This is a genomic window from Chryseobacterium shigense (assembly GCF_900156575.1).
Lineage (GTDB): Bacteria > Bacteroidota > Bacteroidia > Flavobacteriales > Weeksellaceae > Chryseobacterium > Chryseobacterium shigense.
The window spans coordinates 1-57,671 of record NZ_FTNY01000005.1 but is presented as its reverse complement, the minus strand read 5'-3'; the positions used below and the strand labels follow the sequence as shown (position 1 = coordinate 57,671).

55 protein-coding genes (1 of these 55 running past the window's edge) are annotated in these 57,671 nt (G+C 38.2%); 39 read left to right on the top strand and 16 right to left on the bottom strand.

Annotated features, from left to right (window positions below; all coding sequences use genetic code 11):
* Nucleotides 1–302: the start of a hypothetical protein gene (locus tag BW964_RS17370; RefSeq protein WP_076509087.1), read on the bottom strand. 2,353 nt of this gene lie to the left of the window's left edge; only the first 302 of its 2,655 coding nucleotides appear in the window; it begins with the start codon at nucleotides 300–302; the stop codon falls past the left edge of the window.
* Between the two features lie 38 nt (nucleotides 303–340).
* Nucleotides 341–1,138 carry a DUF2797 domain-containing protein gene (locus BW964_RS17365; protein ID WP_076509086.1) on the bottom strand — a complete coding sequence of 266 codons (798 nt, stop codon included), beginning with the start codon at nucleotides 1,136–1,138 and terminating at the stop codon, nucleotides 341–343.
* 86 nt (nucleotides 1,139–1,224) lie between these two features.
* On the opposite strand from BW964_RS17365, the gene BW964_RS17360 reads away from it, so the two are divergent.
* The 9 genes from BW964_RS17360 to msrA all read left to right on the top strand — a co-directional run bounded on the left by BW964_RS17360 (nucleotide 1,225) and on the right by msrA (nucleotide 14,731).
* Complete coding sequence (locus BW964_RS17360) at nucleotides 1,225–2,247, top strand: GDP-mannose 4,6-dehydratase (RefSeq protein ID WP_076509084.1); 1,023 nt, start codon at nucleotides 1,225–1,227, stop codon at nucleotides 2,245–2,247.
* 142 nt (nucleotides 2,248–2,389) lie between these two features.
* A complete protein-coding gene (locus BW964_RS17355; RefSeq protein WP_002662059.1) occupies nucleotides 2,390–2,611 on the top strand; it encodes a DUF2795 domain-containing protein in 222 nt (73 codons plus the stop codon).
* A 125-nt stretch (nucleotides 2,612–2,736) separates the two neighbouring features.
* Entirely contained in the window at nucleotides 2,737–5,811 is a 3,075-nt protein-coding gene (secA, locus tag BW964_RS17350) for a preprotein translocase subunit SecA (protein WP_076509083.1), read from the top strand.
* Between the two features lie 152 nt (nucleotides 5,812–5,963).
* Complete coding sequence (locus BW964_RS17345; RefSeq protein ID WP_076509081.1) at nucleotides 5,964–8,129, top strand: TonB-dependent siderophore receptor; 2,166 nt, start codon at nucleotides 5,964–5,966, stop codon at nucleotides 8,127–8,129.
* A gap of 40 nt (nucleotides 8,130–8,169) precedes the next feature.
* Nucleotides 8,170–9,366 (top strand): PepSY-associated TM helix domain-containing protein, encoded by a 1,197-nt coding sequence (locus tag BW964_RS17340; RefSeq protein ID WP_076509080.1) that lies wholly within the window; start codon nucleotides 8,170–8,172, stop codon nucleotides 9,364–9,366.
* On the top strand, nucleotides 9,366–11,483 hold the full coding sequence (locus tag BW964_RS17335; protein WP_076509469.1) for a TonB-dependent receptor: 2,118 nt from the start codon (nucleotides 9,366–9,368) through the stop codon (nucleotides 11,481–11,483). Before BW964_RS17340 ends, BW964_RS17335 begins: the two co-directional genes overlap by 1 nt.
* 51 nt (nucleotides 11,484–11,534) lie before the next feature.
* Nucleotides 11,535–12,746: a PepSY-associated TM helix domain-containing protein gene (locus BW964_RS17330; RefSeq protein ID WP_076509078.1), complete on the top strand. Its 1,212-nt coding sequence runs from the start codon at nucleotides 11,535–11,537 to the stop codon at nucleotides 12,744–12,746.
* A gap of 84 nt (nucleotides 12,747–12,830) precedes the next feature.
* Nucleotides 12,831–13,799, top strand: a complete 969-nt coding sequence (locus BW964_RS17325; RefSeq protein WP_076509076.1) for an ROK family protein — start codon at nucleotides 12,831–12,833, stop codon at nucleotides 13,797–13,799.
* A gap of 377 nt (nucleotides 13,800–14,176) precedes the next feature.
* A complete protein-coding gene (msrA, locus tag BW964_RS17320) occupies nucleotides 14,177–14,731 on the top strand; it encodes a peptide-methionine (S)-S-oxide reductase MsrA (protein ID WP_076509075.1) in 555 nt (184 codons plus the stop codon).
* 52 nt (nucleotides 14,732–14,783) lie between these two features.
* On the opposite strand, the gene BW964_RS17315 is transcribed toward msrA, so the two are convergent.
* On the bottom strand, nucleotides 14,784–15,599 hold the full coding sequence (locus BW964_RS17315) for a hypothetical protein (RefSeq protein ID WP_123912035.1): 816 nt from the start codon (nucleotides 15,597–15,599) through the stop codon (nucleotides 14,784–14,786).
* Between the two features lie 376 nt (nucleotides 15,600–15,975).
* Between BW964_RS17315 and BW964_RS17310 the strand changes: the two genes are divergently transcribed.
* The 12 genes from BW964_RS17310 to BW964_RS17255 all read left to right on the top strand — a co-directional run bounded on the left by BW964_RS17310 (nucleotide 15,976) and on the right by BW964_RS17255 (nucleotide 24,768).
* Nucleotides 15,976–16,170, top strand: a complete 195-nt coding sequence (locus BW964_RS17310) for a hypothetical protein (RefSeq protein ID WP_123912034.1) — start codon at nucleotides 15,976–15,978, stop codon at nucleotides 16,168–16,170.
* A gap of 64 nt (nucleotides 16,171–16,234) precedes the next feature.
* Nucleotides 16,235–17,878, top strand: a complete 1,644-nt coding sequence (locus BW964_RS17305; RefSeq protein ID WP_084176000.1) for a tetratricopeptide repeat-containing sensor histidine kinase — start codon at nucleotides 16,235–16,237, stop codon at nucleotides 17,876–17,878.
* Between the two features lie 15 nt (nucleotides 17,879–17,893).
* Nucleotides 17,894–18,559, top strand: coding sequence for a response regulator (locus BW964_RS17300; protein ID WP_076509070.1), 666 nt, complete (start codon nucleotides 17,894–17,896; stop codon nucleotides 18,557–18,559).
* Nucleotides 18,560–18,842: 283 nt separating this feature from the next.
* Entirely contained in the window at nucleotides 18,843–19,175 is a 333-nt protein-coding gene (locus tag BW964_RS17295) for a YegP family protein (protein ID WP_076509068.1), read from the top strand.
* Nucleotides 19,176–19,185: 10 nt separating this feature from the next.
* Nucleotides 19,186–20,253 (top strand): type I restriction endonuclease, encoded by a 1,068-nt coding sequence (locus BW964_RS17290; RefSeq protein ID WP_076509464.1) that lies wholly within the window; start codon nucleotides 19,186–19,188, stop codon nucleotides 20,251–20,253.
* Between the two features lie 85 nt (nucleotides 20,254–20,338).
* The gene (locus BW964_RS17285; protein WP_076509067.1) at nucleotides 20,339–20,842 is read left to right on the top strand and encodes an SH3 domain-containing protein; all 504 of its coding nucleotides are present in this window, start codon (nucleotides 20,339–20,341) and stop codon (nucleotides 20,840–20,842) included.
* 17 nt (nucleotides 20,843–20,859) lie between these two features.
* Nucleotides 20,860–21,483 (top strand): PH domain-containing protein, encoded by a 624-nt coding sequence (locus BW964_RS17280; protein WP_076509065.1) that lies wholly within the window; start codon nucleotides 20,860–20,862, stop codon nucleotides 21,481–21,483.
* Nucleotides 21,422–21,703 carry a TM2 domain-containing protein gene (locus BW964_RS17275; RefSeq protein ID WP_317044353.1) on the top strand — a complete coding sequence of 94 codons (282 nt, stop codon included), beginning with the start codon at nucleotides 21,422–21,424 and terminating at the stop codon, nucleotides 21,701–21,703. Before BW964_RS17280 ends, BW964_RS17275 begins: the two co-directional genes overlap by 62 nt.
* 12 nt (nucleotides 21,704–21,715) lie before the next feature.
* Nucleotides 21,716–22,120 carry a DUF6804 family protein gene (locus BW964_RS17270; protein WP_076509062.1) on the top strand — a complete coding sequence of 135 codons (405 nt, stop codon included), beginning with the start codon at nucleotides 21,716–21,718 and terminating at the stop codon, nucleotides 22,118–22,120.
* Between the two features lie 6 nt (nucleotides 22,121–22,126).
* Nucleotides 22,127–22,534 carry a hypothetical protein gene (locus BW964_RS17265; RefSeq protein WP_076509060.1) on the top strand — a complete coding sequence of 136 codons (408 nt, stop codon included), beginning with the start codon at nucleotides 22,127–22,129 and terminating at the stop codon, nucleotides 22,532–22,534.
* 6 nt (nucleotides 22,535–22,540) lie between these two features.
* Nucleotides 22,541–23,878 (top strand): coiled-coil domain-containing protein, encoded by a 1,338-nt coding sequence (locus BW964_RS17260; RefSeq protein ID WP_076509059.1) that lies wholly within the window; start codon nucleotides 22,541–22,543, stop codon nucleotides 23,876–23,878.
* Between the two features lie 11 nt (nucleotides 23,879–23,889).
* The gene (locus BW964_RS17255; protein ID WP_076509057.1) at nucleotides 23,890–24,768 is read left to right on the top strand and encodes a hypothetical protein; all 879 of its coding nucleotides are present in this window, start codon (nucleotides 23,890–23,892) and stop codon (nucleotides 24,766–24,768) included.
* 46 nt (nucleotides 24,769–24,814) lie between these two features.
* Here the strand turns inward: BW964_RS17255 and BW964_RS17250 are convergent, their stop codons facing one another.
* The 3 genes from BW964_RS17250 to BW964_RS17240 form a co-directional block, all read right to left on the bottom strand.
* Nucleotides 24,815–25,255: a GNAT family N-acetyltransferase gene (locus BW964_RS17250; protein WP_076509055.1), complete on the bottom strand. Its 441-nt coding sequence runs from the start codon at nucleotides 25,253–25,255 to the stop codon at nucleotides 24,815–24,817.
* On the bottom strand, nucleotides 25,255–25,878 hold the full coding sequence (yihA, locus tag BW964_RS17245) for a ribosome biogenesis GTP-binding protein YihA/YsxC (protein WP_073328680.1): 624 nt from the start codon (nucleotides 25,876–25,878) through the stop codon (nucleotides 25,255–25,257). The genes BW964_RS17250 and yihA overlap by 1 nt, the downstream gene beginning before the upstream one ends.
* A gap of 65 nt (nucleotides 25,879–25,943) precedes the next feature.
* Entirely contained in the window at nucleotides 25,944–26,705 is a 762-nt protein-coding gene (locus BW964_RS17240; protein ID WP_076509054.1) for an alpha/beta fold hydrolase, read from the bottom strand.
* 272 nt (nucleotides 26,706–26,977) lie between these two features.
* Here BW964_RS17240 and mraZ point away from each other — a divergent pair, with 272 nt between their 5' ends.
* The 17 genes from mraZ to BW964_RS17155 all read left to right on the top strand — a co-directional run bounded on the left by mraZ (nucleotide 26,978) and on the right by BW964_RS17155 (nucleotide 46,990).
* Nucleotides 26,978–27,436, top strand: a complete 459-nt coding sequence (gene mraZ / locus BW964_RS17235; protein WP_073328675.1) for a division/cell wall cluster transcriptional repressor MraZ — start codon at nucleotides 26,978–26,980, stop codon at nucleotides 27,434–27,436.
* A gap of 43 nt (nucleotides 27,437–27,479) precedes the next feature.
* A complete protein-coding gene (rsmH, locus tag BW964_RS17230; RefSeq protein WP_076509052.1) occupies nucleotides 27,480–28,373 on the top strand; it encodes a 16S rRNA (cytosine(1402)-N(4))-methyltransferase RsmH in 894 nt (297 codons plus the stop codon).
* Between the two features lie 93 nt (nucleotides 28,374–28,466).
* Nucleotides 28,467–28,832 (top strand): FtsL-like putative cell division protein, encoded by a 366-nt coding sequence (locus BW964_RS17225; RefSeq protein ID WP_034701184.1) that lies wholly within the window; start codon nucleotides 28,467–28,469, stop codon nucleotides 28,830–28,832.
* Entirely contained in the window at nucleotides 28,816–30,807 is a 1,992-nt protein-coding gene (locus BW964_RS17220) for a penicillin-binding transpeptidase domain-containing protein (protein ID WP_076509051.1), read from the top strand. The genes BW964_RS17225 and BW964_RS17220 overlap by 17 nt, the downstream gene beginning before the upstream one ends.
* 65 nt (nucleotides 30,808–30,872) lie before the next feature.
* Nucleotides 30,873–32,333 (top strand): UDP-N-acetylmuramoyl-L-alanyl-D-glutamate--2,6-diaminopimelate ligase, encoded by a 1,461-nt coding sequence (locus tag BW964_RS17215; RefSeq protein WP_076509049.1) that lies wholly within the window; start codon nucleotides 30,873–30,875, stop codon nucleotides 32,331–32,333.
* Nucleotides 32,334–32,507: 174 nt separating this feature from the next.
* Entirely contained in the window at nucleotides 32,508–32,777 is a 270-nt protein-coding gene (locus tag BW964_RS17210; RefSeq protein ID WP_262484549.1) for a four helix bundle protein, read from the top strand.
* A 15-nt stretch (nucleotides 32,778–32,792) separates the two neighbouring features.
* Entirely contained in the window at nucleotides 32,793–34,034 is a 1,242-nt protein-coding gene (gene mraY, locus BW964_RS17205; RefSeq protein ID WP_073328665.1) for a phospho-N-acetylmuramoyl-pentapeptide-transferase, read from the top strand.
* An 85-nt stretch (nucleotides 34,035–34,119) separates the two neighbouring features.
* Nucleotides 34,120–35,451 (top strand): UDP-N-acetylmuramoyl-L-alanine--D-glutamate ligase, encoded by a 1,332-nt coding sequence (murD, locus tag BW964_RS17200; RefSeq protein WP_076509048.1) that lies wholly within the window; start codon nucleotides 34,120–34,122, stop codon nucleotides 35,449–35,451.
* 49 nt (nucleotides 35,452–35,500) lie between these two features.
* Nucleotides 35,501–36,754 (top strand): FtsW/RodA/SpoVE family cell cycle protein, encoded by a 1,254-nt coding sequence (locus BW964_RS17195; RefSeq protein WP_228432167.1) that lies wholly within the window; start codon nucleotides 35,501–35,503, stop codon nucleotides 36,752–36,754.
* Between the two features lie 88 nt (nucleotides 36,755–36,842).
* A complete protein-coding gene (gene murG / locus BW964_RS17190; RefSeq protein ID WP_076509046.1) occupies nucleotides 36,843–37,952 on the top strand; it encodes an undecaprenyldiphospho-muramoylpentapeptide beta-N-acetylglucosaminyltransferase in 1,110 nt (369 codons plus the stop codon).
* Nucleotides 37,953–38,013: 61 nt separating this feature from the next.
* Nucleotides 38,014–39,387, top strand: a complete 1,374-nt coding sequence (gene murC / locus BW964_RS17185) for a UDP-N-acetylmuramate--L-alanine ligase (protein WP_076509045.1) — start codon at nucleotides 38,014–38,016, stop codon at nucleotides 39,385–39,387.
* An 84-nt stretch (nucleotides 39,388–39,471) separates the two neighbouring features.
* On the top strand, nucleotides 39,472–40,437 hold the full coding sequence (locus tag BW964_RS17180) for a cell division protein FtsQ/DivIB (RefSeq protein WP_076509043.1): 966 nt from the start codon (nucleotides 39,472–39,474) through the stop codon (nucleotides 40,435–40,437).
* Between the two features lie 113 nt (nucleotides 40,438–40,550).
* A complete protein-coding gene (ftsA, locus tag BW964_RS17175; RefSeq protein ID WP_076509041.1) occupies nucleotides 40,551–41,936 on the top strand; it encodes a cell division protein FtsA in 1,386 nt (461 codons plus the stop codon).
* Nucleotides 41,937–42,056: 120 nt separating this feature from the next.
* Nucleotides 42,057–43,979: a cell division protein FtsZ gene (gene ftsZ, locus BW964_RS17170; protein WP_076509039.1), complete on the top strand. Its 1,923-nt coding sequence runs from the start codon at nucleotides 42,057–42,059 to the stop codon at nucleotides 43,977–43,979.
* 90 nt (nucleotides 43,980–44,069) lie between these two features.
* Nucleotides 44,070–44,516 (top strand): GatB/YqeY domain-containing protein, encoded by a 447-nt coding sequence (locus tag BW964_RS17165; protein WP_076509038.1) that lies wholly within the window; start codon nucleotides 44,070–44,072, stop codon nucleotides 44,514–44,516.
* A gap of 443 nt (nucleotides 44,517–44,959) precedes the next feature.
* A complete protein-coding gene (locus BW964_RS17160; protein ID WP_073328644.1) occupies nucleotides 44,960–45,370 on the top strand; it encodes a BrxA/BrxB family bacilliredoxin in 411 nt (136 codons plus the stop codon).
* Nucleotides 45,371–45,475: 105 nt separating this feature from the next.
* On the top strand, nucleotides 45,476–46,990 hold the full coding sequence (locus tag BW964_RS17155) for a GH3 auxin-responsive promoter family protein (RefSeq protein ID WP_076509037.1): 1,515 nt from the start codon (nucleotides 45,476–45,478) through the stop codon (nucleotides 46,988–46,990).
* 175 nt (nucleotides 46,991–47,165) lie between these two features.
* On the opposite strand, the gene BW964_RS17150 is transcribed toward BW964_RS17155, so the two are convergent.
* The 10 genes from BW964_RS17150 to BW964_RS17105 form a co-directional block, all read right to left on the bottom strand.
* The gene (locus tag BW964_RS17150) at nucleotides 47,166–47,546 is read right to left on the bottom strand and encodes a hypothetical protein (protein WP_076509035.1); all 381 of its coding nucleotides are present in this window, start codon (nucleotides 47,544–47,546) and stop codon (nucleotides 47,166–47,168) included.
* A 38-nt stretch (nucleotides 47,547–47,584) separates the two neighbouring features.
* Nucleotides 47,585–47,947, bottom strand: coding sequence for a hypothetical protein (locus tag BW964_RS17145; protein WP_076509034.1), 363 nt, complete (start codon nucleotides 47,945–47,947; stop codon nucleotides 47,585–47,587).
* A 4-nt stretch (nucleotides 47,948–47,951) separates the two neighbouring features.
* The gene (locus tag BW964_RS17140) at nucleotides 47,952–48,926 is read right to left on the bottom strand and encodes an endonuclease/exonuclease/phosphatase family protein (protein ID WP_076509032.1); all 975 of its coding nucleotides are present in this window, start codon (nucleotides 48,924–48,926) and stop codon (nucleotides 47,952–47,954) included.
* Between the two features lie 77 nt (nucleotides 48,927–49,003).
* A complete protein-coding gene (locus tag BW964_RS17135; protein ID WP_076509031.1) occupies nucleotides 49,004–49,993 on the bottom strand; it encodes an endonuclease/exonuclease/phosphatase family protein in 990 nt (329 codons plus the stop codon).
* Nucleotides 49,994–50,001: 8 nt separating this feature from the next.
* Nucleotides 50,002–50,730 (bottom strand): rhomboid family intramembrane serine protease, encoded by a 729-nt coding sequence (locus BW964_RS17130; protein ID WP_076509029.1) that lies wholly within the window; start codon nucleotides 50,728–50,730, stop codon nucleotides 50,002–50,004.
* Between the two features lie 3 nt (nucleotides 50,731–50,733).
* Nucleotides 50,734–52,530, bottom strand: a complete 1,797-nt coding sequence (mutL, locus tag BW964_RS17125) for a DNA mismatch repair endonuclease MutL (protein WP_076509027.1) — start codon at nucleotides 52,528–52,530, stop codon at nucleotides 50,734–50,736.
* A 440-nt stretch (nucleotides 52,531–52,970) separates the two neighbouring features.
* Nucleotides 52,971–53,798, bottom strand: coding sequence for a YoaK family protein (locus BW964_RS17120; protein ID WP_076509025.1), 828 nt, complete (start codon nucleotides 53,796–53,798; stop codon nucleotides 52,971–52,973).
* Between the two features lie 33 nt (nucleotides 53,799–53,831).
* Nucleotides 53,832–54,326 (bottom strand): hypothetical protein, encoded by a 495-nt coding sequence (locus tag BW964_RS17115; protein ID WP_076509024.1) that lies wholly within the window; start codon nucleotides 54,324–54,326, stop codon nucleotides 53,832–53,834.
* A 378-nt stretch (nucleotides 54,327–54,704) separates the two neighbouring features.
* The gene (locus BW964_RS17110; RefSeq protein ID WP_076509022.1) at nucleotides 54,705–56,105 is read right to left on the bottom strand and encodes a sensor histidine kinase; all 1,401 of its coding nucleotides are present in this window, start codon (nucleotides 56,103–56,105) and stop codon (nucleotides 54,705–54,707) included.
* A gap of 3 nt (nucleotides 56,106–56,108) precedes the next feature.
* Complete coding sequence (locus BW964_RS17105; protein ID WP_076509020.1) at nucleotides 56,109–56,816, bottom strand: response regulator transcription factor; 708 nt, start codon at nucleotides 56,814–56,816, stop codon at nucleotides 56,109–56,111.
* 161 nt (nucleotides 56,817–56,977) lie between these two features.
* Here BW964_RS17105 and BW964_RS17100 point away from each other — a divergent pair, with 161 nt between their 5' ends.
* Nucleotides 56,978–57,547 (top strand): helix-turn-helix domain-containing protein, encoded by a 570-nt coding sequence (locus BW964_RS17100; protein WP_034724567.1) that lies wholly within the window; start codon nucleotides 56,978–56,980, stop codon nucleotides 57,545–57,547.
* Nucleotides 57,548–57,671: the final 124 nt, after the last annotated feature.

Sequence of the window (57,671 nt, the reverse complement as noted above, 5' to 3'; positions counted from 1 at the left end):
TTATTAAAAATAGCATCATAAATCCCAAAACGACTGATTTTCAAGGTGTCAATTGTTCCCTGAAGACCAATAACATTAGTATTTTGAGGATCTTTGCTGTTTACGGTAATTCCTGCCGCAAAAATATTTCCCGAACCCAGATCTACATCCAGTGTTTTATAGGAAACTTTGTAATCTGTATTGTTCTTGATATAATCAGGAAGCTGGGTTTTAAGCCATATGTTCAAACCGAAATTCGCGGCAAGAAGAATGAGCAGCAGAATTCCCAGGCTTATTAATAACTTTTTGACCCATTTTTTCATATTTGAGATTTGGTGGTAGTTGTTTGAATATAAGGAAATTAATTTTTAATCTCCAGCTCGATCACATAGCCTTCATGCCCTCTGACATTAATAAAATCGCCTCCCTGAAAGCTCAGGTACTGTCCTTTAATGCCTGCAAGTTTTCCGGTGAATTCAGGTTTTTTATCTAATGTGAATGAGGTTACTTTTTCCGGCTTTTCAAAAGGGTAATCGAATCTCCATAGATCTTCTCCTTCACTATAGAATTTCTGAAAATCCTCAGGGAAATACTGTCTGATCTTTTGTTGAAAATCAGCAAGATCCATCTCTCCTTCAAAATCATCCTGAAGCATTTTTCTCCAGTTCGTTTTATCCGGAAGGTGTTCTTTCAAAGCAACTTCTATCATTCCTGCCTCATAGCGGTTCTCTGTTCTGGCAATCGGCAACGCAAAAGTAGCTCCCTGATCAATCCATCTTGTAGGGATCTGGGTATTTCTTGTCACACCTACTTTGACATCACCTGTATAGGCAAGATATACGGTGTGAGGCTGCAACTGGATCTGCTTTTCCACTTCCAGATCGCGTTCACCCACTCCCAGATGCGCTGTTGAAAGCTCGGGACGAATGATCGTATCGCTCGCATACGGGCTTTCGAAGAAACAGCTTTTGCAGAACCCCATTCTATAAATAGTTTTATCTTCTCCGCAGTTCACACACTGAAACCCCACATGTTTTATCCGTAATTCTTTTCCGAAAAGCTCATTCATATGGATAAGATCTCCTGAAAGATTCAGATAATATTGGATCGGCTGTGCGTCGAAGCTTGTCATTTTTAAAATTTGCCCTTGAAACTGCATACTATTTATATTACTTTTTTAAGTAAATTTAATGATTATATTTTCAAAAAGTAAATTTATATTTTTACAGCATTAAAAAATCACAAATGACTTATCTTGTAACTGGAGGAAGCGGGTTTATAGGTTCCCATTTAATAGAAAAATTATTAAGAAATGGACATTCTGTCATAAACGTTGACAATTTTGATGATTTCTACAATTATCAGATAAAAATTAAAAATACTTTACAGTCTATTGATCAAAATCCGGATTTTAAGTTTTCGGACAAAGAGACCGACATCAGCTATTTAACTGACATTTCCCGGTCAGACCATTATCAGCTGTATTATCAGGATATCCGTGATAAAAAAGGCCTTGAAAATATTTTTAAAAGTCACGATATAGACCTTGTTATCCATCTTGCAGCGCTTGCAGGGGTACGCCCTTCCATTGAAAGACCTTTGGAATATGAGGAAGTCAATGTCCGCGGCACCATGAATCTTTGGGAGCTCTGTAAAGAATTCAATATCAATAAATTTATATGCGCCTCTTCATCAAGTGTTTACGGCAATAATGAAAAGATCCCATTTGCTGAAACAGATAATGTAGATCATCCTATTTCGCCTTATGCAGCAACAAAAAGAAGTGGTGAAATTTTAGGACATGTTTACCACAACCTGTATCATATCGATATGATCCATTTACGCTTTTTCACGGTATATGGTCCCAGACAAAGACCGGACCTTGCCATTCACAAGTTTACCAGACTGATCTCGGAAGGTGGGGAAATCCCGTTCTACGGTGATGGAAATACGGCCAGAGATTATACTTATATTGATGATATTATCGACGGTATAACGAAATCTATTCTTTATTTGGAGGCTCATGCCGGTGTTTATGAAATTATCAACCTTGGGGAAAGCGAAGTGGTGACTTTATCTGAAATGCTGGCGACCCTTGAAAATACTCTGAAAATTCCTGCCACGAGGAAAATTCTGCCAATGCAGCCGGGAGATGTCCTGAAAACCAATGCAGATATCACAAAAGCGAAGACATTAATAGGCTACCAACCAGACACCGACTTCCAAAATGGCATAAAAAAATTTGTGGAATGGTTTTTGAGAAAATGACATCATATAAGTTTCCGGTGCAGCTGTAATGCAGTCTATGACGGACAATGAACAAAAATTAATCAAAAAGAATTGAAAATCAAGTATAAAAAAGCGTATAATATAAGCTAATTTTATACTTTTGCAAAAAAATTAGAAAATTATGTACTGGACATTAGAACTAGCCTCCTATTTAAGTGACGCGCCTTGGCCGATGACAAAAGCAGAACTTATTGACTATGCAATCAGAACTGGTGCACCAATGGAAGTTGTAGAAAACCTTCAGGCTATCGAGGACGAAGGAGAGATCTATGAATCTATCGAAGAGGTATGGAGCGATTATCCTACCGACGAGGATTTCCTTTGGAACGAAGACGAATATTAATTAAAGCAATAAGCTTTAAGCAGTAGCTTAGAGCTTATTTGCCCTTTTTTTATATATAATTCACACGATAAGCGTATCAATACAACGCTTAAAGCATATTACTTTAAGCATAAAGCAAAAAATTTATGAGTTTTTTAAACAAAGTTCTTAAAGGGTTTTTGGGAGACAAAAAAGCGCAGGACCTAAAAGAAGTAAAAAAAGTTGTAACAAAAATCAAAGCTGTTGAACCAAATATTCAGCAATTGTCTGATGATGGTTTGAGAGAGAAAACTGCTGAGTTTAAAGAAAATATCAAATCTGCAACCAGCAAAATCACAGCTCAAATAGAACAAGTACAGGAGCAGATCAAGAATTCAACGAACGTTGATGAAAAAGAAGCTCTTTTCACAAAGATTGAGACTCTTAAAAAAGAATCCTACGAAATTGAAGAGAAAGTTCTTGGCCAAATCCTTCCTGAAGCTTTTGCCCTGGTAAAAGAAACAGCAAGAAGATGGGCGCAGAACGGACAAATCAGCACTAAAGCCACTGACTGGGACAGACAATTGGTCGCTGCGGGTAAAGATTTTGTAGAAATTCAGGGAGACAACGCAATCTGGAAAAACTCTTGGGACGCAGCCGGAACGCCTGTCGTTTGGGATATGGTCCATTATGATGTTCAGTTTATCGGAGGGGTTATTCTTCACAGCGGAAAAATCACCGAAATGGCAACGGGTGAAGGTAAAACATTGGTAGGAACATTACCAATTTATCTGAATTCACTTACAGAAAGAGGAGTTCACGTAGTAACGGTGAACGACTACCTTGCCAAAAGAGACTCCGCTTGGATGGGACCTCTTTATCAGTTCCACGGAATGTCTATCGATTGTATCGATAATCACCAGCCGAACTCAGACGGAAGAAGAAAAGCCTACAACTCAGATATTACTTACGGAACAAACAACGAATTCGGGTTCGATTATCTGAGAGATAATATGGTAACCTCCCCTTCAGAATTGGTACAAAGAGAATTAAACTTTGCAATCGTGGATGAAGTTGACTCTGTATTGGTAGATGATGCCAGAACACCCCTCATTATTTCCGGTCCGGTTCCTCAGGGAGACAGACAGGAATTTGATGTTCTTAAGCCTTCTATCGACAGAATCGTGGAAGTTCAGAAGAAAACAGTTTCTGCAATCTTTAATGAAGCGAAAAAATTAATCGCTGCAGGAAACACCAAAGAAGGAGGATTCAAATTGCTTCAGGCCTACAGAGGTCTTCCTAAAAACAGACAATTAATCAAATTCTTATCGGAAAGCGGAAACAGAGCCTTGCTTCAGAAAGTTGAAGCGCAGTATATGCAGGACAACAACCGTGACATGCCGATCGTAGATAAAGACCTTTACTTCGTTATTGAAGAGAAAAACAATCAGGTAGATCTTACCGATAAAGGAGTAGAATATATGTCTCAGGGGAATTCTGACAACAACTTCTTCGTTCTTCCGGATATCGGAACAGAAATTGCTGAAGTTGAGGCAAAAAACCTATCTAAAGAAGAAGAATTCGAAGCTAAAGAAAAACTTTTCTCTGACTTCGCTGAAAAGTCTGAGCGTGTACACACAATGAGCCAGCTATTGAAAGCTTATACTCTATTCGAAAAAGATGATGAGTATGTGGTAATAGACGGTGAAGTAAAAATCGTTGATGAGCAGACGGGTCGTATCATGGAAGGAAGACGTTATTCAGACGGTCTTCACCAGGCGATTGAAGCTAAAGAAAACGTAAAAATTGAAGCTGCTACGCAAACCTTTGCAACAGTAACGCTTCAGAATTATTTCCGTATGTACAACAAACTTGCGGGGATGACAGGTACTGCTGAAACAGAGGCGGGAGAACTTTGGGAGATCTACAAACTGGATGTTGTAGTCATTCCTACGAACCGTCCTATTTTAAGACATGACAAACAGGATTTGGTTTTCAAAACTAACCGTGAAAAATATAACGCTGTCATTGAAGAAATTGAAAAATTAACAGCCGCTAAAAGACCTGTACTGGTAGGTACAACTTCTGTAGAAATTTCTCAATTGCTTTCTAAAGCCCTTCAGCTAAGAAAAATTCCTCACCAGGTATTGAACGCAAAGCTTCACAAAAAGGAAGCGGAAATCGTTGCCGGAGCAGGACAGCCGGGAGTTGTAACGATTGCAACGAACATGGCAGGTCGTGGTACGGATATCAAGCTTTCCAAAGAAGTAAAAGAAGCGGGAGGTTTAGCCATTATCGGTACAGAAAGACACGATTCAAGACGTGTAGACAGACAGTTAAGAGGTAGAGCGGGACGTCAGGGAGATCCTGGAAGCTCTCAGTTCTATGTCTCTCTTGAAGATAATCTGATGCGTTTGTTCGGTTCTGAAAGAATCGCGAAAATGATGGACAGAATGGGCCATAAGGAAGGCGAGGTGATTCAGCACTCTATGATCAGCAAGTCGATCGAAAGAGCTCAGAAAAAAGTAGAAGAAAACAACTTCGGGATCAGAAAGAGACTTCTTGAGTATGATGACGTCATGAACAAGCAGCGTGATGTGATCTATAAGAGAAGAAAGAATGCTCTTTTTGGGGATCACCTGAAGTATGACATTACGAATATGATCTTTGATGTTTCCAACTCCATCGTTACGAAAGGAAAGGCTACAGGAAACTATAAAGATTTCGAATTCGATATCATTAAGTTCTTCACTATGGAATCTCCGGTTTCTGAAAATGACTTCAAGAGCAAGCAGATTCCTGAATTAACGGATCTTGTGTTCAAAGCAGCTCAGGAAGATTACAGAATGAAACTGAACTTATTGAAAGAAAAATCATTCCCTATCATTGAGAACGTTTATCAGAATCAAGGATCAATGTTTAAAATGATTCAGGTTCCTTTCACAGACGGACACAAAACCATGACGATTGTGGCTGACCTTAAGGAAGCTTATGATACTCAGTGTGAAAGTCTGATCAATGATTTTGAAAAGAATATTACTTTATCCATCATCGATGAAAACTGGAAACTTCACCTTCGTGAAATGGATGACCTGAGAAGATCTTCTCAAGGTGCTGTTTACGAACAGAAAGATCCATTGGTAATTTACAAACAGGAATCATTCCACTTATTCAGCGAAATGGTTGATAAAATGAACAAAGAAATTATTTCTTTCTTATACAAAGGAGAAATTCCGGCTTAAGAAATCTATAATAAAATCTCATAAAAACCCCGCATCAGCACCGTCTGATGCGGGGTTTTGTTATTCAGCGCCTAATAATTCATGATAAATATCAATTCTGTTATTTATTTAGAACAATTAAAAACAATATATTTGCAAAAAATTTGACTTTCATGAAAAATGTACTGATCTGTGCCTCAATGTTGGGTTCTATGCTGGTCTTGTCTCAGAAAAAAGACACCATTAAATCGAATGACATCGAGGAAGTTGTTGTCAACGGACGATATTATCAAAAATATAAACTGAATGAGGTCTCGGGATCGTTAAGGCTACAGACTCCTCTTATTGAGCTTCCACAGAATGTACAGTCTATCAGTGGTCAGGTTTTGAATGACCAGATTACATTAAATATGTCTGAAGGAATTGTCCGTAACGTCAGCGGAGCCAGAAAAGTAGAACACTGGGACAATGTTTATTCCAACGTTTTCATGAGAGGAGCAAGTATTGCTACATATATGAACGGAATGAACGTCTCTTCTACCTGGGGACCCATCAACCCGGACGCATCCATTATCGATAGAATAGAATTTGTAAAAGGACCCGCAGGATTCATGGGATCTATGGGTGATCCAGCAGGATTTTATAATGTAGTAACGAAAAAACCCACTGGAAAATTCGCCAACAGCGTAAGATTCACAACAGGAAGTTACAACCTTTTCAGAGGAGAAGCAGATCTTGACGGGGTTATCGTGAAAGACGGTGTTCTGGACTACCGTTTAAACTTAATGGGAAGCTCCAACAAATCATGGTCGGAAAATGATAAGACAAGCAAAATTATCATTGCTCCATCTATTACATTCAGACCAACAAAAACAACTACGTTCACTGCCCAATACAATTATCAGTATTTAAAATTCAATCAGCCGGGTGCCTACCTGATGTCTAATGACGGCTATGCGTCACTCAATGTTCATACTAATTTTAATGATCCTAACTTCAAAAAAACAGAAGTGAAAGATCAGAGTTTATTTTTAAGCTTAGATCAGAAGTTATTCAAAGACTGGATTTGGAGCACACAATATGCCTACATGGATATGAATTATGACGGTGGCTCATGGTGGGGCGGTTTCTATGGTTCAGATCCCAATATTTTAAGCAGATCTTTAAGCAACTGGCAGGCTCTTGGAAAAAACAATATATTCCAGACCTACGTTAGAGGAAGTCTACAAACAGGAAATATTACTCATAAAATCATTGCCGGATTCGATTATGGAAATAGAAAATACCAGGCTGATTTCTCTTATTTAGGTGATGGAGGATCTATTGATGTCCACAATATTATTTATGGTGTAAATCCTGGTACATTGCCTCCTGAAAGTGCTTATTATCTAAACCGAAATGCTAATTACTATAATGATCAGGGAGTAAAATACACCTCTTATTATGCTCAGGATCAAATAGAAATGCTTAACAATAAGCTCCGTATTACACTGGCAGGAAGATATACAAGCGGGACAACATTCTCGGGATATCCTAATTTAGATCCGATAAAACCTGATCAAGCGGGAGAATTTACACCAAGAGCTGGTGCCAGTTACTCTATTAAGGATGATCTTTCAGTGTATGGAGTTTTTGATAAAACATTTGTTCCTCAGTCAGTAGCAAGTTATACCAACACCAATATTCCGGCTCCATTAAAAGGGCAAAATATAGAATTTGGATTGAAAAAAGACTGGTTCAACGGCAAATGGAACTCTACTTTCGCTGTTTATGAAATTAAAAGAAAAAACATAAGTGTAGACGACAAAGAACACGGTGTACTTAATCCTGATAATATCACCTTTAATTATCCATTCAAACTGGCCATTGGTGAACAAAGAGCAAGAGGATTTGAAGCAGATATCAAAGGTGAAATCGTAAGAGGGTTAAATGTTGTCATAAACTATGCATATACCGATGCGATCGTGACAGAAGATACAGATCTTTCAAGAATTGGAACGGCTGCTCCCGGAAATGCCAAAAACGTACAAAACACCTGGTTAAGCTACAGATTTGAGCATGGTCAGTTAAAAGGATTCGGTATTTCGGCCGGATACCAATATCAGGGAGGAAGACAGTCGTGGTTTGGAACCACCGCCAAATATGACCAGAGTCTGGAAGATTATTTTGACACCAACTTCGGGATCTCTTACGTAGCCAAAAAATTCGATGTTAACCTATTACTGAACAACGTCCTGAACAGAAAGCTTTACAGCGGTTACAGATCAGATGACGGTTCTTACGCATGGATCTATAACGCTCCGCGTAACTGGAGACTATCAATAGGATATAAATTTTAAATAATCAAAAGTTAGCCTCTCCGGAGGTTAACTTTTTGCTATGAAGAAAAAGCACCCCCATAAAAAGAAAGTTTCTTTCACGAAAAAATGGTCTGCCAAACTGCATTTGTGGTTGGGTTTATCCGTTGGTATCATTGTTTTTATTGTTTCGCTTACCGGAACTTTGTATGTTTTTAAAGACGAAATACAGAACAGTCTCCGAAAAGAAGCCATCTATGTAAACGAAACTTCAGCATCCCCATTGTCAATTACTGTCCTTAAAGAAAAAGTCAGTCTGGAACTCCATGAAAAGTATCCGCTGAGTGCCCTGGAAGTCTCTTTGGATAAAAATAAATCCTACCGTTTTTCTTATTACGAAAAAAATAAAAAGGGCTGGAATTATTTTGAAGAAGTAAAAATCAATAAACTCGTTTATGTCAATCAGTACAACGGAAAAATTCTGGCTGTTTACAATGAGAAATATAATTTTTTCAATATTCTGAAATACATCCACTGGAGTCTTCTTCTGAACTCCGAATGGGGAAAATATGTGGTGGGAATTCCTACTGTGGTGTTTATCTTCATGCTGATCACCGGAATTATATTATGGTGGCCGAAGAACAAAAAAGCAAGAAGAGGACGCTTCTGGTTCAGCTGGGAAAATGTGAAGACCTGGAAACGAAAAAACTATGATCTTCATAATATATTAGGCTTTTATGCCTCGTTTTTCGCTTTACTCATCAGCATTACAGGAATTTATTTTGCGTATCCGTATGTGAAAAACACATTCAATCTTGCCCTTTCAGGATCTTTGGAACAGCCTAAAGACAAGGAAATTAAATCTCCTGATTCGCTGATGGTGAAAAACGCTTCTGTCTATGACCTTACAGCTGAGCAAACCAGAAAACTATATCCTACCTCTTCCAGTTTCAGAATTCCATTGAACGGAAAAAACAAAAAAGGGAAAGAGCTGAAAAATATTCCGGTTACGGTCTATGGCGAAGAAGGACGATTCAGTGAAAGAAATACATTGGCCTTTGACAAGTACTCAGGAAAACTGCTGGCTGATCAACCTCATCAGAAACTGAGCAACGCCGAAAAATATGCCAACGCCAACTATGACATCCACACCGGATCCTATTTCGGACTGTTTGGTAAAATTCTATGGTTCATTACCGGACTCATCTGTACTTCACTTCCGGTGACAGGATTTCTGGTATGGTGGGGGAAACAAAAAAAACAAGGAAAGAAAATATAATGAAAAAAGCGCTTATATCAGCTGCATGCTTAGGTTCGGTTGCCGTTTTTGCACAAGTTAAAGACAGCCTGCAGACCAACAGCGTGGATGAAGTCGTGATGACTGCTTCCAGAAAAAAAGAAAATATTAAAGAAATACCAAGCTCCGTAACGATTGTTGCAGAAAAGCAGATCCAGTCTCAGCTGACCGTCAATTCAGATATTACCAGCATTCTTCAATATACCGTTCCCAGTTTAGGAACGAACTCCGGACAAACGTCCAATACAGGACAAACCTTGAGAGGCCGCCAGGTTCTTGTCCTTATTGACGGAATTCCCCAGTCTACTCCACTCAGAAACGGAGCCAGAGATCTAAGATCTATCGATCCTTCAGTGATTGAAAGAATTGAAGTGATCAAGGGAGCATCTTCCATCTACGGAAACGGTGCAGATGGTGGGATCATCAATTATATCACGAGAAGAAGCAAATCCGATAAAAATATTTCCGGGCTTACCCAGGTAGGGTTTACAGGCCAAACGTATGGCGGAACTCTTGGAGTAAGGGCCAGCCAGCTCTTATCCGGAAAGGTGAATAAATTTGATTATGTCTTCTCTCTCGCCTACGAAAGAACAGGCTACATGAAAGATGCAGACGGCGTAAATCTTACTCCAACCTACAGCCCCGCAAAAATGGACAACTACAACGGGATGCTTAAAGTAGGTTACAATATCAATAAAGACCAGAGGGTGGAAGCCTCCTACATCGGATATGCCTCTAAATCTGACCTTAACTTAGGACTAAGAACGGGAAAATACGGGATTACCCCAACCATCGGGGAAGGCGTAGGAAAAAATCTTGAAACCACCCCTCAGGGAACCCCGAGAAACCATAATTTCAGGGTCAACTATGACCACCAGAACCTTTTCGGTGGAACTACGTCATTGAATTTCAATGCTTACATGCAGGATTTCAGGACTGTATACGGATACAGCGACACTTTCTTCGGAGGAGGACAGTCCAATGTCATTTCCAAAAAATACGGAGCGAGATTCAACTTTGACACCCAACTTTGGTCTGCTAAAGATTCACAAGGTGAAGTGATGTACGGAATGGATATCCTTAATGACCAGACCGTTCAGAAGCTGGAAGACGGACGTTACTGGACACCGGACATGAATATGACCAACTTGGCCCCTTTCGTTTTGGTTAAAGTTGATTTATTAAAAAAATTAACCATCAAAGGAGGACTCCGTTACGAAAATATGCGTGTGAAGGTTGGAGATTTTAATACGCTTTCTACCGTTAAAAGTGACGGAACCTTTACCAAAAGTATTTTTGTGACCGGTGGAGATTTAAAATACAATGCACTGGTAGCCAATTTAGGGCTACGCTACAATATTGAGCCTTTCATCAATCTGTTCGGAAGCTTCTCACAGTCCTACTCTATCAATGAATTAGGAAGAATCCTGCGAACCTCTACAGAAGGAACCATTCAGAATCTTGAAACCAAACCGATCATTGTGAACAACTACGAATTCGGGGCAACGGGACAGATTTCAAAATGGATCAACTATGAGATTACTTCTTATGTGAGTACGTCAAAACTGGGCGCTTCATTTGTACAGAGCCCGGACAGAGCATTAACGATACAGAGATCTCCGGAAATTGTTTACGGTGTGGAAGGATTCTTACATTTTAAGCCTGCCCAATGGATCAACTTCGGAGGAAGCTACAGTTGGATGGAAGGCATTACTTCTATCAAAGACGACGGAGATTATTCAGCCAGGATCAATAACAGCCGGATTTCTGCCCCTAAAGTACTGGCCTACCTTCAGGTAAAACCAATACCTTCTTTATCTCTCGGGGCTGATATGCTTCACGCTTTTGAGCAGGACAGATTTCAGCCTAATGCAAAGACCGGATTATTCGCCTACGGAGAAGGTTACGTTCCTGATTATACCGTCTTCAATTGTAAAGCAAGCTTTGAAGTCAGTAAAAACTGGAAGGTATCAGCAGGTGTTGAAAATGTATTTAACAGACTGTATCAACCTGCGATTGCATGGTGGTCTGCCCGTGACAGCGAATTCGTGAATTCATTAGGAAGAAGAGGCACCCTGATGCTTGAATATAAATTTTAATTAATCTAAATAAAAAGTAAAACCTATCTTTGCGATACTTTGAACTGCGATATGAAGAAAAAACATCATCATAAAAATAAACCGGGTTTCTTTAAAAAATGGTCTGCCAAACTGCACCTTTGGTTGGGTCTGGGGATTGGCTTTCTGATCTTCATTATTTCCATTACAGGAGCACTCTATGTTTTTAAGGACGAACTGGAAAACTTTACGAGAAAGGATGTGATCTTTCATAATGAACAAAATATCGCCCAGAAAAACGTTCTTCCCATCAGAATGATGGAAAAATCTGTTGTTGAACAGGTGAAGGAAAAATATCCGGTTCACTGGGTGAATGTTCCGATTGATAAAAAGAGATCTTATATATTTTATTGGTATGAGCACAACACGAAGGCCTGGAATTATTTTGATGAACTGCCGGTTTATAAAGCGGCTTACGTAAATCCTTACACAGGAAAAGTCCTCAGGGTCTACGATGAAAAGAACGGGTTCTTTAATATTGTAAAAATGATCCACTGGAGCTTTTTGCTGAAGCAGGACTGGGGACCGTATGTCGTGGGAATTCCCGTGATCATATTCCTCATTATGCTCATCACCGGAATTGTACTTTGGTGGCCTAAAAATAAAGCCGCAAGAAAGCAACGCCTTTCGTTCAAGTGGAAGAATGTGAAAAGCTGGAAAAGAAAGAACTATGATCTTCACAATATCCTTGGTTTCTACTCCTCTATCTTTGCTTTGATCTTTACCATCACAGGGCTGTTTTATGCCTACTTCGTTGTACAGGCGATGATCTATGTGATTTTCTCCGGCGGAGAAACCCAATATCCGGATTTCTCTCACATTAAAACCAAAGCTCCGATAGAATTAAGAACAGAAGGAACTCTGGACAAAGTGATCAATACGGTTATTCAGAAATATCCTGATGCTTTTGGTTTTGCGATTGACCTGGGCCACGAGCATATGGACGATCATGAACACCCGAATTTTGAGGTGTATGTAAAGCATCTTTCTTATTCTTATCACAAAAGCAGCAGCCTGATCTTTGATGAAAACTCAGGAGAACTGCTTCACACGCACGATCCTAAGGACAAAAACTTTGGGGAAAAAGCAGTAGGGGCCAACTATGATATCCATGTAGGCTCTATTTTAGGACTTCCTACAAAGATCATCGCATTCATTGTCAGCCTCATCTGTGCATCATTGCCCGTAACCGGATTTATGGTTTGGTGGGGAAGAAGAAAAAAGAAACCGGTAAAAACAGCCTAAAAGTTTTTTAAATAAAAGTTTTGTTAATAATCCATTAATACAATCTTTTTTATAATTTTAACCCTTTAGAATTTACAAATAGAAATGTCATTAATAGATTTATCAAAACAAGTTGCTCTAGGAATTGATATCGGTGGAACAAATACCAAGTTCGGAGTCGTAAACCACCGCGGTGAAGTTCTGGAAAAAGGAAATCTGAGAACCGATGAGTATGAAAAAGTAGAAGACTTTATCGATGCTTTATATGAACAGGTGAAACCCCTGATCGAAAAGTACGGTACTGAAACAAACTTTGACGGAATCGGGGTAGGTGCTCCCAATGCCAACTATTATAAAGGAACCATTGAACAGGCCCCTAATTTACCCTGGAAAGGATTAGTCCCTTTCAGTGAACTGATGAATGCCAAATTCAATCTTCCATGTACCATCACCAATGATGCCAACGCAGCAGCTCTTGGAGAAATGCTTTTCGGAGCGGCAAGAGGGATGAAAGATTTTATCATGATCACCCTGGGAACAGGCGTAGGCAGCGGAATCATTTCCAATGGAAGCTTGATTTACGGCCACGACGGTTTCGCAGGAGAATTGGGTCACACCATTGTAAAACCAGGCGGAAGAAAGCACTGGAGTACAGGATCTGAAGGAAGTCTGGAAGCGTATGCTTCAGCCACGGGAATTGCGATTACCGCCAAGAAGATGAGGGCTGAATTTCCCGAATCGATGCTGAGCCAGTATCCAGAAGAGTCCATCAACTCGAAAACAGTCCATGAATGCGCATTGAAAGGCGATCTTATCGCGATCGAAGTGTTCAGGTATACAGGACAGAAACTGGGCGAGGCTTTGGCTAATTTCGTGATGTTTTCTTCACCAGAGGCGATTCTTTTATTCGGTGGCGTGATCAAGGCGGGAGATTTTATTTTGAAGCCGGCAAAACTTCATATGGAAAGAAACCTTCTTCCAATCTTTAGAAATAAAGTAAAATTGGTTTTCAGTGAACTGGACGAAGCAGATGCTGCCATTCTGGGCGCAAGTGCTTTGGTTTGGGAAAAATAACTGAACACAACAATAAAATAATATATTAAAGCATCCCAAAAGGATGCTTTTTTGCTTTGAATCGGTCGATCCGGTTTGAGCTCCCACAGATCTACAGATCGTGATACAGGGTTACCTATAATTTTCCTTGCTTTATTACAAATTCCTTTAATCCAGAAATTCATTACCGCAATGATCCGTTTAATCTGTGCAATCTGCGCTAATAAATCAGATCACTTTCCCATCTTCAGCGGTTAAAAAAACTGGCATCAATTCTGTTTTAAATCATCGGAATTCTCATCCAAAATGAAAAACTTTTTCTTACTTTTGATTGGTTTTTCATTCATTTTCCGCTCGGGCTCAACTGGTGAAACCAACAAATAAATAATTTAAGAACAATGGATAATAATAATTTAGAACAGATCACTTTCGGAGGCGGATGCTTCTGGTGTGTAGAAAGCTGTTTCAATATGCTTAAAGGCGTTCATTCTGCCATCTCAGGATATTCGGGAGGCCACAAAGACCATCCTACTTATGAAGAAGTCTGTACAGGAGAAACCGGACATGCAGAAGTAGTACAGATTACATTTGATCCAAAGATCATTTCTTATGCACAGCTGATGGATGTATTCTTCTTCCTTCACGATCCTACCCAACTGAACAGACAGGGGAATGACATCGGAACACAGTACCGTTCCGTTATTTACTATAAAGACGATGCTGAAAAGGCTAAAGCGGAAGAAGCCCTGAAAACCTCTGAAGCCTCAGGAAAATGGTCTGGAACATACGTTACCGAAGTTACCCAGTTTGAGAAGTTCTGGCCAGCAGAACAGTACCATCAGGGGTATTATAACGTGAATCCCAACCAACCTTACTGTAGTGCCGTTGTAGGTCCTAAGATCCAGAAATTTAAAAAACACTTTGGAGAATTAGGAATGCTGAATGAGGCATAAAAAATATAAAAGCGAATATCTATTGGATGTTCGCTTTTTTTGTGTCTTTAAATTATTCTTCAACCTGTACCGAATCTTTTGGCTTTCCTGCATATTTATAAATAATAGTAGAAGTTGATTTTCTCAATTCCCTTCCATTTTCAGGATCTACTCCATCATCTGTAAAAAATTCAACATTTCCATAAAACTTTGAATACCAAGTTTTTCCAATGGCATTAGCCTCTGTCAGAGTATCTTTTCTTTTGATCTTTCTAAAATGCAGAAACACATGCTCGTTCATCGCCTTTACTTCCAGTCCAGGTCTGATAAAGCTGCTATCCGTACCAATATATCGTTCCCCATCCCAATACATATATTTTTTGTCTGTAGCCGCTTGTAAACCCGACATAAAGCTTGATGGAAACGAAGAGCCATTCGATATCTTCTTATTATTAGAGAAAACCACATTGCCTGTGACAAGACATAGAAGCAATGCTATCTCCATGATCCCTAAGCCATTCTGTTTCATAAAATCAGGCATTGCAAGAATCGGCTTATTGATAATAGTAATCACAATTTTAGAGATTGCTTGTTGAATACTATATTCAACTGTTCTCCATTCAGAACAGTAATGTTGAAAGGTATCAAACCCTAAATATCGACTTAGATTATCTAAAACCGATTTTTTTATATTATAGTCCTCATCTTGTTCAACTATTGTCTTGTAATAATTTTCAAAAGATTTATAACTCAATGGTTCAAAATCATCTCTTAAAATTTGTTCAAGATGCAGGAGAATTCCATTAAATGATGTTTCTGTAGCTTCATTTGAAGCTTTTTCGTAGACATCTTCTAATAATTTCTTTTTTTCAGATAAAAATTTTGACATACTCATGGTTATTACTGTGAAAAATTAAGACGTTTCAAGTCAAAAAAAATACGGTTTTCCGTACATCCCACCGATGAAAACTTTCCAAAAACTTTCCAAAAACTTTCTAACCCTCGCTCTCTCTTTCGTCGTTAATTTGCCATAGAAATCATTGAGAAACAAAACATTACAAAAACAAAAGTACGAAACTGATTTCAAAAAACACCAGATAAAACGGAGGAAAACTCCGGGTTGGGAAGCAGATGTTTCTCCTCCGTTTTTGAAGGTTCACTTCCCAAAAATTTAGAAGCGCTTCAAATTTTTTATTCGTGTAGCTCTACCCGTGATCGGTTTCACTGGCAACTACAGAAATGCTCAAATTTTAAATTTTAAGAAGATGATCGAGATTATATTAATGCTATTAGGTTTAGCATTCTCAAATAATACCGCCAACACGGCAACATGTAATAACAATCAAGGAGAAGCAACGGCACAGCTTATCAATCTGGGAGAGGATTCAGACCCAGGGACCGGAGGCCCAATCGGAGGAAATACGGGACAACTCCCACCACCTCCATCCAATAACCCTTAATATTCAGTAAAAGAGCGGATTGTATAAATCTGCTCTTTTTCTTATTTTGCGGGAAAAACTTATCATGAAAATATTCTTCTCGCTATTCTTACTAATCACCTTATTTTCCTGTAGAAGGGAAAGCAGTATAGAAAGTAGTCATAAAAATTTTAATTATGAGAAAGCAAAGCAATTCCGTACTGCAAATAAATCTGATTCAGCATTCTATTATTATAATTTGGCGAAAAGTGATTACACTTCTACTAATGATTCATTAGGTGCTGCAAAATCTTTAGTCAATATGGCAATGCTACAAAATGGTTCTGGCGATTTCTATGGAAGTATTGAATCTTCGCTGGAAGCAAATAGCTTGCTAAAAAATGAAAAAGACAGCACTACGAGAAGTACTTTAGCTATAAATTATAATAATATGGCTATGGCATCTAACTCTCTCAGAGAATATGAAAAAGCTTATGAGCTATTTAAAAAAGCGTTAAAGTACGTTGATAATAAGGAGGATGAATATTTATGTTATAATAATATTTCAGATGTATTAATAAGCCAAAAAAATATAAAACTGGCCAAAAAATATCTTCAGAAAGCAATATTGGTAAAGGACAGTATTAATTATTCCAGAGCTTTAAATAATTTTGCCAAGGCAAAATATCTAGATGATAAAAGCTACGATCCGCTGCCAGAACTATATAAAGCTCTAGAGATTAGAGAAATACAACAAGACAATTGGGGGAAAAATGCTAGTTATGCAACGTTATCTGACTACTTTGCAGAAAAAGATAAAATGAAAGCACTTTTTTTTGCAGAAAAGATGTTACAAACTGCGTCAAATATCAAAAGCCCGGATGATAAAAAAGAAGCTTTGTTGAGAATTATTTATTTAGATCCTACAAATTACTTAAATAACTTTCAAAAATTCAATAATGTTAATGATAGCATTCAAACATCAAGAAACAAAGCAAAAAATCAATTTGCTCTAATCAGGTTTGATGTTGAGAAAATGAAAACTGATATAGCAGAAGGGCGAAACCAATTGCTACTTAAGAATGTTCTTGTTGCCGCTCTCATAATAGCAATCATTATAATTATTATAGGGTACTGGAGAAGACAAAAAAGACTAAGAAAAGAAAACGAATTAAAAATAAAAAGTGATCAGCTAAGGATCTCCAAAAAAGTCCACGACGTCGTAGCCAACGGCATCTACCAGGTGATGACCAAAATAGAAAATCAGGAACATTTTGATAAAGAGGAAGCTCTGGACGAACTGGAATTTGTGTACGAAAAATCCAGAGACATTTCCTATGAAAAGCATGATCCTGAACATGATAACAAGGATAAGAAAGATAGAATATCCTCCCTTATTGCCTCTTTTAAAAATGACACAACCGACACGTACATCGTAGGAAACGAAAGCGAAATCTGGAACGGAGTTTCGCCATCCTCCTTTGAAGATGTTTTTCAGATCATCCGTGAGTTGATGGTTAATATGAAAAAGCATAGCCAGGCGTCGCGTGTTATTTTTAAATTTGAAAGAACTGATAACCTTGTCAAAATACAATATACAGATGATGGAATCGGAATTCCCGGTGATATGATCTACAAAAATAGACTGACCAATACGGGAACCCGTATTGCCGCTATCCGTGGAGAAATTATTTTTGACAATAAATCCGAAAAAGGACTGAAGATTACGATTTCATTTCCTGTTTCTTAAAAAAAGACCTAAAGAATGTTCAAAAAAATTTTAATAGCCGAAGACCACGAAAGCAGCAGTATTTCTGTACAAAAAACATTGGAAGATCTCAATATCTCCCATACTGATTATGTGTATTATTGTGATGATGCAGTCGCTAAAGTAAAAAAGTCCATTCGCGAGAATGACCTTTATGATTTACTGATTACCGATCTTTCTTTTGAGGAGGATCACCGCGAACAAACCATCAAAGAAGGAAAGGACCTGATCCTTGAAGTACGGGAGCTCATCCCCTCTGTCAAAGTGATTGTTTTTTCCGGAGAACATAAATCAGGAGTGATAGACTCTCTTTTTAACGAGTATAAGATCAACGGTTTCGTTCGCAAAGCCAGACATGATTCCAAAGATCTGAAAAAAGCCATCGCTTCCGTATACGTCAATGAAAACTATCTTTCCCTTGACCTTAAACAAGAGGTGAAAAAGCTTAACAGCTATGAGTTTACGTCGTATGACATTACACTCGTCTCCCTTCTTTCTCAGGGAGTGTTACAAAAAAACATTCCGACCTATCTTCAGAATAATAATATCAAGCCCAACAGCCTGAGCAGTGTAGAAAAAAGGCTGAACAGTTTAAAAGAAAACCTCAATGTAGCAAGCAATGAACAGTTGGTAGCCTTCTGCAAAGACCTGGGAATTATTTAATCTTGTTTTTAAATATAGTTTACAACCTTTCAAGTTCTTGGAAGGTTTTTTCTTTTTACGGATTCCCGTAAGGATTCATTTTCTAATCGTTCTACTTTTGACCCAATTAATCATTTAAAAATTTTATTATGAATGTAAAACACACTCCAACAAACATTACTCACAAAGGACAAAAAGGAGGAACAACAGGTTGCGGTACTAACACGAATGTCCATTCTGATCATTGGGTAAATACAAATGAAAAAATAACATGTGACAAAAACGGATGTAAAAATTAAGAACCATGGAAAAATTTGTCATCACAAAAAGAGTCAACAACGAGTATCAATTTAATTTAAAAGCCGGCAATGGCGAAATTATTTTAACCAGCGAAGGCTACGTTCAGAAAGCATCTTGTTTAAAGGGCATTGAATCGGTAAAGATCAATGCTCAGGAGGACGCGAGATACGACAGAAGAGTTGCTAAAAACGAGAAAGATTATTTTGTATTAAAAGCAAGAAACGGGGAAATCATTGGTAAAAGTCAATATTACAGCTCCAATTCTTCCATGGAAGCCGGGATTTTGTCTGTGAAAAAAAATGCCCCAACTGCCGAAATCGTTGACGAAACTCTTTAAAAACAAGACTATGGATCTCAAAATTAAACTTGAACAGTTACACCAGAAAGTAGTCGGCCTGAAAGATCAGATCAGTACGGAGGAAGCTACAAAAAATGCTTTTGTAATGCCTTTTATACAGATTTTAGGATACGATATCTTTAATCCGACGGAAGTGATTCCGGAACACATCTGCGATATTGGAACAAAAAAGGGAGAGAAAGTAGATTACGTCATTAAACACAATGATGAGCCTATTTTCATTATAGAATGTAAGCACTGGAAAGAAAATGCCGATGCACACAATTCTCAGCTCCACCGGTATTATCATGTTTCAAAAACACGATTTGGTGTATTGACCAACGGGATCGTCTATAACTTCTATACCGATCTGGAAAAGCCTAATATTATGGATGAAAAGCCTTTTTTCACCATCAACATTGAAGATTTAAAAGACAGCTCCATCAAAATTCTGGAAAGTTTTACCAAAAAGGATTACAATCTTGAAAGCATTTTAGACTCTGCCGAAGCCTTAAAGTACATCAAAGCCATCAGGAAAGAATTTGAAAAAGAAATTGAAACCCCTTCCGATGAACTCGTCAAATTATTGGTTGGCAGATTCTTTGAAAAACCGATGACCGCTAACAGAATGATCTCTTTTAAGGAGTATACCAGGAAGGCTTTAACGACTTCCATCAATGAATCCATCAGTTTCAGACTGAAATCTGCATTAAGCATCAATGAACAGATGGAAAAACAGGAGGAAACTATAAAAACACAGCCTATTGATGAAAATAATGATTCAAAGATTGTCACTACGGAAGAAGAGCTGGAAGCATTCCAGATTGTAAAAGCAATTTTAAGAGAAAAAGTTCCTTCCCAAAGGATTGCCCACAGGGATACTCTATCCTATTTCGGAGTTTTGTTGGATGATAACAACAGAAAACCTCTCTGCCGTTTTCATTTTAATACGAACAATAAATATTTGGAAACGTTCCACAACGGTAAAGAAGCCGGAGAAAAAGTACTCCTGAATAATCTGGATGAAATATACAATTTCAAAGAAGAACTTCATAAAACCTTAGAAAACTATAACTAACCCAAACTAATATCCATGAAAACTCTTTTTGTTTTCTCCTATTGACGAATATCCATTGAAAACCAATACATAATTTAAAAACACTATGAAAACATTTATTTCTATACTCATCTTATGCATCGGAACATTTACGGCTGTTTCTTTCAGTCTTTCCGGCTCCGAAAGCGCCCATCATGGCAGAAGATGTATCGGTTCTACACCTTGCAATGCCTGTACTAATTGCACAGGCTGCGCACATTGCTCTTCCGGTGGGAGTTGCGGTGCATGCATTAGTAATTCTGGAAAGAAATCATCCTCTAAGAAAAAGAAATCTAAAGCCTCTCCGGATTCCCATTACACCAAAAAAAGCAAGTCTGATCATTCTCCAAAAATCAGGATTGATGAAATCAACATCAATACCAACAACCGGTATTTTGCAGGAGTTGCCGTTACCAGAATCTATGAAAAGCCCTTTCTAAATGCTAAAGTAATAGAAAGCGTTCCCAAAAACACAGAGTTCAAACATTTATCCAAACAAGATTCGTGGTATAAAGTACAGGTGAAAAAAAGCGGAAAGGTGGGGTACGTGTATTACAAAGATGTAAAATAACTTAAAAACAAAACATCATGAATTTAAAGAAATTTTTAAACGAAGAACAAGATCCAAAAGCCGTTGAAAAGCTTTTAGAGAGAATCAACGATCTTATAACTTCTCAGGAGTTTGTAGAATATATTGCAGTGCAAAAAAAACCTGCCATTAATTTTTCTCCGGACTGTATAGCCCTTACTAACAGAAGAATTATCTTCTGCAGGCCCAAAACCTTTGGATTATCCATGGAATTTCAGGACTACAATTGGGTAGATGTTGCGGATTGCCATATTAAAGAAGGAATTTTAGGGGCTACTTTTACAATGAAAACCGTGGGCAATTACACCAATATGATGGATTATCTCCCAAAAGCCCAGGCCAGAAAACTTTATCAGTTTGCCCAGGAAGTTGAAGAAAAAATGAGAGGGGTGAGAAGGGAAAAAGACCTTGAGGTCAGAAGAGCATCAGCAGGTGGGGTCACCGTAAATAATGCCACTCCGATAATAGCACAACCTTTTCAAACTCCACAGCCTGTTAAACACCTTATAGAGGCAGAAGATCCTTTTGCTGTTTTACAAAAACTCAAAGGATTAATGGATAATGGAATCATTTCTATGGAAGAATTTGAGAGTAAAAAGAACGATATCTTATCAAGAGTCTAACCTTATGAAATCGAAATTTACTACCTCCATGTTTGCTTTCTTCCTTGGTGGATTAGGCATTCACAGATTTTACTTAGGGCAGAATACATTAGGATTATTCTATTTACTATTCTGTTGGACATTTATTCCCGCGTTCATTGCGCTGATTGATTTTTTTATTTTCATTTTTATGTCTGAGGATCATTTTAATTACAAATACAATCTCAAGACCGGATTTTAAAACTTTTATCCCATGAAACCATTTCTTACCCTCTGTGCGATCTGTTGTTTCTTAGCTGTTTTCAGACTTCCTATAGAATATTATACTATTTTGAGAATTTTGATCTCCATGGGCGCTTTACTTGTCTTGTATAATGCAGTCCGTTTCAAACAATATTATTTCAGTCTGATTTTCCTCTTCATCCTTATCCTTTTCAATCCTGTTTTTCCGATTTATCTCTATCGAAAAAGCATATGGATTCCTTTGGATATCATCACTGGGATTATCTTTCTGCTGATCGCTTTTGTTGAAAAACCGGAAGAAAAAAAAGAAGAGGAAGTTATAGAAGCTCCGGAGGAAACCACCGCATACCCCGTCCAACCCAGACTGCATTCCAGAGATATCATTATTAATCCTAAAAAACCAAGAGAAAACTAATTTACCATGGAACCTATTCAAATTACTGAAAATCTTAAAGCACACTTTTTAAGATTATATCAGATGGCCATTTGCGACGATGACTTCAGTGCCCTGGAACTGAAAATGCTTTATAAATGTGCAGAAGAAAGAGGTATATCTCCTAAAAATCTGGATGAAATCCTTTTAAATCCCATCAATTTTAAATCGCTTGTTCCCCAGACGATCGAAGAAAAAGTAGACTACCTCTATGACCTCACAATAATGATCTGGGCAGACGGAGTGGTCTCTCCCAACGAATATTCTGCCATGGAGAAATACGTTCTGATGTTTGGATTTCTGGAAGAAAACGTAAAAGCGATTGTCGATTATCTGATAACCTCTGTAAAAACCGGAAAAAACAAAACAGATATTTTATACGAATTAAAAAACTAACTGATCATGACGACCCACATTAAAAATTTATTCAAATTAAAATCAATTCCCATTGAAACTCCAAAAGAAGAATCTCCCCAACCGGAAATTGATCCCAATGCAGAATCCCCTGAGGAAAGCAGAAAACGAACCTACCATGAATCTGGTTACAGAGACAGTTCCAGAAATAACGGAAATCATACCACCCTCTTCATTTGCCTCGATGCGGTGTACTCCAAATTCCAGAATGAGGAAAAAGAAATGGTGGAAAAGCAGCAAAAGCTGAAAGAATCTTACGTCAACGAACAAAAAAACAGAGAGACAGAGATCAAGGCATTGACCGTTTCACTGGAAACCAAAGAAGAGCAGCTAAATAATAAAAACAAAGAAATTGAAGATCATCAAAACAAAATTGAAAGCTTAAAGGCAGAGATCAACGATTTACCCAGAAACCCGGAAAAGTACAACGTAAAAGCGACCAAAGGGGCTTCCACAAAATTCTGGATCGGTGCTATTCTGCTTGTTCCCATCAGTTTGTACCTGCTTACTTTTTACATCTCAACCTCTTATTCGGCATTTTTTAAAAGTTTTGATGCAAAAAGCACGGTGATTCAAAGTGTGCTAGATGCTCAGGCGTTCAGCAAAGCATGGAATGAAGGGGTAATAGAAGGTGCCTTTGTCACCCTGATTCCATCTGTCTTTTTAGGACTGGGCTTTCTGATTCATATGTTTGGAGAAAACAAAACCAGGCTCAATTATATCAAACTCGCCCTTTTGTTCATTGTCACCTTCATCTTTGATGCCATTTTAGCATACGAAATCGAGTCAAAATTATATGAACTCAACAAAACCTTCGACTCTCCCCCATTCGATCTTAAAATCGCTTTTACCAAAAACCAGTTTTGGGGAATTATTTTCGCGGGATTCATTGTGTATATTATCTGGGGCTTGGTTTTCGATTTTGTGATGAAAGAACACCGGGAAAAAGACAAAATTAAAAATGAACAGGAAATCAGACAGAAAAATGTGCTTTTCCTTTCAGAAAAAATCAATGTTCTTAAAAAAGAAATTGAACAAATCCTCGCCAATATCGGAACAACCAAAGAGCTCATTATAAAAACACGCGGAAGAATTGAAGAACTTCAAAATATCATTGACGGAGTCATCATTCCTACCAAAGATTACAAACTCTATGCTTCAGAATATGTTCAGGGTTGGGTCACGTACATTGGTGAGAAAATAGCTGTTTCAAAAACGGAAAAACAAACCATGATTGACAGTTGTATCGATACTTACAGCGCCAATCTGGAAGACGTAGGAGCCAACTCTGACAATCAAAATTTAGTGTATTTATCAGCCTTATAAACCCACTTCTTATGAAAAAAATAGCCTATTTATTACTCATGATATCTTTGGTTTCCTGTTGTAAAAAAACTGTAGAACCACCAGTAGTTCCACCTAAAGTTGATCCCAATAACATCAACGTTAGCATTCTGATCGATTTATCCGACCGGATTGATCCCAACACCAATCCTAACCCGACAATGGAGTATTTTCAGAGGGATATAGAATACATTAAAGCAATCGAAAAAGGATTTCTGAACCATATTAAAACAAAAAGGATCATCACGTATAATGATCAGATGCAGGTTTTCTTCAATCCTGAACCCTCCGATCCCAAAGTCAATGACTTTACGAAAGAGCTTAAAGTTTCTTTTGACCAAAATACCAGCAAAGCCTATTTCAATACCGTTGAAAAAAAATATGCTGAATTACCCGCCAACATCTATCAGTCTGCAATCAAAGACGGAAAATATGTAGGTTCTGATATTTGGGAATTTTTTAAAAATAAAGTCACCGATTACTGTGTAAAAGAAGATCACAGAAATATCCTGTTCATCTTGACAGACGGATATATGTACCACGAAAATTCCAAGTTTTCAGAAAAAACAAAAACCTCTTATTTAACCTCAAAGCTCATTAAATCAAATAATCTGACCACATCTGATTTTAAAACAACCTTAGAGAAAAATAATCTGGGGTTTGTGAAAGCCAATGATAATCTTAGCAACCTTGAAGTCATCGTGCTTGGCATTAACCCTGAAAAAGGAAATCCATTTGAAGAAGCAGTTATCAAAGAATACTGGGAAAATTGGTTTAAAGAAATGAAAATCAAAAAGTACCAGATAAAATCAGCCGATCTGCCTTCCAATTTAGAGCCCATTATTTTAAAAGCGATTACCAATAAAAACTAAAAACACTCATCATATATAGAAAAAGCGAAGATTTCTCTTCGCTTTTTTATTTTCTGATCATTTCCGTGTGGGGAATATCATCTTCCAGATATTTTTTCCCGGTATCTGTAAATCCGAATTCGGAGTAAAATCTTAATAAATAATCCTGTGCTGAAATCTTAATTTCAGAAGTGTGAAAACGGTTTTCTATCGTCTCCACCGCATATCTTATCAATTGCCTGCCAATATTCTTTCCTCTCGCCTGCTCTGTGGTCAGTACTCGTCCGAAAGAAGTTTCCTCATATTTGATTCCTTTATCAAACACACGGCAATAAGCAAGAATTTGTCCGTCTTCTTCAGCCCAGATATGAATTCCCTTCTGGTCATAATTATCCAGATCAGGATAAGGACAGTTCTGTTCGATCACAAAAACATCAATACGGGCTTTCAAAATGGCATATAGCTCAGGAACCGTAAACTCATCAAAGGTTTTAATTTTCCAGATCATTACTCCTCAAAACTTACACTGTTATTTTTCAAAAATTCATTGGTGGTCTGGATGAAATTCAGGATCTCATCACCCCCGGTTTTCTTTTCCGCAGAAGTCACATATAATTCAGGCAGGTCTGCCCAAGTTTTATGCAATTCATTTTTATAATTTTCCACATTTTGAAGGGTAACATTAGGCTTCAGCTTATCTGCCTTAGTGAAAACAATCGAAAATGGAATTCCACTTTCTCCGCACCACTGGATAAATTCCAGATCTATCTTTTGTGGCGTATGTCTTGAATCCACCAAAACAAAAAGATTCACCAGATTTCTTCTGTTCAGAATATAATTGGTGATCAGTTTTTCAAAATCCTTTCTGATCGATTTCGAGACCTTTGCATATCCATAACCCGGTAAATCCGTCAGATACCAGTTTTCATTCACTAAAAAATGATTGATCAGCTGAGTTTTCCCTGGAGTTCCGGAAGTTTTTGCCAGGTCTTTGTGATTCATCATTGCATTGATCAATGAAGATTTCCCAACATTAGACCTTCCGATAAAAGCATACTCAGGCATCGTAGGTTCAGGACATTCCTGCCATTTTCCGCTACTTTTTACAAATTCTGCCGTTTTTATAACCATTTTTGACTATTTTTTAGAAAAACAAACCATTAAGAAAAGCTCTTAATGGTTTATTATTATTTGTTTTAAACTTTATCTTTTAACCAGCTGTACAGAATTTCATTGAATTCGTCCGGCTTTTCCATCATCGCAGCATGTCCGCATTTCTCGATCCAGAAAAGATCCGAATTTGGAATAAACTTGTTCATATCTTCAGCTACTTCAGGAGGAGTTACATTATCCTGTCTTCCCCAGATAAGACACGTTGGTGTTGTAATCTTAGGAAGGTCATGCAGCATATTGTGTTTGATAGCACTTCTTGCCAGCATTACCGTTTTGATCCCCTTCATCCTGTCATTCACTACCGAAAAAACCTCGTCTACAAGAGCTTCCGTAGCAACAGCAGGATCATAGAAAACTTCTTCTGTCTTCTTTCTTATATAGGAACGGTCATTTTTTCTCGGAAAACTGTCCCCGAAAGTTCTTTCATACAATCCCGAGCTTCCAGTTAAAACAAGATTCTTAACCAGGTCCGGTCTTGCTAAAGTCATAATCAATCCTACATGCCCGCCCATCGAGTTTCCTACAATAGTAACAGGTTCAGAGATATGACTCTCTATAAACTTGATAATATATTTGGCAAGAGTAGTAAGATTAGTATTGAGTACCGGCAGATCGTAGATAGGCAACTGAGGAACATATACCTTGAACCCCCTCTCCGAAAAAAAATCTACCATCTTATCGAAATTACTCAAACCACCCATTAAACCGTGCAACAGCACCAATGGATGTCCTTCTCCCGCCTCTATAAAAGTATATTTCTTTTCTTTTTTTGTACTAAATATCATAAAATGCCTTAATAAAGCTCTGCAAAAATACAAATTAAACCTCAAAAATTTTTTGATTACCCTAATTTAAAGTAAAAATAATATAATATCATCCTTTTTCTTTACTTTTTTCAAAACCTCTTTACTATGGCCTAAATAACACTTTTCGCAACATACATTATACCAAACACTTACCCCTTTGAAATTCAATCTCTAATAAAACTTATTAACATTAAGTCAAAAAGTGGGAAAAAGTGGGAAATTTTGGAAATTATTATATAAATTTGTCCCAAATGAAAAGTTTCATTGGAACATATGAGTGTAAAATTGACGACAAAGGCCGGTTAAAAGTTCCCTCCTCCCTGATCAATCAGATGGAAAACTTCGACGATAAGGCATTTGTAGTCAAGAGATCTGTGTTCCAACCTTGCCTCGAGGTCTATCCCATGAATGCATGGGACAAACTGATGGGCAAAATAAATAAACTCAACAGATTCATTAAAAAGAATGCTGATTTCATTCGAATGTTTACGGCAGGGGTAAAAACAGTAGAACTGGACAATGCAGGAAGACTTCAGATCTCAAAAGATCTGGTTCATTTTGCAAACCTTCAGAAAGATACAGTTATTACAAGCGCAGGAGAGCTTTTTGAAATTTGGGATAAAGAAGCCTATGAAAAGGTGATTTCTACCAATGAAGCTGATTTTGCCAGCCTTGCCGAAGATGTGATGGGCTCTTTAGATGAAGAATAAACCGCGCTTGCTGTAAAAGGCAATGTAAAAAACACAATTAAGTATGTACCACAACCCCGTTTTATTGAAGCAGAGCGTTGATGATTTGGTGACGAATCCTGACGGAATATACGTGGACTGCACTTTTGGAGGAGGAGGCCACTCAAGAGAAATTCTGAGCAGACTTTCAGAGAAAGGAAAACTTTTCAGTTTTGACCAGGATCTGGATGCCCTTAAAAATACAATTGATGACCCAAGATTTACCCTGGTAAATCAGAATTTCAGATTTCTGGAAAACTCCATGCTGATGTATGGCTTTCCCCAGGTAGACGGCGTATTGGCTGATCTTGGCGTTTCATCCCATCAGTTTGATGAAGCAGAAAGAGGCTTTTCTACAAGAAACAATGCTCCTCTCGATATGAGAATGAACGTTATGCAGAGTCTTGATGCCAAAAAAGTAATCAATGAATATGAAGAAACTGAGCTTGCCGATATATTTTATTACTACGGTGAGTTGAGAGAAGCTAGAAAACTGGCAAGAGACATCGTTCATCATAGAAAAACAAAAATCATCAATACCACCGAGGATCTGAAGAAGCTTTTCAGCTACCTTCCGCCTCACAAGGTGAATAAATTTTATGCCCAGCTTTTTCAGGCCATAAGAATAGAGGTTAACCAGGAACTGGAAGCATTGAAAGAAATGCTTGTTCAGGCATACAATATTTTAAGACCCGAAGGAAGACTTGTTGTTATTTCTTACCATTCACTAGAAGATCGTTTGGTCAAAAGATTTCTGAAAAACGGAATGTTTGAAGGAGAGCAGCAAAGAGACATCTACGGAAACTATAAAAAAGTATTTGAATTGCTTAAAAGCAAAGCCATCATCCCGGATGATAAGGAGATCGAAGAAAACTCAAGAGCAAGAAGTGCTAAGATGAGAACAGGAATTAAGGTGTAAAAGTGAATGGCCGATTGTGAATTTGAAATTGATAAAAAATTGATAATTGACGAACAAAACGAATTCACGGTAAACAAATTGACATAAAAAACTTTGGCAAAAAGAACAACAAATCGCCCTCAGAAAAAGCTCACTTTTATAGATATTATAAAAGGAAACTTTCTCAACCGTGATGAGATTAAAACTCATTACAAGTACTTTTTGCTGTTGTTTATCCTCATGATGGCGATGATTTATAGCAATCACCTCGTCAACAAGAAAATTAAAATTGTCAATGCTTTAAAAGAAGAAACAGAAGAATATAAATCGAGAAACGCTTACGCCCAGAGTAAGCTGATCAAAGTAAAAATGGAATCGCAACTGGGGAAGGAAGTTGCAAAGGACTCACTGATGACTTTGGAAAACCATCCTCATAAACTGCTAATAAAACTAGACAGTACTGATGCAAAAACAAAATGAATACGATAGCAAACGTAAAAAAACGTTAAGGTGGGGCTACCTCTTCGCAGTAGGAGTCCTGTGCGTATTTGTGCTGTTTCTGACCAGGATCGTAATCCTGCAAAACACTAATGTTCAGGAAATTAAAGACGATTACATTAATAAAAACTACCGCGAAGCCACTTTAAAGGCTGCCCGTGGAAACCTGTTCGCTTCAGACGGATCTATTCTTGCAACCACCGTAATGCGCTACGACATCTATCTGGATTTTAAAACCATGAAAGATACCATCTACAGCAACAACATCGGTGCGCTGACAGATTCCCTAAGCAAAATGTTCGGAAAATCCAGAGGAGAATTCAGACAAAAATTTGACGAACAAAAGAAAAAGAAAAACCAGTACTACACCTTGGTTAAAGGTCTTGATTTCGACGAATACGACAGGATCAGAAACTTCCCCATCTTTAAGAGAGGAAAAAACAAAGGCGGTTTTATTGTAGACCGGAATTATAAGAGAGAACTCGCTACTTCAGAAATTGGTGCCGGAACAATCGGTATGGATAACGGTGAAGTAAAAGCAGGTCTGGAAGGTGCTTTCTCAAAATATCTTACCGGAACAGACGGAAGAAGATTAGAACAAAGAATCAACTCCTCACAATGGAAACCGATTGATTACTGGAAAGTAAAAGAACCGGTAGATGGCGAAGACGTCTACACCACCTTAGACCTTAGAATTCAGGATATTGCACACTCTGCTTTAGAGAAGCAACTCATCACTTACGAAGCAAAACACGGAACTGTGATTGTTATGGAAGTGGAAACAGGAAAGGTGCGCGCATTGGTTAATTTAAGAAAAAATGAAAATGGCGATTATGAAGATTCTTACAACTATGCCATAAAAGACAATATCGAGCCTGGGTCTACCTTTAAAACCATTTCACTCCTGGCAGCAATGGACGACGGTTTTATTGACGAAAATACAACCGTGGATGTTGGAAACGGAGTCTGGACTTATGCAAAACAAAGAATTTCAGACGGTCACGGCGGAGGAACTTACGATATAAGTGATGTTTTGGCGAAATCAAGCAATGTGGGAACGGCAAAACTCATCACAAAATACTATGCAGAAAAACCACAGATTTTTCTTGATCACCTGAAAAGATGGAAATTATTTGATAAAATGGATATCGAACTTCCCGGAATTACAAAACCGAAGATCGTAACCCCACAAAACAAGAGATGGAATGCGGCAACATTAGCTTCTATTTCTTACGGATATTCATCAAACATCAACCTCTTACAGTTAACAACCTTCTATAACGGGGTTGCTAACGGTGGTAAAATGCTTAAACCCCTCTTCATTGATAAGATCATGAAAGACGGAAAAGTAATGTACAGCGCAAAACCGGAAGTCATCGTGAATAAAATGGCCTCTGAAAAAGCCATCAAAATGATGACCAGCGCACTGACCAAAGCCGTGGAAAAAGGAACAGGACGAAGCATCTTTACTCCTAACCTGAAAATGGCAGGAAAGACAGGAACAGCAAGATTTGAATACTGGCTTCCCGGTCCTATGAAGTACAGAGCTTCTTTCGCAGGATTCTATCCGGCTGATAATCCAAAATATACCTGTTATGTAATGATCAGTGAGCCCAATACAGCCAAAAGCTTTTATGGAGGAACCGTTTCAGCACCGGTGTTTAAAGAGATTGCAGGAAAAACATTCCTGAAAACACCTCAGAATATTGAAAAAGAAATGCTTGTAGACAGAAAAGTAAACCTCAATAAATTGATTGAACCTAATGTAAAAATAGCTGTCAATAATAAGCAAATGCCAAGCGTAGTGGGAATGATCGGTAAAAACATCATCCCCCAACTGGAAAACTTAGGATATAGAGTCGATTTTAAAGGAGTTGGCCGGATCAAAGAACAATTCCCGCTGGAAGGCACCATCATCAGCAAAAACCAGAGAATTTATTTGTCTCTGCAAAATTAAAATAGAAAACCAAGTCCCGAAGGGACGATTTAATAACGGATAGGATGAAGTCCTATTGATAAGAAATGATAATAACAGAATTATTAAAAAAAATCCCAGTTTTAGAAATTCACGGCGACGACGCCCGCGAGGTTTCAGAATTGGTTTTCGACAGCAGAAAGATCACGGAAAACTCACTCTATGTAGCAGTGAGAGGAACCGTTGCAGACGGACATTCATACATTGCATCATCTGTTGAAAAAGGTGCAAAAGCAGTGGTGTGCGAAGAATTTCCAGAAACTATGGACGAAAACGTAACCTATGTGAAGGTGAAAGATTCATCTAAAGCTTTAGGACATCTCGCTTCCAACTTTTACGGCAATCCATCTAAGAAACTTAAATTAATAGGAGTTACGGGAACCAATGGAAAAACGTCGGTATCTACCCTTCTTTTTGATGTATTTCAAAATTTAGGATATGATTCAGCATTGCTTTCTACAGTGGAAATCAGAATTGCAGATGAAATTATTCCTGCGACTCATACCACTCCGGATGTGATTACCATCAATAAAATTTTAGCTCAGGCGGTTGAAAAAGGTTGTGAATTCGCTTTCATGGAGGTAAGCTCCCATGGAATTGCCCAGAACAGAATTGAAGGGCTGCATTTTAAAATCGCAGGATTTACCAACCTTACCCACGACCATCTGGATTATCATAAAACATTCGACGAATATCTGAAAACGAAAAAAAGGTTTTTTGACGATCTTGAAGACACCGCCATAGCCATCACCAATGTGGATGACAAAAACGGAATGGTCATGCTTCAGAATACCAAGGCAAAGAAAAAATCTTATGCCCTGAAAACAATGGCAGATTATCACGGAAAATCTTTAGAAATTGATTTCAACGGAATGCTGTTGAATTTCAACGGAAAAGAATTCTGGACCACATTAACCGGAAGGTTCAATGTCTATAATCTACTGCTGGTTTTCGGAATTGCATCAGAACTAGGTTTTGAGCAGAATGAAATTTTACAGGCGATCAGTAAATTAAAAAGAGTTTCAGGAAGATTTGAAACCTTCAAATCAGATGGCGGAATATTCTTTATCGTAGATTATGCGCATACTCCGGATGCTTTAGAAAATATTCTGGACAGCATTAATGATATCAGAACCAAAAACGAAAGACTGATCACCGTCTTCGGATGCGGAGGAGATAGAGATCACTCCAAAAGACATGAAATGGGAAATATTGCCACCAGAAAATCTACGTTGGCGATCATCACCTCAGACAATCCGAGAACGGAAGACCCTGCACAGATCATCAAAGAAATTGAAGCCGGTGTTGAATCTCAGAATTTCAGCAAATACACTTCAATTCCGGATAGAAAAGAAGCCATCAAAATGGCGATCAAGTTTGCAGAGCCGAGAGATATTGTTTTAGTAGCCGGAAAAGGCCACGAAACCTATCAGGATATCAATGGGGTCAAACATCATTTTGACGACAAAGAAACGATCAACGAGCTTTGGAAGTTGATGAGTAAATAAAAGGTAAGATTAAAAGATTCAATTTATTTAAAGATTTAAAAATTTGATGATGACTAAAAATTTTGAAAATTTTCCTGTTTACGTCAAGAGTTTAGATCTAATTGAAAAGATTTTTCAATTTCTCAAAAGTGAAAAAGAGAATTTGAATTTAATAACCCAATAAAAAGAGCTGGATTGTCAATATCCAATAATATTGCAGAAGGCTCAGAATATAATAATAACAGACAATTTATTAAATATTTAAAAATTGCAAAAGGCAGTTGTGCCGAAGTTAGAAGTATGATGATTGCAAGTAAAAGATTAGAACTGGGAGATGAAAATAAAGCTGAGGAAATCATTAATCTTTCACGAGAAGTTTCTTCTAATATTTCAAACTTTATTAAGTATTTAAGTGAAAATATGGAGAAACCCCATCTTAAATCTTTAAATAAATTAAATTTTTAAATTAAAAAAAAGGACATGCTATACTATCTATACGAATATCTAACCAGTCAGGGAATCCATATACCGGGATTGGGAATGCTGAAATACATTTCTTTCCGGGCAGGAATAGCCGTGCTATTTTCTCTTGTCATTGCCCTGGTCTACGGAAAAAGGATTATCAATTACCTGAGAGCAAAACAAATGGGTGAGCTGGTTCGTGATCTTGGATTAGACGGACAAAAGCAGAAAGAAGGAACCCCTACCATGGGTGGGCTGATCATTATCATAGCGACGATCATTCCGGTGTTGCTCTTTACCAGAATTACCAATGTCTATATTGTTCTGCTGCTTGTTTCCATGATATGGATGGGCGCTATAGGTTTCGTAGATGATTATTTAAAGAAAATCAAGAAAAATAAAGACGGGCTGAGCGGAAAATTTAAAATTGTAGGCCAGGTCGGATTAGGGCTAATTGTCGGAGTGACAATGTATTTCCACCCGGACATCACGGTTAAAAGAAAATATGCGGATGCAAAAGTAGTCAACCGAAATAATGTAGAGCAAAACTTTATGCCTACAGAAAAAATCACTGTTTCTACCGTTCCGTTTGCCAAAAACAACGAGTTTGACTACAGTGGAATTCTGTTTTGGATGAATGATAAAGATGCCCATGAGTGGGCATGGATTGTCTTTATCCCAATCGTTATTTTCATCGTGACTGCCGTTTCAAACGGAGCCAATATTACAGATGGAATCGATGGGCTCGCAGCAGGGACCAGTGCTATTATACTGCTTACCCTTGCCTTGTTTGCTTACCTTTCCGGGAACATTATTTTTGCGGATTACCTCAATATCATGTTCCTGCCGAATATGGGAGAAACCACCATTTTTGCAGTAGCCATGGTAGGTGCTGTGATCGGTTTCTTCTGGTACAATACCTACCCTGCCCAGGTTTTTATGGGGGATACAGGAAGTTTAATGCTTGGAGGAGTGATTGCCGTTTTAGCGATCATTTTAAGAAAAGAACTTCTGATTCCCGTACTATGCGGAATCTTCCTGATTGAAAACGTGTCGGTAATGCTGCAGGTCGTTGTTTTTAAATACAGAAAAAGAAAATATGGGCTGGAATATGCTCAGAATAATAGATTTTTTAGAATGTCACCATTACACCACCACTATCAGAAAGGAGGTTTCCATGAAAGTAAGATCGTCAACAGAATGATCATCATCGGGGTAGTGCTGGCTATTGTATGCCTGATCACATTAAAAATGAGATAAAAACTTTGTGTAAAGTATGAAGTATTAAAACAAAACCAAATTACACTAATACATTTTACATTATACATTTTACAAAAGAATAAATATGAAAATAGTTGTTTTAGGAGGTGGAGAGAGCGGATGCGGAGCTGCTTATTTAGCGAAAAAACAAGGTCTGGAGGTTTTTCTTTCAGACAAAGGAGCTATTAAGGATAACTATAAGCAGTTTTTAGCCGAAAATGAAATTGAATTTGAAGAAGGAAACCACAACGAAGAAAGAATTTTAGATGCCGACTGGATCGTGAAAAGCCCGGGAATTCCCAAAAAGGCCGAAATCATCCATAAAATTCATGAAAAAGGAATCAGAATTTCCTCTGAAATTGAATTTGCCTCAGAATTTACAGATGCCAAGATCATCGCAATTACGGGAAGCAACGGAAAAACCACCACCACTTCCCTGATCTACTACATCCTGAAAAATGACGGACTGAATGTAGGATTGGGAGGAAATATAGGATACAGCTTTGCCAAACAGGTGGCTGACGAGAATCACGAATACTATGTTTTGGAGGTAAGTTCTTTCCAATTGGATGATATTCAGAACTTCAGACCTTACATTTCCCTGTTGTTGAATCTTTCTCAGGATCATCTGGATCAGTACAACTACAATTATGAAGAATATGCTTTAGCTAAATTCAGAATTGCTGAAAATCAGGAAAATGATAACTTCTTCATCTACAACAAAGATGATGAAATGAGTAAAAATATTCTTGAAAAGCTGGAGATTAAAGCCAAAATGATCCCCTTTTCTACAAAAGAAAAATTGTCTGAAGGTGGTTTTATTGACGGCGACCAGATCGTAATAAAAATGCAGGATGAGTTTTCCATGAAGATCGATAAGCTTTCTCTTCTTGGAAATCACAACGTTGCCAATAGCTTAGCAGCTTCTATTGCCGGTAAAATATTGGAAATCAACAATGAAAGCATCAGAAACTCTCTGATGACTTTCCAGGCGGTAGAGCACAGACTTGAATTCGTGACAGAAACCAATGGTGTAAAATACATCAACGATAGCAAGGCAACGAATGTAAACGCTACCTATTATGCCTTAGAAAGCATGAAAATGCCAACGGTTTGGATCGTTGGAGGATTAGATAAAGGAAACGACTACTCAGAAATCGAGGAACTCGTAAAAAGAAAAGTAAAAGCCATTGTGTGCTTGGGAATAGACAATACGAAGATCATAGACTTCTTTAAAGACAAAAAAGAATTCATCTATGATACTTCAAGTATGGAAGAAGCAGTGAAAATATCAAAATCACTGGCCAAAAACGGAGATACCGTTTTACTTTCCCCATGCTGTGCAAGTTTTGACCTGTTCAAAAGCTATGAAGACAGAGGAAAACAATTTAAAGAGCAAGTATTAAAGCAAATGTAACAAGTAAAATGTCGGATGTAAAAAGTACATTGTACAACATACATTTTACATGAATACAAAAAATATGGACGAACAGAACACAGAAAGCAGAATTGAATTGCTAAAGGGCGATAAAGTACTTTGGATGGTCATTCTTGTGATCTCCATTTTCTCTATTTTCCCTGTATATTCAGCGAGTTCAAATCTGGAATATATTGTTAATAATGGGACTACTACCGGTCATGTTATCAAACATATGTTCTTTGTGGTCTTAGGTTTGGTGATCATGAGAGTCGTGGGAATGGTGAAATATGAGTATATCGGAAAGCTCAGCAGTATTCTGCTCGGTTTAATGATTGTATTGCTCGTTGTAACCATGTTTACAGGTCAAACTATTGACGGAGCCAGTGCTTCAAGATGGTTGAAAATTCCCGGAACTCCCATCTCATTCCAGCCGTCCTCATTTGCCTTTTTAATGCTGATCATTTATCTGTGCAGATATCTGACCAAAAAAATAACAAGGGAAAGGCTTCCTATCGAGAACATTATGTACATCTTCGGGCCTATCCTGCTGGTGTTTGTTTTGGTAGCAAAAGATAACGGTTCTACGGCATTGATGATTCTGATGGTTTCAGTCATTGTCCTCATTATAGGACAACTTCACTGGAAATACATCGCAGGATTTATCTCTTCCTCTTTTGTAGCCATTGTTTTCTTCCTGATTGTAGCACTAAATACCAATCTGATAGGCGGAAACCGTGTGCATACATGGATGAGCCGTATTGAAACATTTACCTCCAGCAAAGCAAAATCAACGGATGTAGATGACGAAAGCGTAAAAGCCAAAAACTATCAGGTAATGCAGGCCAAAGCAGCCATAGTTCACGGTGGAATTACCGGAATGGGACCTGGAAAAAGTGCATTAAAACAAATGCTTCCACAGTCTGCTTCCGACTTTATTTTTGCAGTGATTGTAGAAGAATATGGCCTCATAGGTGCCGCTTTTCTGATCTGTCTCTATCTTATTATGATGATCAGAATTGTAATGATTGCCAGTAAAATGCCCGCCTTTTTTGGCTCGCTCCTCGTACTCAGTCTCGGGGTGATGATCTTTATACAGCTTGCGGTAAATATTGCAGTAGCGGTCAATCTGATCCCGGTAACAGGACAGCCACTGCCATTGATAAGTTACGGAGGAACCTCCATGCTGGTCACTTACCTCCAGCTCGGAATTATTTTAAATATAAGCTCAAGGATACAGATATACGATGAAGAAGGAATGGGCAAAAAACAGAGTATAGCAGAAATTAATGATATCGCATAACCCATAAAAAGTCCCATCGGGACGATTTAACAAAAGATAGGACGCAGTCCTAATCATAATATAGCGCTATCATATTATAAAAAAGAAAATGAACCAAAAACTAAAAGTAGTATTATCAGGCGGCGGAACAGGAGGACACATCTTCCCGGCTATCGCCATTGCAGACGAAATCAAAAAAAGATTTCCTGATACAGAATTTTTGTTCATTGGAGCCAACGGAAAAATGGAAATGGAAAAAGTTCCGCAGGCAGGTTATAAAATTGAAGGAATTGATATTGCCGGAATCGACAGAGGAAATATGTTATCGAATTTAGGACTGCCTTTCAAAATTTTGAAAAGTTTATCTAAATCGAAAAAGATTATTAGAAATTTCGCTCCGGATTTTGCGGTAGGAACAGGGGGGTTTGCAAGCGGACCGGCTTTGTATGAAGCAAGCAAACTGGGAATTCCCATATTTATTCAGGAGCAGAATGCCCACGCAGGGGTTACCAATAAAATTTTGAGCAAAAAGGCAAAAGCTGTTTTCACAGCCTATCCAAAAGTAGAAGGCTTTCCTGCTGAAAAAATAAAATTCCTGGGCAATCCTATTCGTGAGAATATCATCACAGGAATGATGGAAACATCTCTGGCAAAAGAAAAAATGGGATTAAATAAGGACAAGCTTACTATTCTTTCGGTAGGAGGTTCGTTAGGTTCCAGAACATTAAATAATGCCTGGAGATCTCATTTAAATGAACTTGTAGAAAAAGATTATCAGCTGATCTGGCAAACAGGAAAGCTTGATTATAAAGACATAATAAAGGAAACAAAAGACGCTGAAAGCAGAAATATCCAGATCCATGAATTCATCAAAGACATGGAAACAGCTTATTCTGCGGCAGACATCATTGTTTCAAGAGCAGGAGCGATTGCCATTTCAGAGCTGGCAGTAGCTAAAAAACCTGTTCTTCTGGTACCCTTCCCTTTTGCAGCAGAAGATCACCAGACTAAAAATGCCATGAATCTGGTTGAAAAAAATGCAGCCAGAATGGTAAAAGACTCTGAAATGCAGGAAAAATTCTGGAATACACTGGAAGAGATCTGCAGCAGTGAAAGTTTAAGAAATGAAATGTCTAATAACCTCGAATATTTTGCCAAACCCAATGCCGCAAAAGAGATTGTAGATGAGATATTTAAAACTGTAAAAAGTACAGTGTAAAATGTATTAACGACAAAAACATACATCAATACATTGTACAGAATACATTAATACAAAAAGAATGAACATTTTAGACACATATCAAAATTATTACTTCGTAGGAATCGGAGGTATTGGAATGAGTGCTTTAGCGCGTTATTTCCATGCTTCGGGCAAAAAAGTGCTGGGGTATGATAAAACCAATACCAAGCTTACCACCCTCCTCATGCAAGAAGGAATTGATATTGTTTTCGAAGATAACATTGATGATAAAATAACCACACTTCAAAAAGAAGATACGTTGGTGATTTATACGCCGGCCATCAAAACGTTGAAAATTTTAGATTATTTCAATCAAAATCAATTTGAAGTTTTAAAGCGCGCTAAGGTTTTAGGCCAGATCACCGAAAATACAGACTGTATTGCCATAGCAGGAACCCATGGAAAAACAACCACTTCTACACTGGTTTCCCACTTGTGTAAAGAAGCCAACCTACCCTTTTCATGCTTTTTAGGAGGGATTTCTGAAAATTTTAAGTCAAACTTCCTGTACAATGGCACAGAATATTCCGTAGTAGAAGCAGATGAGTACGACAGAAGCTTCCTGAGCCTCTCTCCGGACTGGGCTGTGGTAACTTCCACCGATGCAGACCATCTGGATATTTATGGTGATAAAAGCCATATTGAAGAAGGTTTCAAGCAATTTACAGCTCTGGTTCCGAATGACAGACAGTTATTCGTAAGAAAAGGTCTGGATATCGGAAGAGCACATCAGACCTATGCCGTCAATGAAGAAGCAGATTACTATTCAGACAATCTGCGTATGGATCATGATAAAATCTATTTCGATTTCCATACTCCTTCCGAAACGGTAAAAGATTTTGTGTGGGAAATTCCGGGAATCCATAATGTAGAAAATGCAACGGCAGCTTTGGCGATTCTTTACAATTTAGGCGTAGATTTTGAAACACTGAAAAAGGCTATTGCCAATTTTAAAGGAATTAAAAGAAGATATACCAAACATATCTATCCAAACGGTAAAATTTATATCGATGACTATGCCCATCATCCGACAGAAATCAATGCGGTCGTGAGCTCTATCAGAACATTTTACCCTGATAAAAAGCTCTTGGTGGTCTTTCAGCCCCATCTTTTCAGCAGAACAAAAGACTTCGCTGATGGATTTGCAGAAAGCCTGAGCCAATCGGATGAGCTCATTCTTCTCGATATTTATCCTGCAAGAGAACTTCAGGAAAATTTTGAAGGAATAACCTCTGACTGGTTATTGGAAAAGGTGACTTTAGAGAAAAAAGAAAAATCGGAACTATCCGGTGCTTTTGAAAAAATAAAAGAAAAAGATTTTGACATCCTCCTTACCGTAGGCGCAGGAAACATTGACACCCTGTATGATCCTATTTGTGAATGGATAAATTCTTCTGTACAAAGTAAAATGTAAAAAGTACAATGCACAGAGATCATTAAATAAAGTAATTAATTAGAATACAATAGTACACCGTACTTTTTACATTGTACAAAATATATGAAAAATAAATACAGAATATTAAAAATTGCTGTCACAGTGATCATCCTGGGATTACTGCTGAGTTTCTCATTGAAGAGATTCAGCGGCCAGAAGATTACGGACAATAAGATTTCTGTAAAAATGAATGAAAAAACTCCGGTCTATTTCATTGATGAAAAAGATATCCGGGAAATTGTAAAAAAAGAAAACCCTTCCGGAAAAGTCGGAGACCTGAATATTCCCGTGCTTGAAAAGAAAATTAATTCTCTTCCTGCGGTAGACAGTGCCAATGTCTATTTAAACCTGAACGGGAAACTCTATCTGGATATCAAACAGAGAGTTCCTGTATTCAGATTAAACAAAGACGGAAAAGACTTTTATGTGGATGAAAAAGGAACTGAGTTTCCTATTTCCAGAACCTATTCTCACCCATGTATGCTGGTAACCGGAGATGTAAAACCGGATGAATATGAAAAACTGGCAGAGCTGGTTGAAAAAATTGACAAAGATGATTTCAGCAAGAAATTTTTTATCGGAATTTCAAAAAGCAAAGGCGATTATAATCTTCTGACCAGTGATGGAAATTATAAAGTGGAAATAGGAGATCTTGACAATATTGAGTTTAAGGTAAAAGGTTTAAAAACTTTCGTAGAAAAATATCTTGTATTTCAGGATCCCCAAAAATACAGCATGGTCTCTGTAAAATACCAGAACCAGATTGTCACCACTTTAAATCCATATTTCAAAGAAAACGACAGCATTCTGAAAGCAGGAAATCTGGAACTGGCAAAAGCTCCGTTACTGATGGCGACAAAAAAACCGGAAGCCATGCCTAAAGTAGCAGAAACTAAAAAAGCAAAAGCCCCTTCTGTAAAACCGAAGGAAAAAATAAAACCAAAAACGACCGTTAAACCAAAGGAAACTAAAAAGACAGAGAAAAAGCCCGCAGCTGCAAAGCCTAAAGCAAAAGTAAAAATAGAATAAAGGCCAGTCCGAAAGGACAATTTAACATAGAATTGGACAAAATCCAATTGGATTAAAAAAACGGGACACGGTCCCTGACATGAAAAAGTAGAAAAAAATCAAATCGACATAAAATGGAAAATCAAGAGTATTCAGTAGGTCTGGACATCGGGACAACGAAAATTGTCGCGATAGTCGGAAGGAGGAATGCACACGGGAAGATAGAAATTCTCGGGGTCGGAAAGGCCAAAAGTCTTGGAGTTCATAAAGGGATTGTGAATAATATTTCACAAACCATTAATTCAATCAAGGCGGCCGTTTCTGAAGCACAATCCAGCGCAGGAGTTCCTATCCGTAAAGTTACGGTAGGTATTGCAGGAAAACACATCCGTTCTCTGCAGCATTCCGACTATATTATGCGTGAGCATCCGGACAAATTTATTACGGACGACGACATCGAAGCACTTAAAGATCAGGTAAAGAAGCTGGTCATGCTTCCCGGAGAGGAAATCATCCATGTTCTTCCCCAGGAATATAAAGTGGATTCCGAAGGCGAAATACAAGAGCCTGTTGGAATGCACGGAAAACGCTTAGAGGCCAATTTTCACGTGGTAGTGGGACAGATGGGCAGCATCCGAAACATCGCAAGATGTGTAAGAGAAGCAGGCCTTGAAATGGAAGCCCTTACCCTTGAACCTCTCGCATCTTCAGAAGCCGTACTGACCAAAGAAGAAAAAGAAGCCGGCGTTGCCATTGTAGATATAGGAGGCGGTACTACAGACATTGCGATCTTCAAAGACAATATCATCCGTCATACCTGCGTAATCCCTTACGGAGGCGGTATTATTACGGAAGATATCAAAGAAGGCTGTTCCATCATTGAGAAACACGCAGAACAATTGAAAGTAAAATTCGGTTCTGCAGTTCCGGAATTGGAAAAAGACAGTACATTTGTTACAATTCCTGGACTTCACGGAAGACCGGACAAAGAAATTTCTCTTAAAACCCTGGCACAGATCATCAATGCCAGAGTAGAAGAAATTCTGGAAATGGTCAACACAGAATTAAAAGCTTACGGAGCATTTGAGCAAAAGAAAAAGCTGATTGCAGGGATTGTCCTTACAGGAGGCGGATCCAACTTAAAACACCTTCGTCAGCTGGCCAATTATACCACAGGTTTTGATAGCAGAATTGGTTTTGCCAATGAATATATTGCCAACGACAAAAACCAGTACCTGAAAGGCCCGGAATTTGCTACTTCAATCGGCTTGCTGATGGAGAGTTTGAAGATTCGGGACAAAAAGCAGGGCGCCGAAGCTGAAGAGCTCGTAGAAGAAGAAATAGCTAAAGCAGAAGCCGCTGAAGTACAGGCAGAAACGGTTCAGCCCATTCAGCCGACAGCTACAGTTCAGGAGCAACAGGCGGTAGTTACCCAGCAGCAGGAAAACAGAAGAGCGAAGCTCACGTTTGGGCAGTCGCTTATGGAAAAAGTAAAAAAATTCTTTGAAGAAGTAGAGTAAAATATAAATGATAGAAGATTATTGATAATTGATAAATAAAAAGCAGACCGCTTATTGCATCCAGCCATTTATCACTCATCAATTATCATTCATCAATCGTCAATTATAAAAAGCATAGTTATGGAAAATATAGATACACAAGGATTTTCATTTGATTTGCCAAAAGGAAATTCATCCATTATAAAAGTAATCGGTGTAGGAGGCGGTGGAAACAACGCATTGAAGCACATGTACGAGAAAGGAATTTACGGAGTAGATTTCGTGGTCTGTAATACAGATGCCCAGACTTTAGATAATAACCCCGTTGCCAATAAAGTACAGCTTGGTACCACCATCACTGAAGGATTGGGTGCAGGAGCAGATCCTGAAGTTGGAGAAAAATCGGCTATTGAAAGCATCGAAGAAATTAAAGCATGCATGGGCCAGAATACCAAGATGGTATTTATCACAGCCGGAATGGGCGGTGGTACAGGTACAGGAGCAGCTCCCGTCATTGCCAAAGTAGCTAAAGATATGGGAATTTTGACGGTAGGTATTGTTACCGTTCCTTTCAGCTTCGAAGGTAAAAGAAGACTTGAACAAGCCGAGATTGGTCTTGAAAAGCTAAGAAATAATGTTGACTCACTGATTGTGATCAATAACGATAAACTGAGACAGCAGTTCGGAAACCTTGGATTTAAACAAGGATTCTCAAAAGCCGATGAAGTTTTAACCAATGCCGCCAAAGGAATGGCAGAAGTTATTACCGGTTACTTTGATGTAAACATTGACTTTAGAGATGCCAAATCTGTCCTTCAGAACTCTGGTACAGCACTGATGTCTACAGGAATTGCTTCTGGAGAAAACAAAGCCGAAGAAGCCGTTAAAAAAGCCCTGGACTCTCCGTTGTTGAATGACAACAAGATCACCGGTGCCAAAAACGTTCTTCTATTGATCAGAAGTGGTGCTGAAGAAGTAACCATGGACGAAATCGGTGTGATTATGGACCACATTCAGAAAGAAGCAGGAAATACGGCTGATATTATTTTCGGGGTCGGTGCTGATGAAGAATTAGGAGATTCTGTAAGTGTTCTTGTCATTGCTACAGGTTTTTCAAATGACAGCAAAAGATTTGCAGGCCCTACGGAGAAGATCAGAATCAGCCTTAATGACAGTTTTGATGCTCCAAAGACCTCTCCTTTTAAAACAAGAGAAGAAAGAGAAACACCTGCCGAAACCACCCGTGATTTTGGAGGAAAACATACTTTCAGACTGGATGATGAGGACAGCGATGCTCCTCAATTCGGGATGACGTCTTCTGAAAAAAAAATGATTATTGAGGAAGAGCAGATTAAAACAGAAATAAAATTCTTTGATAAAGAGGAAGATACATCTAACAATGCTGCCCGTGACTGGAGAAATGAAGAAGAAGCGGAGGAAGAATCTTACAGCCTGTTCTCTTATGATGAAGAAGGAGAAGATCCAAATGATCTGGAAATCGAGTCTTTTAAATTTGATTTTGATTCCAGAAAAGAAGACACTCCATCTTCACCGGCGACCAATGCTTTTTCCAACGAAAAACCTGTTGAGTTCAGTTTTTTTGTAAACAATCAGCCTTCATCCAACGAGCCGAAAACAGATTACGGACAGCCGAAAGCAGAGTTTACCGCTCCGGCCAGTGCAGTAACTGAAATTCCTGTTCAGGCAGCTGAAGCCATCTTCCAGACAAGATATGAAGAGCCAAAAGCAGAAACAAAACCTGCTTTTGAGGAAAAAATAGAAATTGAAACTCCAAAACCTGCAGAATCGGAATTCACGTTTGTGAATAAAGCGGTTGATCAGGAAAGAATTGTGGAGAGACGAAATAAATTAAAAGAATTCAATTCCCGTTATCAAAGTTTTGACAGCACAAGTGAATTCGAATCTGTACCCGCTTTCAAGAGAAAGAATATCTCTATCGACGGAAACAATGCATCAGACCAGAATATCAACACGTATCTGTCTGACAACAATGGATCTATGCAGGTAAGAGAAAACAGGTTTTTAAATAAAGACGTTGACTAAATAATGTAACAATGGATCAATTTAACAGTGTAACAATTGCTTGTTCAAATTGGTACATTGATACACTTTTACATTGATAAATTATATACCATGAGTTTAGAAAATACTATAAGCGAAGCTATTAAAACAGCGATGAGAGCAAAAGACAGAGTTGCTCTGGACTCTCTGAGAGCTGTAAAAGCTCAGATTTTAAATCTGCAAACCGAAGCAAGAGGTACTGAAGTTTCCGAGGAACAGGAAATTGCCATTCTCCAGAGAATGATCAAGCAACGTAAAGATTCCTTCGAACAGTTTACCGCACAGGGAAGAAATGACCTTGCAGAAGTAGAAGATGCCCAGATGAAAGTCATTGAGCAGTTTCTGCCTAAACAACTGAGTCCGGAAGAATTGGAAGCAGAAATTAAAAATATTATTTCAGAAACCGGAGCTGAGTCTGCCAAAGACTTAGGAAAGGTAATGGGAGCAGCTTCAAAAGCATTAGCCGGAAGGTCAGACGGAAAAAGCATTTCCGAAATGGCAAAGAAGCTTCTTTCATAAAACAGGATACACGGTGCGAGACTATACCTTTTAGCAGCACCTGTACCACAACAAGGATATCCAACCTTTGCATATCGATTTGATTAAAGAATCCCGGAGCGTTCACGTTCCGGGATTCATTTTTGGATATTCATAATTATTAATTCAGTTTATCATCATTCAAAACTAAATAAGTGGTTATTCACTACGTCATCATGTCGTATTAAATAATTTGAACGCTCGAGGGAAAGCAGTAAATGTTTTTTTCATGGTCGTTTGTTTTTCAGAATCATTTCAAATTTAATAAATAATTCTTGTTATTCATAATTTTATTTCATGTTTTTTCGAATATTATTACAATATTAATATTGCATTAATTTTATCTGACTAAACGATTGATAGTTTTTATATATTGAACAAAAGCCAAGAATTGCTTAACTTTGTCGTGATAAAAAACAAAATATATGTATCCAACAGATTTAGTAATGCCCATGAAGGCAGAACTTACAGATAAAGGTTTCGAAGATCTAACATCTCCAGCACAGGTAGAGGAGGCTTTAAAGCAGTCAGGAACAACTCTATTGGTCATCAATTCAGTGTGTGGATGTGCAGCAGGTGCAGCAAGACCAGGGGTTGTTTATTCTTTGACAGGAGATAAAAAGCCTGATCATTTAACAACTGTTTTTGCAGGATTTGACACAGAAGCTGTAGCAGAAGCAAGAAAACACCTTGCTCCATTCCCTCCAAGCTCTCCATGTGTAGCGCTTTTCAAAGACGGAGAATTAGTTCACATGCTTGAAAGACACCACATTGAAGGAAACCCTGCAGGTGCTATTGCAGCCAATCTTCAGGCAGCTTTTGATGAGTATTGCTAAGAAACAATAAAGCTAAATACTAAACCGTTACATGATATGTAACGGTTTTTTTATTTAACACGATAAAAATTCTGTAAAAATCCAAATATTATTATATTTGTTGGAATGGCAACAAAGGCACTTTTCAATACTGTCGTCAACTGGTTTATCCGCCAAAGGATCGATCAGATTCAGAATTTCATGGATCATCCCATTGAGACTCAGAAAGGTATACTCTTTTCTCAGCTGTTTCATGCGGAGGATACAGAATACGGCAAAGCATATGGTTTCAATTCAATTTCCAGCTACCAGGACTTTAAAAACAAGGTTCCCATCGTTACCTATGAAGATTTTGAGCCTTTTATTGAAAGAGCAAGACAGGGACACAAGGATGTAAGCTGGCCGGGATACATTAAACATTTTGCCAAATCATCCGGAACCACCAACGCAAAGAGCAAGTTCATCCCTATTTCCACGGAAAGCCTGGAATACTGCCATATGAAAGCAGGAAAGGATATGGTTTCCATTTATGCCAACAATCATCCGGAAAATCAGCTGTTCACCAATAAAAACCTACGTCTCGGGGGCAGTTCAGAGCTCCACGCAGATTTTAATACCAAATTTGGGGATCTTTCTGCTATTTTAATTGATAATCTGCCTTTTTGGGTGGAGATCACTACCACTCCAAGTAAAAAGGTCTCCCTGATGTCTGAATGGGAAAGCAAGCTTAAAGCCATCACCTCTGAAGTGAAAAATGAAGATGTGGGAAGTATCCTTGGAGTACCGAGCTGGATGCTGGTTCTTCTTCAAAGAGTTTTAAAAGAAACCGGAAGCGGAAGCATTTCTGAACTCTGGCCCAATTTAGAGGTCTTTTTTCACGGTGGAATCAGCTTCAAGCCCTATAAGGACCAATACAGACAGATCATCGGTAAAAAGATCAATTACTACGAAATTTATAATGCTTCTGAAGGCTTCTTTGGCATCCAGGACAGATCGGACAGCGACGAAATGCTTTTGATGCTTGACTATGGGATTTTCTATGAATTCATTCCAATGGATCAGTTTCACTTTTCCAACCCAAAAGTTGTCAGTCTGGAAGATGTTGAAGTGGGAAAAAATTACGCGATGGTAATTACCACCAACGGCGGACTATGGAGATACCTGATCGGTGACACGGTTGTATTTACCTCCATTAATCCTTTCAGAATTAAAATTACGGGAAGAACCAAACATTATATCAATGCATTCGGAGAAGAACTGATGATTACCAATGTAGAATCTGCCCTTTCAAAAGCCTGTGAAGTCACCGGAGCAAGTATTACCGATTTTACAGGTGCTCCTGTTTTCATGAAAGAGAATGAAGGCGGTGCCCACGAGTGGATCTTTGAATTCAGCCACCACCCGGATGATCTTGATCGTTTTACAGATGCCTTCGATCATCATTTGAAAACGATCAACTCGGACTATGAAGCAAAAAGATACAATAATCTGACCCTGAAAAGACCCATCGTTCATATTGCAAAACCTGATCTTTTCTATCAGTGGCTTGAGGGTAAAGGAAAACTTGGAGGGCAGAATAAAGTCCCAAGACTGAGCAACGACAGAGAATATATCGATCCGTTACTTGAACTTAACAGATAAAAAATGGAAGAAAGGAAGTCTGATGCCGGAAGATGGAAGTTATTGAGACTGTGAAAAAGAATAGTTTTTTTTGGGACAATTTTCCAATATAGCTTCCCACTCCGATCTTCTTCAGAAAAAGAGCATAAAAAAACGCAGCCGGAATTCCGGCTGCGTTTTCTGTATTTTCTCGGTACTATTTCTTTAAATCCTCCTTCAGTTTCTTTGCTCCTTCTTCTACTTTGGCAGCACCTTTTGCAGCGGCCTCTTTCACATCCTGTCCGACTTCTTTTGCTCCGGCTTTGATGTCTTTTCCTGCTTTATTAAGGTCTTCTTTCGTTTTCTGAGCGGCATTGTCTATTTTATTTCCGGCTTCATCTACTTTAGATTTCACGTCCTGTTTAGCTTTGTCTATTTTAGCAGAATCTACCATTTGAGAAGGCGTTTCTGAAACGGTTGTTGTAGTAGTGGTTACTGATCCGTCAGCGCTTTCTACCTGTTCTGTTTTAGTAGTAGATTTTGTGCACGATACAGCAAATAGGGCTACTGCCGCTGCTGCTAAGATTTGTTTTTTCATATTTTATATTTTTTAAATGTTTTTTAAAGTGATGAGGGTTAATTGGTCTTTGCTCCAGTCGCTGGCGGAGTTTCAGGAGTAGCCTTTTTCTTATCGGCTTCTGTCTTTTTCTTTTCCTCTTCCAGCTTCTTTTTATTGTCTTTTTCCAGTTCTTCCTTCAGTTTCTGTTCTTCTTTCTGAAGTTTTTCAACCTGTTTAATAGAGTCCTGATATTTCTGTGAAGACATTCTGATCTGCCGGACAATATCTACAGACGTTGCTCCCGCTGAAAATGAATCTACAGCCGCCGTATCATAATGGATTTTCATCTCCTGATCAGCCGCAAACCCCGGCGTCTCTTTCTTTGAACAGGCTACCATTAAAAGGGATATTATAAAAACTGCAGACAGTAAATTTTTCATGGAACTAATTTAGCAGAAATTCTGCAATTACAGGATAGTGATCCGATAATTTTACAGAGTGATCCACTTTATAGCTTAAAGGAATGATTGATTTTGAAGTGAAAATGTAATCAATTCTCAAAGGAACCTTATAATCATGGAAACTGGTAGAAGCCCCGTTTCCTACGGTAAGAAATGCGTCCTGAAGATCTCTTCCCAAATTATAATATTCATAGGAATTAGGGACCGAATTGAAGTCGCCTGCCAGAATCACCGGATAAGGTGAAAAGTCAATTACTTTTCTGATTTTTCTGATCTGATCTTCATGAGCCTGAAACGTAGGAGTCATATGAGAAAGCAGATTAGCAATTTTTCCGCCTTCCTTGGCAAAACCATCAAATTGAAGCATGGACTTGTGCAACCTGAAAGGCTCTAAATATACATTGACTACTCTGATGATTTTTCCGTTGATATCTACATCGGCGTAGAAAGAATTACCCCTTGCCTGCTCTTCGATCAGCTGTTCCTGTCTTACAATCTTATGTTTTGTCTTGAGAATAACAGAAGGGTATTTCACCATATCTTTTCTGATCGCTCTGTTGGTATCTTTTTCCTGAACCAAAATAATATCGGCATCCTGATCCTGGATATATTTTTTCACCTTTTCCCAACCAAAATCTCCGTATTTTACATTAAATGTAAGCACTTTAATATCTCTGATCGATTTTAAACTTTCTGTTTTTGGAGAAAAATTCACCCATCGTCTTACCGGATTGTAAAAAAGAAGCAGTCCAAAGGCAAAAGCAATGGCTATTTTCTTTCTTTTGATTACCCAAACAAGCGTTAACAGAAAATATACTATAAACAGATAGGGAAAGCAAAGGGAAAGTAGATTCAGGGAGCCCATAAAATTAGGCGGAATCCATGCATTCCCCAATGTGCATAATAGCAACACGGCAACAACAATATGAACAAATAGTAATAACTGGCTCGGCTTCATGAAAAAACAATCTAGGTATGTCATTCGTTCATCAAAAATCCTACCAAGCACTAAAGCTTTAACTAATTTTATGATTATTAGTGATTTAGTGAAAATGTTGCCACCACAGGATAATGATCTGAAAGCTTTATACTTCGGTCTACTGTATAGGTCACCGGCCTGATGGTTTTTGATGTAAAAATATAGTCGATTCTAATTGGAAATTTATAGTCGTGGAAGCTGGTGGCACTGCCCTTTCCTGCTTTTACAAAGGCATCTTCCAATCCATCTGCCAAATGGTAATATTCGTAAGAATTGGGAACCGAATTAAGATCTCCTGCTACAATTACGGGATAAGGTGAACTTTCGATAGCTTCTTTGATGGTATGTACCTGATCCTGATGCTTTTTAAAGACAGGGATAAGCCTTCTGACAATATTTTTTAGTTTTTGCTCATCCTCTTCTTTCACCCCATCTATTTTCACCATCCCTTTTTCGAACTTAAAAGGCTCCAGATATACATTGATAAAACGATATACTTTTCCTTTCATTTCAATATCTGTCTGAGAAGCATATGCATTATTGGTATAAAAATCACTCTTGATCAGCTCCTTAGACTCTATAATTCTATGTTTTGAAAAGAGTTTTAAAACGCCATTGTCTCCTGTTCCGGTCATACCCTTTAACGAAATCTTGCTACCGGATTCCTGTAACATGACCACATCCGCATCAGCTGTGTTCAGGTATTTTTCAATATCTGTAGCACCCAGCAAACCTGCTTTAACATTGAAAGAAACAATTTTAAGATTCGCTGTTTCTTTTTTATCAGAGGAAAAATTCACCCATCGCTGTACAGGATTCATAAAGAGAAGTCCAGCCAGCATAAATGCAAAGGTTCTCTTTTTCCAGCTGAAAAGCCAGAAAAGGGTAAATACTATATATAAAATAATAAGGACAGGAAACCCTAAAGAAAGCAGATTGAACCACGGAAATATTTTGGGCGGTACATACGCATTCATTAAAGTACCCAGCAGCAGGAATACAATGCCTACATGCAGGATCAACAGGATAAGACGGACAACTTTCACAGGATTTTTTAATTGAATCTATACAGATGTTTCCTCCAGATCCTTGCAAGAATAAAGCCAACCAATGCTCCTCCCACGTGAGCCAGGTGGGCAATTCCGCCTCCATTACCGGAAACTCCCAGATAGACAGAAACAACAATGACGATAGGCATCAGGTATTTTACTTTTATAGGAACCGGGATAAACATCATCATAATCTTGGAATCGGGGTACAGGGTAGCAAAAGCTGCCACAACTCCGAAAATAGCTCCGGAAGCCCCTACCATAGGGGTTGCTACGATTCCTTTAAAACTCTCCAGCAGTTCTTTTTGTTTAAGAACAGAGGCCGCATCTCCGGTAAATCCTACGCTGGCTCCGGATAAATAAGCATTGACATTAAATCCTAGCTGCTGCAACTCACTGGTAAGCTGCTGGGCTTCAACAAAATTCCATAAGTTAAAAAGGAAGAAAGCTCCCAATCCGCTCAGGAAATAAAGAATCAGGTACTTTTTCTCCCCCAAAGCCTGCTCCAGAATCGGTCCGAAGCTATACAATGTCAACATATTAAATAAAATATGCATAATGCTTCCATGCATAAACATATGCGTAATGATCTGCCATGAATGGAAAAACGGAGAAAAGGGATAAAAACCGGCAAGATAGCCGATTACCTGGTTTCCAAGGAAATAGGTACCAATGAATACAATAACATTGATAATGATGATATTCCTGGTGATCGGTGGTATATTGTTAAACATTTTTTAAAATTTGTTTTTAAAATCATTAAACGGAACTTCATAAAAACATCTTTTGCCATCCGGTAAAAACTCCGGGAAGCCTAAAGCTGTAAAATCTTTGATGACCTGTTCCGCATCTTTTTTATAGATAAAATCAAACCTTGATTTCGAATGCATTTTGTTCCACTGGTTCAGATAATACTGCATAAATTCCTCTTCACTCTTGTATTCCAGGATCTCGAAAAGATTCTCCAGGAACTTCATCGCCTGGGTTTCTTTCAGTCCTTCAGGCAGTGCATCTATTCTCAGCACGCTTTCATGTGCAATTTTCATGTCAAACCCGAGTTCCGGAAGAAATTTTTTGAAAGAATTATATTTATTCTTTTCTATTTCGTTCATATGATACTCCAGAGAAAACAAAAGAGAATGACTGTTAGGGTTAATATTAAGATTGCTCTTTCTCGACGCTTTGTTGTTTTCTGCAACGACCAATCGGTGCATTCTTCCCAAATCCAGCATTAAGGTTACATCTCCTTTATTAAAAAGCCAGTACCCGTTCGGCAACCTCATCAGGTCTTCATCAAAATCTTCGTCTTCGAATAAATTGATTTTTGAAGGTTCTGCAGTGATATTCTGGTGGTACATTTCCGTAAGGTTCTGAATCTCCTCCGGGCGTACATTTCTTTCTTCAATAAATGGATTATAGTCTTTGTCTACAATAATTTCAGGCATCTTGAGCATCCCTCCGCCACTGTTCCCTTTGCTTGGAAAAGGCTTATTCATCATCGCATCCATTTCAGGATCTTTATCAAAATCAAGACTCGGGGAAACGTTATAAATTCCCAGAGATCTTTTAATGGTGGAACGAAGCAGGGCAAAGATCAGATGTTCGTCTTCAAATTTCACCTCCGTTTTCTGAGGATGAATATTCACATCTATTTTTTCCGGATCCATTTCCAGATAAAGGAAAAATGTAGGAACATACCCCGGCTGAAGAAGGCCCTCAAAAGCTTCCTGAACCGCTTTATTGAAATAAGGACTTCTGAAATACCTTCCATTGACGAAAAGAAACTGCTCTCCTCTCGATTTTTTGGCCCCTTCCGGTTTGGCAACAAACCCATGAAGTTTACACCAGATAATATCTTCTTTGATAGGAATCAGCTGCGGCTGAAGTTTACGTCCGAAAACATCTACAATACGCTGCATCTGGCTTCCTTTTCTCAACCTGAAAACGGCTTCGTCATCATGAAACAGAGAAAACTCCAGGTTTTCATGTGCTAATGCAACACGCTGGAATTCATCGATGACATGTCTGAATTCAACGTTATTATTTTTAAGGAATTTTCTTCTGGCCGGAACATTATAAAAAAGATTCTTCACCAGAAAATTAGACCCTTCTACGGTCTGTATGGGATCCTGAAACTGAAACACCCCGCCTTCGATGTAGATATTGGTTCCGATCTTGGCATCATTCTGCTTCGTTCTCAGTTCAACCTGAGAAACCGCAGCGATAGAAGCCAACGCTTCGCCTCTGAATCCTTTGGTAGAGATCTTAAAGATATCTTCCGTTCCTTTGATCTTTGACGTAGCATGTCTTTCAAACGCCATTCTGGCATCGGTTTCAGACATTCCTTTGCCGTCGTCTACCACCTGGATCAGGTTTTTTCCGGCGTCTCTGATAATCAATTCTATCTTAGACGCTTCGGCATCAATAGCATTTTCCAAAAGTTCTTTCACAATGGACGCAGGTCTCTGCACCACTTCTCCTGCTGCAATTTGGTTCGCTACATGATCCGGTAAAAGCTGAATAATATCTGACATAAAACGTTGTAATCAACTTACAAAAATAGTCAATGGAAACGGGAATTAAAACAATAAAACCGTGAATTAAAATTTAATTATCAACATTTTAATCACAATTTGCTGTCCGGTTCTGTTTTTATCCCTGATGGAGGAAAAAAAACATTGAAAGGAGGATGTTCTTTTTTTAATGCAAAGATTCATTTAGATAGCGCTTAATTTTGAGCAAAGCAAAGAGTTCGACTACGTCGATGATGAAGCTGCCGGATACCACCGCTTAATCGAATCAATGAAATTGATTCTCTTCTTTGCTCTCCTTACTACTGAATAGAACTTTGCGTCAAATAAACAGGCGCTAAAAAACATTCGTTAACTGAAGAAGAACACCCCTTCTCTACCATCGAAAAGGGGTGCTTCACAGCTAGTTTACACAAAAATAATACTGATATTTATTTCTTCACTTATTCATCAAAAACAAGCGTTCTTTTTTCTTTTCTTTTAGGAATTCCGTGGACCTTATCATACAAATACGCTAGTAGATTAGGCTTTTTATAAATCCTGCTGTAACGGTATTTGGTATTAAAGTGTCTCATATGAATTTTATAGGCATCATATCCGATGACAATTAAAAGACATAGACTGATGACGTAAAACACCCTGAATTCCAGATAATAATAAGTAAGCCCAGAGAACACCGCTCCTAAAACATAGGCTATCATGATACTCGTCAGCAATTTTGCTCTCGCAATCAGTTCACCGCTTTTTCTGTATTTCTTTTTCGTAAACATAGAGAGCAGAATTCCAAGATCGGTAGTAGTACCCGTAAGGTGGGTGGTCTTTACCGAGAAATTGGAGATACTTGCCGTAAGGCCGTTTTGAAGTCCTGTTGCAAAAAGCATCAGCGCAACCAGATATTCTGTTTCTTCCAATGTTTTCTGATAATAAAACTGTCCATATATTCCAACAAACAATAAACACATGATTTCAAGAACAATCGGCATAGAGTGTGCGAAATACTTGCTTCTCTTATTGAAGTTGATCACAATGAAATTAGACAGGAAACTTCCGAAGAAAAAGAGGAAGATCCACGCTCCCACTACCGCTACCTGAGTCCAGTTTCCTTTACTGATCTCTGCCGCCAAAATGGCGTAGTGTCCTGTTACGTTGGAGGTAAAAGAGAGAAATATTAACAGGGAGGCAATATTTATAGTCCCTGCAGTGAATGCAGTCAGCGTCCCCAATCTGATATTGTCTCCCAACGTTCGGCTGTTACTATAATTTCTTAACATTTTTTTATTTTTTAATATTGTGTTTATCCATTTCTAGACCTCTACAAAGATCTCAGCCAGTCTTCCTCTTTCCGGAAGTCTTTCCGGCATTTCCACTTTGACTTCCTGAACCTGCAGATCTTTACATTTCTTGATATAAGGGGCAATGTCAAATTTTCCTTTCCCCTTACTCTTGATAGACGGAGAATAGTAAGCTTCCTCTATATTCTCTGCTTTCACATAATTGTTGAATGTTCTCTGAAAGCTTCCCGTGAAAATGTCACAGACGATCTTATGGACCAGGTGAGGATATTTGTTCTTAATGATTTCATAGGCATCGCAGAATTCCTGAGGTCTGATCTTATTGAAAATGGTATTTTTTGTATTGAAAAGAAGATCTCTGATAGAGTCTCCGGGTTCATACCCTGAAACCAAAAGAACATTATACTGATGAGGGTCTTCCGAAGCTTCTTTCTCTTTCAGTACTTTTTTTAATATATTCAGTGACTCAAGAGAGTAATCCGTGGCGATTAAAATTGTTTTGGTCATATCTTTTAGATTTAGGTTTGTGTTATCGTATTTTGATATTACAAAACTAAAGCGGCAAGATTAGAAGCTCTTTGGAATGGAATTAAAATGTGATTAAAGAGATTAGAATGAGATTAGAATATTGTTAATGGCCGTTAACATATAGGGGAAGTGAAGACATCAGATGTCAGATTTCAGACATGAGACTTTAAGCGTAAGAATGTGAATAGTGAATTTTGCTTCGCAAGTGAATGGTGGATTTAAGTTATAAGAGCCAAGAATCAAGATAAAAGACGTCAGATATTAGATATGAACTCAATAACCAGCAACCAATAACTAGCAACCAGCAATACTCTCAAACCCTAAAACACTCCAACTCTCTAACCCGAAACCCGTACCTTAACTCTCCGGTCTCGTACTGTAGAAATTAGGGAAACGCATCTGTACAGTGGTTCCCTGGTTTTCATGAGAACTTACGATCAGTTCGCCGCGGTGCATTCTTACGATATTTCTTGCCAGCGGAAGTCCGATTCCGTAGCCTTCGTAGTTTTTGGTATTGGACGCTCTGAAGAACGGGTCGTAGATCTTGTTCATCTCTACCTCCGGAATTCCGATTCCAAAATCTTTTACAATGATATAAACATCAGTATCTGAGGCTCCGAGAGAAACTTTTACCTGTTGGAAATTAGAATATTTACACCCATTGCTGATGATATTGGCCACAGCAAGATGCAGAAGCTGCTCATTACCATATACTTTCAGTTTTTTAGGATTCTCCGGAAGCATGCTGATATCCAGATAGATATTGTTTCTGGAATCAATTTTTCTAAGCGTTTCGATCACATCCCAAAGCAGCTGATCGATTCTTACCTTATCCATTTTCTGGATTTTACCGTCGAACCCGGTCTCAGCGATCATGAGTAGTGCTTTGATCTTTTTGTCCAGCTTTTCAGCTTCATCCAGGATAATTTGTAAGGTATCTTTATATTCGTCTGCCGTTCTGTTGATGGAAAGCGCTACGTCAGCTTCACCCATAATCGAGGTCAAAGGTGTTCTCAATTCATGGGAAACATTTCCGATCAGGTGATTCTGGGTTTCAAATGAAGTTTCGATACGGTTCAGCATTCCGTTGAACGTATCTACCAGCTCATTCAGTTCTTTATTGTCAGGCTGAGCTTCTAATCTAAGGTGAAGGTTTTCGGAACTGATCTCTTTTACCTTCCCGGTAATTTTAAGAATCGGTCTGAATAAAGTTTTAGACAGATAAAATGAAAAGATCATACTGAAGAAGAGAGAAAGGACAATACAGGTGATCAATGTTCTTTTTAAAAAACCGAGGTAATAGATTACATAATGGTTTTTTGCAGAAGCAATGGCTATGTATTCTTTATCATCATATTTAAAAGTCTGGCCGATATAGTAAAACTCTTTATCATTATAATTAGCTTCTCCTTTTCTGACAATACTTTTGAAAAAATAATCCGGAATATGGACTTCCTGTGAAATCTTTCTGAAATTGGAATCTGTGGGCACCGCAAAAACATAATCTCTCTCCATGGGAAGCTCTTCATCATTCAGACTGTTGAGGATATAGTTTTCGGGAAGATCGAGGTGATCTTTGCTTTTCTCAATCTGAACGATGGTCGTGGTACGGATCTTAAGCAGTTCATAAAACCTCTGATGGGAAAAGTTGACAATCGAAAAATAAACCAACCCACTGAAAAGCAGAATGATGGCAGTAAATACCAGCATTAGAAGCACCATCGTTTTGGTCTGATTTGTGACAACTTTATTAAACATCCATTAAGATTTTTTCAGTACATATCCCATTCCTATCACCGTGTGAATCAGTTTATTATCATCCTGACTGTCCAGTTTTTTTCTTAAATAATTCACGTAGACATCTACTACATTGGTCCCAAGTTCATAATTTACGCCCCAAACCGCATCCAGAATTTCAGCTCTGGAAATTACTTTTTCAGGATTATTCAGGAAATACAGCAGAAGTTTGTATTCAGTAGACGTCAGTGAAATCTCGTCTCCGGCGCGCGTGACTTTCTTTGTATAATCATTAACGATTAAGTCTGAAAACTGAAATACGTGCTCATTGTCCGGTTCCGGTTCGGCAATTTCCTGAGGACTTACTCCGTTGCTTCTTCTTAGCAGAGATTTTACCCTCGCCACCAGTTCAATAAATTTAAACGGCTTCACAAGATAATCATCCCCTCCGCTTTCCAGTCCAAGAACAATATTCTCAGAAGTTCCCAGGGCGGTCAAAAACAAAATCGGAACATGCTGATTGGTTTTCCTGATCTCTTTGCAGACATCCAGACCATTCATTTCCGGCAGCATAATATCCAGAACCACCAGATCGAAATCATTGGCCTGCACCAGCTGTACACCGGTACGACCGTCAAAAGCCACGGAAATTTCATAGCCGCTTTCCTGAAGTCCTTTCTTGATAAAAGAGACAACGCTGGTTTCGTCTTCGATGAGGATAATCTTTTTCATTGAAATAAGGAATTTCACAAAAATAGGGAAAAAGAGCGAATCGTCTCAATAACAATTTTCAATGAATTGATTCCGGACTTTACAAATGCTATATAGAATAATATTAACTTTGCTTTTCAACTCTCATGAAGGAACATAATTTAGGTTAAATTGCAAACACTATGAATGATTTTTTAATAGGTATCGGTAAAAGATTGAAGGATATCAGAAAAAAGAATAATTTAACCATCAACGAACTGGCTTCCAAAGCCAATGTAAGCAACGGTCTTGTATCCAGGATCGAGAACGGAAGAACCATTCCTTCACTTCCTGTCCTATTGGATATGATCCAGTCTCTGGAGATCGATGCCAGCTATTTCTTTGAAGGGGTGGAAAAAAAATCCAGCGCCAAATTCATTTATCTACCCAAAGACAGCCAGCAGGTTATCGAAAAAGAAGTGGAAGCGGAAGGATTCAAGTATATGCATATCTTCAGCAAAAGCCTGCACTCTTTAGGTTTTGAAGCGGTATTACTGACCATTGAGCCTAATTCCAAAAGGGAAAAGGTGATCACAGATGCCTGGGAATTTAAATATATCCTGAAAGGCGAAGTAAAATACATCATCGATAATGAAGAAATCATCTTAAAAGAAGGCGACTCTCTTTATTTTAACGGAAAATTCCCGCACGTTCCGGTAAGCATCAGTGATGAAAGCTGTATTATGCTTGTTCTTTACTTTTATACTGCCTAAAATTCATTATTTTTAAACCTTATTAACCGTGTGATAAGTTTGTTTATTATAATAACGCTCTTAAAAAAGTTAAAATATCTTTGGAATATTAATTCATTGGAAAAAGCAATAGGAAAAAGATAGA

Bases quoted from the DNA above. Each gene is read 5' to 3' on its own strand.
- BW964_RS17365 (WP_076509086.1), bottom strand. From the start codon at position 1,138: ATGCAGTTTCAAGGGCAAATTTTAAAAATGACAAGCTTCGACGCACAG.
- BW964_RS17360 (WP_076509084.1), top strand. From the start codon at position 1,225: ATGACTTATCTTGTAACTGGAGGAAGCGGGTTTATAGGTTCCCATTTA.
- BW964_RS17355 (WP_002662059.1), top strand. From the start codon at position 2,390: ATGTACTGGACATTAGAACTAGCCTCCTATTTAAGTGACGCGCCTTGG.
- secA (WP_076509083.1), top strand. From the start codon at position 2,737: ATGAGTTTTTTAAACAAAGTTCTTAAAGGGTTTTTGGGAGACAAAAAA.
- BW964_RS17345 (WP_076509081.1), top strand. From the start codon at position 5,964: ATGAAAAATGTACTGATCTGTGCCTCAATGTTGGGTTCTATGCTGGTC.
- BW964_RS17340 (WP_076509080.1), top strand. From the start codon at position 8,170: ATGAAGAAAAAGCACCCCCATAAAAAGAAAGTTTCTTTCACGAAAAAA.
- BW964_RS17335 (WP_076509469.1), top strand. From the start codon at position 9,366: ATGAAAAAAGCGCTTATATCAGCTGCATGCTTAGGTTCGGTTGCCGTT.
- BW964_RS17330 (WP_076509078.1), top strand. From the start codon at position 11,535: ATGAAGAAAAAACATCATCATAAAAATAAACCGGGTTTCTTTAAAAAA.
- BW964_RS17325 (WP_076509076.1), top strand. From the start codon at position 12,831: ATGTCATTAATAGATTTATCAAAACAAGTTGCTCTAGGAATTGATATC.
- msrA (WP_076509075.1), top strand. From the start codon at position 14,177: ATGGATAATAATAATTTAGAACAGATCACTTTCGGAGGCGGATGCTTC.
- BW964_RS17315 (WP_123912035.1), bottom strand. From the start codon at position 15,599: ATGTCAAAATTTTTATCTGAAAAAAAGAAATTATTAGAAGATGTCTAC.
- BW964_RS17310 (WP_123912034.1), top strand. From the start codon at position 15,976: ATGATCGAGATTATATTAATGCTATTAGGTTTAGCATTCTCAAATAAT.
- BW964_RS17305 (WP_084176000.1), top strand. From the start codon at position 16,235: ATGAAAATATTCTTCTCGCTATTCTTACTAATCACCTTATTTTCCTGT.
- BW964_RS17300 (WP_076509070.1), top strand. From the start codon at position 17,894: ATGTTCAAAAAAATTTTAATAGCCGAAGACCACGAAAGCAGCAGTATT.
- BW964_RS17295 (WP_076509068.1), top strand. From the start codon at position 18,843: ATGGAAAAATTTGTCATCACAAAAAGAGTCAACAACGAGTATCAATTT.
- BW964_RS17290 (WP_076509464.1), top strand. From the start codon at position 19,186: ATGGATCTCAAAATTAAACTTGAACAGTTACACCAGAAAGTAGTCGGC.
- BW964_RS17285 (WP_076509067.1), top strand. From the start codon at position 20,339: ATGAAAACATTTATTTCTATACTCATCTTATGCATCGGAACATTTACG.
- BW964_RS17280 (WP_076509065.1), top strand. From the start codon at position 20,860: ATGAATTTAAAGAAATTTTTAAACGAAGAACAAGATCCAAAAGCCGTT.
- BW964_RS17275 (WP_317044353.1), top strand. From the start codon at position 21,422: ATGGAATCATTTCTATGGAAGAATTTGAGAGTAAAAAGAACGATATCT.
- BW964_RS17270 (WP_076509062.1), top strand. From the start codon at position 21,716: ATGAAACCATTTCTTACCCTCTGTGCGATCTGTTGTTTCTTAGCTGTT.
- BW964_RS17265 (WP_076509060.1), top strand. From the start codon at position 22,127: ATGGAACCTATTCAAATTACTGAAAATCTTAAAGCACACTTTTTAAGA.
- BW964_RS17260 (WP_076509059.1), top strand. From the start codon at position 22,541: ATGACGACCCACATTAAAAATTTATTCAAATTAAAATCAATTCCCATT.
- BW964_RS17255 (WP_076509057.1), top strand. From the start codon at position 23,890: ATGAAAAAAATAGCCTATTTATTACTCATGATATCTTTGGTTTCCTGT.
- BW964_RS17250 (WP_076509055.1), bottom strand. From the start codon at position 25,255: ATGATCTGGAAAATTAAAACCTTTGATGAGTTTACGGTTCCTGAGCTA.
- yihA (WP_073328680.1), bottom strand. From the start codon at position 25,878: ATGGTTATAAAAACGGCAGAATTTGTAAAAAGTAGCGGAAAATGGCAG.
- BW964_RS17240 (WP_076509054.1), bottom strand. From the start codon at position 26,705: ATGATATTTAGTACAAAAAAAGAAAAGAAATATACTTTTATAGAGGCG.
- mraZ (WP_073328675.1), top strand. From the start codon at position 26,978: ATGAAAAGTTTCATTGGAACATATGAGTGTAAAATTGACGACAAAGGC.
- rsmH (WP_076509052.1), top strand. From the start codon at position 27,480: ATGTACCACAACCCCGTTTTATTGAAGCAGAGCGTTGATGATTTGGTG.
- BW964_RS17220 (WP_076509051.1), top strand. From the start codon at position 28,816: ATGCAAAAACAAAATGAATACGATAGCAAACGTAAAAAAACGTTAAGG.
- BW964_RS17215 (WP_076509049.1), top strand. From the start codon at position 30,873: ATGATAATAACAGAATTATTAAAAAAAATCCCAGTTTTAGAAATTCAC.
- mraY (WP_073328665.1), top strand. From the start codon at position 32,793: ATGCTATACTATCTATACGAATATCTAACCAGTCAGGGAATCCATATA.
- murD (WP_076509048.1), top strand. From the start codon at position 34,120: ATGAAAATAGTTGTTTTAGGAGGTGGAGAGAGCGGATGCGGAGCTGCT.
- BW964_RS17195 (WP_228432167.1), top strand. From the start codon at position 35,501: ATGAATACAAAAAATATGGACGAACAGAACACAGAAAGCAGAATTGAA.
- murG (WP_076509046.1), top strand. From the start codon at position 36,843: ATGAACCAAAAACTAAAAGTAGTATTATCAGGCGGCGGAACAGGAGGA.
- murC (WP_076509045.1), top strand. From the start codon at position 38,014: ATGAACATTTTAGACACATATCAAAATTATTACTTCGTAGGAATCGGA.
- BW964_RS17180 (WP_076509043.1), top strand. From the start codon at position 39,472: ATGAAAAATAAATACAGAATATTAAAAATTGCTGTCACAGTGATCATC.
- ftsA (WP_076509041.1), top strand. From the start codon at position 40,551: ATGGAAAATCAAGAGTATTCAGTAGGTCTGGACATCGGGACAACGAAA.
- ftsZ (WP_076509039.1), top strand. From the start codon at position 42,057: ATGGAAAATATAGATACACAAGGATTTTCATTTGATTTGCCAAAAGGA.
- BW964_RS17165 (WP_076509038.1), top strand. From the start codon at position 44,070: ATGAGTTTAGAAAATACTATAAGCGAAGCTATTAAAACAGCGATGAGA.
- BW964_RS17160 (WP_073328644.1), top strand. From the start codon at position 44,960: ATGTATCCAACAGATTTAGTAATGCCCATGAAGGCAGAACTTACAGAT.
- BW964_RS17155 (WP_076509037.1), top strand. From the start codon at position 45,476: ATGGCAACAAAGGCACTTTTCAATACTGTCGTCAACTGGTTTATCCGC.
- BW964_RS17150 (WP_076509035.1), bottom strand. From the start codon at position 47,546: ATGAAAAAACAAATCTTAGCAGCAGCGGCAGTAGCCCTATTTGCTGTA.
- BW964_RS17145 (WP_076509034.1), bottom strand. From the start codon at position 47,947: ATGAAAAATTTACTGTCTGCAGTTTTTATAATATCCCTTTTAATGGTA.
- BW964_RS17140 (WP_076509032.1), bottom strand. From the start codon at position 48,926: ATGAAGCCGAGCCAGTTATTACTATTTGTTCATATTGTTGTTGCCGTG.
- BW964_RS17130 (WP_076509029.1), bottom strand. From the start codon at position 50,730: ATGTTTAACAATATACCACCGATCACCAGGAATATCATCATTATCAAT.
- mutL (WP_076509027.1), bottom strand. From the start codon at position 52,530: ATGTCAGATATTATTCAGCTTTTACCGGATCATGTAGCGAACCAAATT.
- BW964_RS17120 (WP_076509025.1), bottom strand. From the start codon at position 53,798: ATGTTAAGAAATTATAGTAACAGCCGAACGTTGGGAGACAATATCAGA.
- BW964_RS17115 (WP_076509024.1), bottom strand. From the start codon at position 54,326: ATGACCAAAACAATTTTAATCGCCACGGATTACTCTCTTGAGTCACTG.
- BW964_RS17110 (WP_076509022.1), bottom strand. From the start codon at position 56,105: ATGTTTAATAAAGTTGTCACAAATCAGACCAAAACGATGGTGCTTCTA.
- BW964_RS17105 (WP_076509020.1), bottom strand. From the start codon at position 56,816: ATGAAAAAGATTATCCTCATCGAAGACGAAACCAGCGTTGTCTCTTTT.
- BW964_RS17100 (WP_034724567.1), top strand. From the start codon at position 56,978: ATGAATGATTTTTTAATAGGTATCGGTAAAAGATTGAAGGATATCAGA.